This is a genomic window from Lacinutrix sp. 5H-3-7-4 (assembly GCF_000211855.2).
In the GTDB taxonomy this organism is placed as follows: domain Bacteria; phylum Bacteroidota; class Bacteroidia; order Flavobacteriales; family Flavobacteriaceae; genus Lacinutrix.
Genome location: NC_015638.1, coordinates 519,043 through 576,713 on the forward strand (window position 1 = coordinate 519,043; position 57,671 = coordinate 576,713).

A 57,671-nucleotide genomic window follows, 5' to 3' on the forward strand; every position below is an offset into this window, starting at 1 on the left:
ATTTATTTCAGATTGTAAATAAATACTTTGCGAGTAAGAGTAATTATCATCTGCATCAATTGGTGTTTCTTGAAAAGTACTTGTAGAAATACCTCCTAATGTAACATCATTGATTAATACGTTTTGAGCATTTACATATAAACAGCATAATGTAAAAACAAGAATTAAGTAATTTTTTTTCATCGTGTTAAACCTTTTATTTTAAGCTTTTTAAACCTGCTATATTTTATAACATACTATAATTTAAAGCGTAAACTTATTTACTATTGCTCATTAAACAAAGTCAACTTCGGTTAACGATAAGTTAACGATAATATATCGTCACTTTCTTTGCTCTATATTTTTAAAATTTGTAACACACAAAACAACAAATATCATGACTAAAAGATTACTTCTAATTTTAGCTATTGCATTCTCGTTTATCTTAAATGCACAAACAGATGAAGCAATTGGTGCTACTCCAACCCAATTATCTCAAACCTATAATTGTGAAAATGCTGAAACAGGCGACTTTCAAGGTTTTACCAAATCTGCCGAATTTACTTGCTCTGGATATGATAACTGGATTGATTCATGGTATAGCTTTACACCTACAGAAACTAAAACCTATTCTATTGAAATTGAAGCATTAAATGCTAGTAGTGTTAATTCTGTAAGAATTGGTATTTATACTGGAATACCTGGAAATCTAACAAGTATTACCGGCTGTGCTACAAGATACTACAGCAACACTTTAAACAGCGGCCAAACGTATTTTATTAATACTAGAGGCATATCTCTAACTACACAATACCGTTTATGTATTTATGCATTTCCAGATCCTCCAACTAATAATGTACCAGATAGCGCAGATACACTTTTAGAGTCAACTTTTGAAATTTGTGAAAATTCATCTATAGGTTATACTGCAAGCGCTTCTTACACAAACGAGTCTATTTGCAGTACCTCTAATCCAGATGTATGGTATACTTTTACAGCACCTGAAACTGCAGAGTACACATTTAGAGCAGACCTTGTAAACGGAGCAACACCTTTGTATATTGGAGTCTATACTGGAACACCTGGCTATTTAAATGCCATAGCTGAAACTACAACATCTCCTACTTTACAATGTGAAGACATTGTGTTAGCAGATTTAACTGCTGGAGATACTTATTATATAAGTGTAACATCTTCACAATCGTCACAAGCTGTTTATTTTGAGCTATGCGCATACAAATCGCCTCCAGCACCATCTAACGACGACTGCAACAACCCTATAGCACTAACTGTTGGTCAATCTTTTGAAGATAATTTTATTACAGCTACAACAACATCTGCATCTGTTAATTCTGGAAACTCAAACTTTCCAAACTGTGGTACATTGTCTGATTTTGGAATCTATGGTAGAGACGTTTGGTTTAGTGTAGTTGTTCCTGCATCTGGTAATTTTACTATTGAAACAAGAGCAGAACCAACAGAAACTAATTTAAATGATACCGCCATGGAAACCTACACTGGCTCTTGTGGCACTGGAACTTTAACACCATATTATTACGATTTGCCAGCTCCAAATAATGGTACTGCTTATTGTAACAACCAATTTGTAATTGGAGGTAATCCTTATGCTGGTATTTTATTTACCAATAAAACTCCTGGAGAAACTGTTATTGTAAGAGTTTGGGGTTGGGCATATCAATTTGGGAAATTTAGAATTTCGGCCTATGATAGTACACCATTAAGCGTTGATGAGTTCGATTTAAATAACTTAAGTTATTATCCAAATCCTGTAAATGATGTTCTTAATATAAAATACAACAAAAATATAGACAATATTACTGTTCATGATATATTAGGTAAGGCAATTATAAGAAAAGAAACATCGAACCAATTGGTTTCTTTAAACTTAATAGATATTGAATCTGGAATCTACATTGTAACAGTAAAATCTGGGAACGAATCAACCAACTTTAAAATACTTAAAAAATAATCTTTCTAAAATACAAATTTGCACAAAAGCACCTTAAAAATTTTAAGGTGCTTTTTGTTTATATATAATGCTACTATTTTTGTATTTTCGACTTACAATGAAATACATAAAATATATTTTCTTTCTATTTTCAATTTTAGTTTTTTCTCAGGAAAATATTAAAACCAAACTTCTTTTAAAAACTAAAATTCAAGCCGACTCTATTATTGGAATAGATAATTTTAATACAAGTATTTACACAAAAAACAATACATTAATAAAAAACAAAGAAGGAGAAATTTTAAAATATAGTAATTTACAACTTGGAGAAATTACATCTGCAAATAGCTTTAATCCTTTAAAAATAAATGTTTTTTATAAGTCGTTTAATACCGTAATAATTTTAGACAATAGGTTAGCAGAAATCTTTAAAATAGATTTTAATCTCACCAAACCTTATAAAAATGTATCACATATAGCTACAGGAAGCGATAATACAATCTGGATTTTTAATCAAGATTTAATGCAACTAGAATTATACGATTATAAAACAAATACTGTTCGTGCAAAAACATTACCCATCACAAGTAATATTTTAGATTTGGCTAGCAACTATAACTCTTGTTGGTTACTCACTAAAAATCACATATATAAATACAACTATTTTGGAAGCTTAGTGTCAAAATCACCAAATAACGGCTACACACAAATAAAAGAAACAAACGAAAATATTGTTTTAAAAAAAGAAAATACCCTTTATTTTTTAGATAAAAACACAAATACTATACAAACTATAGACATTCAAAATTTGTTAATAAGTCAGTTTTTGGTAACCAATCAAATCATTTATATTTACACCGGCGGATATCTCCACCAATATCAATTAAAAATTAAATAATATGCACGTTGCCATTGCCGGAAACATTGGAGCTGGAAAAACTACGCTCACAAAATTATTAGCTAAACATTATAAGTGGGAAGCACAATTAGAAGACGTAGTAGATAACCCTTATTTAGATGATTTCTATAACCAAATGGAACGTTGGAGTTTTAACCTTCAAGTTTACTTTTTAAACAGTAGATTTCGCCAAGTAGCTCAAATTCGTGAAAGCGGAAAAGAAATAATTCAAGACCGTACCATATACGAAGACGCTCATATTTTTGCTCCCAATTTACACGCTATGGGATTAATGACAAATAGAGATTTTGAAAACTACTCTTCGCTGTTTGAACTTATGGAAGGTTTTGTACAAGGTCCAGATTTATTAATTTATTTACGCAGCTCTATCTCTAATTTAGTATCACAAATACACAAACGTGGTCGTGATTACGAAAACTCTATTAGTATAGATTATTTAAGTAGATTAAATGAGCGTTATGAAGCTTGGATACATGGCTACAACAAAGGTAAATTACTTATTATAGACGTAGATAATTTAGACTTTGTAGACAATCCAGAAGACTTAGGCTTTATACTTAACAAAATAGATGCAGAAATAAACGGCCTATTTTAAATCAAACTTAACATTCTTCTCACATAATTTGAATAAAAATGCCTTTATTTTGTAGAAACAACTACATATGGCATCCCTTTACAATTCAAAGTATTACCACAGAGACTTATCATGGTTGCGTTTCAATCATCGTGTATTACAAGAAGCACAAGATGACAGAAACCTACTATACGAACGTATAAAGTTTTTAGCCATTTACTCATCTAACCTAGATGAGTTTTTTAAGGTACGCGTTTCAGACATAAGGCAGATAAAAGATTTAGAAAAGCCACTGCGCAAAAAGTTAATTACCAAACCAAATAAGGTTTTAAAAGAAATTAAAAAACAAGTTCACTTACAACAAGAAGAATTTGGGCGCATATTTGTTGGAGATATTATACCTGCATTACAACAAGAAAACATTTTTTTAATTAATGCTGAAGATTTTAGTGCCTCACAAAAAGAAATAGCTAAAGATTTCTATAATAAAAAACTTAAGTCAAAACTTAATACCGAAACGTATGCTATTAAAAATAAAGATTCGGTTTTTGTTGAAAACGAAGCACTTTACCTTACCACACTATTAGATAAAAACACTTTTGAAATAGTAGCAATACCAGAAGATGAAAATCGTTTTTTTGTATTTCCAACCGAAAATGGAAAACACTATATTACATTTATAGATGATATTTTAAAGTATAATTTAAAACTAAAACACAATAATTTTAATTTAAATTACTACGAATTAAAAGTCTCTCGAGATGCAGAGCTATATATTGAAGATGAGTTTTCTGGTAATTTAATGCAAAAAATTAAAGAGTCGTTACCAAAAAGAGAAACAGGACAAGCAACAAGAATTTTAATAGATTCTAAAATGCCCGAAACGCTTCAATCTATAATAAAAGACACATTAGATGTCACAAATGCTGATATTATTTTAGGCGGAGAGCATCATAATTTTAGAGATTTTTTTTCATTTCCTAATCCAACAAACAAGACATTATCAAATAAAGTTTTACCTCCAAAACCTCATCCTTTACTTAACACACACACATCAATGTTTAAAGCCATTGATGAAAAAGATCGACTAATACATTATCCTTATCAATCTTTTGAACCTGTAATTAAATTAATTGAAGAAGCCGCAGCCGATTCCAAAGTCACTACTATAAAAATGACACTTTATCGAGTTGCTAAAGATTCCCGATTAAATAGAGCTATTGCCAATGCTGCAAAAAATGGTAAAGAAGTTGTTATTTTTATTGAAGCTAAAGCGCGTTTTGATGAAAAAAACAACCTTAAATGGGGAAATATTTTTAAAGAAAATGGCGCTAAAGTTATTTACAGTTATCCAGGAATAAAAGTACACTCCAAAATACTATATATAGAAAGAAAAATAAATAATACAACTAAGCGCTACTGCTACATTGGAACAGGAAATTTTAATGAAAACACAGCTAAACTCTATACAGATTTTGGTTTAATGACATCTAACACTAAAATAAATAAAGAACTAAACAGAGTGTTTTTAGTACTTGAAGGCGTTTTAATCGTGCCTAAAGCTAAAAAATTACTAATCTCACCATTTACTTCTAGACACAAATTCTCTGCAATGGTAGAGCGTGAGATTGCTTATGCTCATGCAGGAAAAGAAGCCTATATTATTTTAAAAATGAATAGTCTGGAAGATAAAAAAATGATTAAACTGCTTTACAAAGCGAGTAATGCAGGTGTTAAAATTAGGTTATTAATTAGAGGTATTTGCAGCCTTATTCCAGGTGTAAAACACCAAAGTGAAAATATAACCGTTACAAGTATTGTAGATAGGTTTTTAGAACATGGTCGCGTATATTTATTTGGAAATAATGGAGATGAAAGATTGTTTATAGGTTCTGCAGATTGGATGACAAGAAATTTAAGTCACCGTATAGAAGTTATCACTCCAGTATTGGATCCTGACAATTTTAAAATTGTAAAAGATATTTTAGAACTACAACTGGCAGATAATGTTAAAGCTAGAATTATTGGTGCAGAACAAAAAAACGAGTATGTAAAAAATAATAACAAACCTTTACAATCTCAATTAGAAACATACCACTATTTTAATTAATGATAAGCGAGAGTAACATATCTAAAGGTTTTATTGCAGCTGGATTAGCAAATATTACAGCAGTACCTATTTTTTCTAAACTTTTTACCAATCAAGTTATAAATAACACACAACCAGAAGTGATGTCTAATTTTGGTTTGGTAATGATTATGGTTTGGGGACTTGCCTACATTGCGGTAAATAAAAAACACAAAACACTAAAGTGGTTAGTTGGTATATTTGCCTTAGAGAAGATAATCTATGCCTTTATATGGCTTAATTGGTTATTAAAAAACGACTTATCTATAGTGTATAAGCAAGACACTTTAGCAGGTGTTTTTTATACTATTTATGGTGTAAACGATTTTATTTTTTTCTTATTTTTTACTTACGTATTCTTTAAAACGCCTAAACAATAAATCCGTTTTCTCTAGCATGTTCTATAGCTTGAGCGCTATTTTCAACCATTAATGCTGGTGTTGTTTTATAATGCTCTAACAAACCTTTTACTCTTAGCATTCGTTTTTTATGTTTAACGCTTCGTAAATAAATTGCTAGAATTCTATCTGGAAATTTTTCAGCTATTTCTATATAAATATCAGGATCATGTTCTCCACTATCTCCTATTAAAATAAAAGGCAAATTAGGAAAGGTTTTCAATAAATTTAAAATCTCTTTTTGCTTTTGAGGCTTCTCATTTGGGCCTTTCTTTTTTAAAAAGTTACTTAAACTTCTTAATAAAATTGGACCTTTAGGAAAGTTATTCTGCTTTAAAAACAACTCAAGATACCTATACAAGTTCCATGGACTATGACTTACATAAAATATAGGATTAGCGTTTTCTCCAGAAACGCCACGATGTAACATATGGTAGAATTCTGCAGCACCTTTTAAAGGCAATCTACTTTTCGCATTTTTAAATAATGAATTATAAATTACACGCCATTTTAATGTTGATACAACTCCTGTGTGCAAAATAGTATCATCTATATCACTTGCAACACCAAATTGAGCATTACTAGCCGGTATAAGTATTTCTCCTGGAAACTTATTATCGTTAGTTATTGTACGCTGTATGTTTACATCGTTGTAAGATAATGTAAACGGTAGCCAACCTTCACTATTACATAAATCTCTTAAGTTTTCAAGGTTTTCTTCAATTTTAAAATAACCATCATTATCTGTAATAGCATTTAAAACTTTGTTGTTTGGCAGTGTTATTTTAACTGCAACATTAGCAATCTCATCGGTTTCAAAACGTTTCCAGGCGTTTATAGCTAAGTGAAGAATTTTTTGTGATTCTAAATCTATAGATTCGTCTTCAAGCGCTCTACCTCTAGCGTAAAAATGTGTGTTTGTACCATAGCTTTGAAAAGCAATAATTTGAAGTGGATCTTTTTTAAATATTCCCATGAAAAATTTGTCGTGTTAACAACTGTAAAATAACAAAAAAACCTGCTAATTAAATTAGCAGGTTTCTTAAATAAAATATAAATAGACTTTAGCTTTTATTAATTTCTATTTTTTCGATAGTTTTAATATTCTCATCTCTAGCAATATCATTGGCTGCTTCAAATGCTTTTAATTTTGATTCTACTTGAGCTTTTGTACCTGTAAAAGTTTCTTTTTTTGTTACTTCTTCTCCATTTACAATAGCAGTATAGGTAATTGTTGCTTCAGCATTATCGTTATTAATAGTAATATTATTTTCTACTGAAATTTCTTTAGTAACTGCGGCATAACCTTCTTCTGTATGACCACCTAAAATTGGAGCTACTACTAAACCTATAAGGCAAGTTAATTTTATTAAAATATTCATTGATGGTCCAGAAGTATCTTTAAATGGATCACCAACAGTATCTCCTGTTACGGCAGCTTTATGAGCGTCCGATCCTTTATAAGTCATTTCTCCATTAATTTCTACTCCAGCTTCAAACGACTTTTTAGCATTATCCCAAGCACCACCAGCATTGTTTTGAAAGATTGCCCAAAGTACTCCAGATACAGTAACTCCAGCCATATAACCACCAAGCATCTCGGCAATAGCTTTATGCTCCATACCAAATAGCATTGGTAAAAAAGCAATTACTAATGGAAAACCTATGGTTAATAAACCTGGTAACATCATTTCTTTTAAAGATGCTTTTGTTGAAATCGCAACACATTTATCGTATTCTGGTTTTCCTGTTCCTTCCATTATTCCAGGAATGTCTCGAAATTGACGACGTACTTCTTGAACCATTTCCATTGCTGCTTTTCCTACTGCATTCATTGCTAATGCAGAAAACACTACTGGTACCATACCACCTACAAATAGCATAGCTAATACAGGTGCTTTAAAAATGTTTATTCCATCTATACCTGTAAATGTTACGTAAGCAGCAAATAAAGCCAATGATGTTAATGCTGCCGAAGCAATAGCAAATCCTTTTCCTGTTGCAGCTGTAGTATTCCCAACAGAATCCAAAATATCTGTACGTTCTCTAACTATTGGTTCTTGCTCACTCATTTCGGCAATACCACCTGCATTATCTGATATTGGCCCAAAAGCATCGATAGCTAATTGCATAGCTGTTGTAGCCATCATTGCAGAAGCTGCTAAAGCTACACCGTAAAATCCTGCGAATGCATAAGAAGCCCAAATTGCACCTGCAAATAAAATAACCGATGGAAATGTAGAAATCATTCCTGTTGCTAGACCTGCAATTATATTTGTTCCTGCTCCTGTTGAAGATTGCTGTACTATTTTTAAAATTGGTTTTTTTCCTAATCCTGTATAGTATTCTGTAACCGAAGAAATTACAGCTCCTACTACCAAACCAACTAAAGTGGCATAAAATACACGCATAGCTGATATTTCTATTTTTCCTTCGCCAAAAAATGCCATTGTCATTGTTTCTGGCAGCATATATTTACACAGGCCAAAACATGCTAATGCTACTAGAATTATAGATGTCCAATTCCCTTTATTTAAAGCGCCCATTACTTGAGCTTCTTTTGCATCATTATTACTAATTTTAACTAGTAAAGTACCTACTATAGATATAATAATTCCCACACCTGCAATTGCCATAGGTAATAAAATTGGACCAATTCCTCCAAAGGCATCACCAATATTTCCTCCCATATCTTTAATTACATAATTACCAAGTACCATAGCTGCAAGAACCGTTGCTACGTAAGAGCCAAATAAATCTGCTCCCATTCCTGCAACATCACCTACATTATCACCTACATTATCTGCAATAGTTGCTGGATTTCTTGGGTCATCTTCTGGAATTCCTGCTTCTACTTTACCTACTAAATCTGCACCAACATCTGCTGCTTTAGTATAAATACCACCACCAACGCGTGCAAACAAGGCAATAGACTCTGCTCCTAAAGAAAATCCTGCCAGAGTTTCTAGAACAATAGTCATATCCATGGTATTAGTCCAAACACCACCCATAAAAAAGTGAAAGAAAAATATAAAAAATGCTGTTAAACCTAAAACGGCTAAACCTGCAACACCAAGTCCCATTACTGTACCACCACCAAAAGATATGTTTAATGCTTTAGGTAAACTTGTTCTTGCTGCCTGCGTTGTTCTAACATTTGTTTTTGTTGCTATTTTCATACCTATATTACCTGCAAAAGCTGAAAATATAGCACCAAAGATAAAAGCAATAACAATTAACCAATGTGTTGTTGGTACAACAATTGAAACAATAGTTAAAAGTACACTTACAATTACAACAAATCCAGTTAGCAATTTATATTCTGCACTTAAAAAAGCCAAAGCACCTTCGTAGATGTGATCTGAAATTTCTTTCATTTTTCCATCTCCTGCATCTTGCTTCATCACCCATTTTTGCTTAACAAACATGTAAATTAAGCCTAGTACAGCCAATGCTATTGGCAAATAAATCATAATTGAATCCATATTATTTTAGTTTGATTGGTTTTTAATGAAAGCTAATGTAAGAAAATAGCATAAAAGAAAAAAATGTTTTAATTGTGCTAAATTTTTAAGAATTTATCAATAAAAAAGCCTGTTCATTACGAACAGGCTTAGTATTGCTACTAAAAAATTAAGGATTAATTTTTTGTTTTATTTTTAAATTTATCAAATTCTCCTTCTTTTACTTCTCTTGGCCAAGAGTTATTAGAAGTATCAACATCTGCTGTTTCTAAATTTGGATCTACTGTAATTTTTACAATTTCTTTATCTGAAGCTATTGCTTTTGTAGCTTCTTTATCGTTTAATCTCCAGATTTGTGCAGGATATGTTTCAGTTTTAGATGAACCATCTGAATAAGTATACTCTACAATAATTGGCATTACTAAACCACCTGGTTTTTCGAAAGTTACATTGTAAAAGAATTTTGGCTCTTTCATTTTTGCTCTTTCAGCTGCAGTAAAGTTATCCATTACATATTCTTTTAAAGATGGTGCATTGTCTAATAATTTACCGCTTTTCATCTCTGCTTTATAATCTTCACTACCTTCTTCAACCATAAATACTAATGGTGGTAAATCGCTTAATTTCATACCACGAGATTTAGCCATATCTTTAACTTGTTGTGTAGGTTCTTTTGATACGTAAAACTTTTTTACATCTTTTACTCCTATATCAACAAAGTCTGTTGTATAAAACCAACCTCTCCAAAACCAATCTAAATCGAATGCAGATGCATCTTCCATTGTGCGGAAAAAATCTTCTGGAGTTGGGTGTTTAAACATCCAACGTTGAGAGTATTCTCTAAATGCATAATCAAAAAGTTCTGGTCCCATTACAGTTTCTCTTAAAATATTTAAGGCTGTACCTGGTTTACCATATGCATTGTTACCAAATTGGTATGTGTTTAATCCTTTTGTCATTATTGGTGCAATAAAGTTTTGATCGCCACCCATATAACGTGTAATATTTTTTGCTGGCCCACGACGTGAAGGATATGCTGTTTGACCTTCTGATAATGCATCTGGATACCATTTTCCAAAATCTTGCTCTGCTACATATTGTACAAAAGTATTTAAACCTTCATCCATCCATGTCCATTGACGCTCATCACTATTTACAATCATTGGGAAAAAGTTGTGTCCCACTTCGTGAATAATTACAGACATCATACCAAATTTAGTACGATCACTATAATTTCCATCTTTATCTGGACGTCCATAGTTCCAGCAAATCATTGGGTATTCCATACCTTGTTGCTTTGCGTGTACAGAAATGGCTTTATGATAAGGATAATCGAAAGTCATACGAGAGTAAGACCTTAATGTACTAGCAACTGCTTTTGTAGACCATTGTTCCCATAATGGGTTTCCTTCTTTAGGGTACATAGATACCGCCATTTTAGTAGAGCCATTAATATCTACAGCCATCATATCTAATATATAACGTCTAGAAGTTGCAAAACCAAAATCACGTACATTTTTCGCACTTAATTTCCATGTTTTTGTCTTAGTAGATTTTGTTTTTTCTGCAGCTTCTGCTTCAGCTTGAGTAACAATTACAACAGGTTCATCAAAAGATTTTTTAGCTTTTTCAAAACGCTTCATCATTTCTTTTGAGTACACTTCTTTTCTATTTGTAAGTACACCTGTACCATCAAGAATGTGATCTGCCGGTACTGTAATATTTACATCAAAATCACCAAAAGGCAATGCAAATTCATCACGTCCCCAAAACTGAGAGTTTTGCCAACCTTCAACATCGTTATAAACTGCCATTCTTGGATAAAATTGAGCGATTACATAGTTTCTGTTATCGTCTTCTTTAAAGTACTCGTAACCAGAACGGCCACGACCATTAACGTGATCGTTAATGTTATACCACCATTTTATTGAAAAAGAAAATTTATCTCCAGAAGCTAATGGTTTTGGCATTTCTACACGCATCATTGTACGATTAATCATGTGTGGTAATGCATTACCATTAGTATCTTTTACTTCTTCTATTTTAAATCCTCCATCAAAACCTTCTGTCATGTAAGCATCTGCAAAGCTTGATGCTTGTTGAGCAGGAGCAATACCACTACCTTGAATAAGTGGTGTTTTAGAGTCTCTTGCTCTCATGTTTTGATCTAACTGTACCCATAAATAATTAAGTACATCTGGAGAGTTGTTTGTATATGTAATTGTTTCGAAACCAGATAAACGAGCATTAACATCGTCTAATTCTAAATCCATTTTATAATCTGCTTGTTGCTGATAATAAGCGGAACCTGGAGCACCAGAGGCTGCACGATACATGTTTGGAGATGAGAACTCCTCGTAAAGTTGTTTAAATTTGTTGTTGTTTGTGTGGCCTTGCACAGGCTCTTGGTTTTCTTTATCCTGTTGTGCAAATACACCTACAGTAATAAAGAGTGCAGAAAGCACGTAATACTTTAGATTGTTCATTTAGAAATTGTTTTTTTCGAATAATTGAGGCTGAAATTAACAATTTTTAAGAATTTTACATTCTATTTTATTAGAAGTTTAACATTCCTTTGATTCTTTCTGGTATTAATATGAAAGATTTGTGCTTATTATTAATATATGTTCTTACTATATTTTTTTGATCACTAAAGACATCAAAAAGTATTTTATTTTCAATTTCGAATGTTTTTACTGCTGTGATATTTTCAATTTCTAAATAGCACTGCACAACATCTTCATCATATTCCTTACCTATAAATTGTACTGAAGCTAATTTTCCGTTTATTGAAATTTTTAATCTTGATAACACATATTTTTCTATGTATTGATCTATTTGTGTTTCATCTTGATTTGATGCCAAAACAATACTTTCGTCATAACGTTCGCGAAGAAGTTTCTCAAAATCATCGATAAAAATTCGTGTTATAATTTGAACCGATTTTTTCTCTTTTACATATTCTATTTTAGTAATACTCACATAATATTTATGCATCGCTGTAAATGCTAATGAGGAGATTAGAGTTATGGTTAATATTATTTTTAAGAATTTCATATTATATAATTTCGTTTGCAAACATAGTGAAAGCAGTCAAAAAGTATTCCATAAAAATTAGTTTCATTCTTTTGAAGCCAAATTTTCTTTATATTTTATGTACTTTTTTTTCATAAATGCGAGCGCTTCTAAATCGCCTTTTGAGCAATGCTTTTCGAAATCTTTATCATCTGCACAAAAATAAAAAAAGTCCATTCTCTTGTCTTCTTCTAAGGGATTATTGCTAAAAAAATCTTCAGACAATCTAGATTTTAAACTATACATTAAGGTTGTGTTTGCCTCTAAGGCTATTCGTTTTTTTAGCATTTTTGTTCTTCCTGAGATAGCGTTTAAAATTGGATTTAAAGGTATGAAACCTCCACCAGTTGTAGCTTCGTGCAATCGCCTTTCGCTTTGTGTTTTAGGTTTTCCTTTATAGCCTGGTATACCAACATTATAAAAATTAATGCTTGGTTTGGCTTTAGAGTTATTAATATCTTGTTCTAGATTACCGCTTAAAATATTTCCAACTATTACTTCTTGTAATTCATTTATCTGCTCTGCTAATGTAATTTGTATACCTTTTTCGTTTATATTTTTTTGGGTTATAATAATTGTTTCTGGTTGGTATTGTATTGAGGTTACAGATAAAGTATCGTTTTTTTGAGCTTCAATTTTAAAAATCCCTAAAGCATTTGTGGTGGTATATGTGTTTTTATTAATGTTTGTTACATGGATGTTTTCAAGGTTATCTTCGGCTTGAATTTTTCCGAATAATGTTACAGATTGTGCGTTTAAAAAAACACCTAATAATAGAAAAACAGCTATACAAGCATATTTATAAAATTTATTATTTTCCACTTGTTGCTGTTAAAAATTCTTTACTCTTAAGGTGTAAATAATCTATAAGTTCTATTTCTTTAGTAGGTTCTAAAAGTGCGTAATTAAAATTAGAATTTTCTAGGTAGATTATAAACTCATTAACTTTATCTTCTGGTATATTATAGTTGGATGTATAATATTCGTTTTTAAAAACGGTAGAGAGTTTTGAAACTGGTATATTAAACCGCTTACCTACTCGGTTTTGTCTATCTATTCGTTTTTTATTTTTTTTATTTTTTGTTTTAAAAATCGCATTTACTAGTAATCCTAAAATTGCCACACCATCTGCTTGATACCTTATGCGGTCGTTTTGATTTCCTAATGCGATATTATCAACTTTTGAATGATGATCATCTGCAACTTCAAGGTTTTCAACATTACCAAAATCAAACATTTGTATAGGTTTTACAACTTTTGTATTAGCTATATCACCTTCTATTATGCCTGTTAAATCGTATTGTAGTAAAACAACCTCATCTAGAGTATTTATTTGTTCATTTAAATAAATAGTTAATTTTTTAGAATCTATAACTTTCTGTGTTATGTAGGTTTTAAATGGCTTAAGTTGAATTGCAGATACTTGAATCTCATCATTTAAAGCAACTTTAATTTTAAATCTTCCCAAGGAGTCTGTAATTACTCCTTTATTAGATGACTCGTTAAAAACAGTTACATTCTCTAAGTCCTCAACAGCAACAATAATTTGACCATTAACCTCAACTCGCTTAGTATTTTGAGCTTGAGTATTTAAAATTGAAACTAGAAAAATTAAGAGAAGTAAAGTCTGTTTCATGCCTAATTGGTTTGGTTATGTAAATAACGTCTATCAGTTCTTAAATAAAATTAAAAATGCTTTTAAATTTTTGTTAAAAACTTAGTTTATATAAATTTACGATTAAAATTCATAAAATGAAAAATATAATAATTGCGAGCACCTCAACGCTTTATAATGGAAAGCCTTTAGAGTATTTATTAAATGAAATAGAACATTTGTTTAAAGATGTTTCTGAAGTTTTATTCATTCCTTATGCAAGACCTGGAGGAATTTCTCATGATGATTATACTAACAAAATAAGTGATGTATTTTCTAAAATCAATAAAACTATAAAGGGAATACATACTTTTAAAAACCCAAGGCAAGCGATACAAGAAGCTAAAGGCATTTATGTCGGAGGCGGAAACACTTTTGTTTTAGTTAATAATCTCTACAAAAACGACTGCATAAATATTTTAAAAGAAGTTATAACTAGAGGTATTCCCTATTTAGGCACAAGTGCTGGTAGTAATATTTGCGGTTTATCTATGAGCACCACTAATGATATGCCAATTGTTTATCCGCCAAGTTTTAAAACATTAGGTTTTGTACCATTCAATATTAATCCTCATTATTTAGATCCTATTGAAGGAAGCAAACATATGGGAGAAACCCGAGAAACACGTATTCAAGAATTTCATAAATTTAATACGCAACCTGTAATAGGATTACGAGAAGGAAGTTACATTAAAGTTTCTGGAGAAAGTATACAATTAAAGGGTGAGCATCAAGCAAGAGTATTTGAATATGACACAGAACCTTATGAAATTGAAACAAATACTTATCTAAATGAACTAAAATAAAAAAGCTTCATCTAAAAGATGAAGCTTTCTATGAGCGAGAGACCAGGTTCGAACTGGCGACATTCAGCTTGGAAGGCTGACGCTCTACCAACTGAGCTACTCTCGCATTTCCGGATGCAAAAATAACATAATTCTTGAAATACCAATACATTTTTACATATTATTTTAAAGTATTTTATCGTTTATATCTGTATTTTACCGATAAAACAAAACCTAACAAATCATTTTCTTCGTATAAACTGTTGTTACTCTTAAATTTGGAATAAAAGCTTCCTAATGAAAAATTTCTTAATCTACTTCGTACTTTTAACAAGCACATCAATATTTGCTCAGGTTAAAATTGGTGAAAATCCACAAACTATAAATCAAAACTCAATTCTTGAACTTGAAAGTGATACAAAGGCGCTTGTTGTTACAAGAATTACAACTTCTCAAATGAATGCGATGACACCTCTTGAAGGCGCAATTATTTACAATACAGACGAAGACTGTTTATTTCAATATAATAATAACTCTTGGAATAGCCTATGTGTTGATGTCATGGCGAACGAAACCGTAACTTCTATTATTGATAATGGAAATGGCACATTAACATATACTGATGAATCTGGAACTAACACCATCATTTCTTTAAGTGATGCAGATTCAGATACAACTAACGAGCTTAACCAAACAATGGTGCTTAACGGTACAAATTTAGAAACAACTGATGCTGGCGGAACCATTATTACAGACTTATCGGCTTTAGACCAGTCTGCAGATATTGCAAATAGTGAAGCAGACATTGCAACAAATGCAACTGATATCGCAGACCATATTGCTGCAGATTTAGATACTGATGCGACTAACGAAATTCAAACTGTTGAATCTACAGATGGTTCGGTTACGGTTACACCTAACGGAAATGATTTCGATTTATCTATTACAATTCCTGCTAATAATGATAATGATGCTACAAATGAGCTTAACCAAACAGTGGTGCTTAACGGGACAAATTTAGAAACAACTGATGCTGGCGGAACAATTACTACAGATTTATCATCTTTAGACCAGTCTGCAGATATTGCAAATAGCGAAGCAGACATTGCAAACAATGCCGTTAACATTGCAACAAACGCAACGGATATTGCAGACCATATTGCTGCAGATTTAGATACTGATGCGACTAACGAAATCCAAACTGTTGAATCTACTGATGGTTCGGTTACAGTTACACCTAACGGAAATGATTTCGATTTATCTATTACTATTCCTGCTAATAATGATAATGATGCTACAAATGAGCTCAACCAAACAGTGGTGCTTAACGGTACAAATTTAGAAACAACTGATGCTGGCGGAACCATTACTACAGACTTATTTTCTTTAGATGAATCTGCTGAAGTCGCTACAAATACAACTAACATTACTACAAACGCAACGAATATCGCAGACCATATTGCTGCAGATTTAGATACTGATGCTACTAATGAAATTCAAACTGTTGAATCTACAGATGGTTCGGTTACGGTTATACCTAACGGAAATGATTTCGATTTATCTATTACAATTCCTGCTAATAATGATAATGATGCTACAAATGAGCTTAACCAAACAGTTGTACTTAACGGGACAAATTTAGAAACAACTGATGCTGGCGGAACCATTACTACAGACTTATCTTCTTTAGATGAATCTGCTGAAGTTGCTACTAATGCCGCTAACATTGCAACAAACGCAACGGATATTGCAGACCATATTGCTGCAGATTTAGATACTGATGCGACTAACGAAATTCAAAATGTTGAATCTACAGATGGTTCGGTTACGGTTACACCTAACGGAAATGATTTTGATTTATCTATTACTATTCCTGCTAATAATGATAATGATGCTACAAACGAGCTTAACCAAACAGTGGTACTTAACGGGACAAATTTAGAAACAACTGATGCTGGCGGAACCATTACTACAGACTTATCTTCTTTAGACCAGTCTGCTGAAGTTGCTACTAATGCTGCAGATATTGCTACAAACGCAACGGATATCGCAGACCATATTGCTGCAGATTTAGATACTGATGCGACTAACGAAATTCAAAATGTTGAATCTACAGATGGTTCGGTTACGGTTACACCTAACGGAAATGATTTCGATTTGAGCGTAACACCTTACGACGATTCTTCACTACAAACTCAAATTACTGCTAATGCAGATGATATAGATGATTTACAAGCAGATCAAATAACTCAAAATACTGCTATTACAAATAACGCTACAGCTATTTCAGATAATGCAGATGCCATTGTTGCTCTAGAAGCAGAACAAGTTACACAAAATAATAATATTGCTAATAATACAACAGCAATAACAAATCATATTGCTGCAGATGGAGATACTGATGCGACTAATGAAATACAATCATTAACTCAAGTTGGAAACAATGTTACTTTATCTAATGGTGGAGGAACAATTTCTGTTGCAGACAACGACAACGATGCGACTAACGAATTACAAGAGGTAACTTCTTCAAATAATTCTGTTGGTATTACTCAAAACGGAAACGATTTTGATTTAAGCGTTATTATTCCTGCTAATAATGATAATGATGCCACTAATGAAATACAAGATATTTCAACCAATGGCGATGCCGGAAACATTTCTTTAACCAATGGATCTACACTAAACCTTAATATAGATGATGCAGATGCAGATGCTACAAACGAAATTCAAATCTTAACACAAACAGGAAACACTGTTACATTATCTAACTCTGGAGGCACAATTTCTGTTGCAGATAATGATAACAACGCAACTAACGAAATACAGGTTATTACATCTACAGATGGTTCTGTAACTGTAACTCCAGATGCTAATAATAATTATAATTTAAGTGTAATTACTCCTACAAATAATGATAATGATCCAACCAACGAAATCACAACAGTAACAGATAATCTAGATGGCACAACAACCATTTTAGATGTAAATGGAGGCACTGTAACAGTAGATAACGATGGAGTAGATAATGTTGATGATGCAGATAATGATGTTACAAACGAATTACAAGATATTTCTTTAAACGGAACAGAGTTACAATTATCAACTCCTGCTACCGCTGGAAATCTAGTTGATTTAACAGATCAAATTACACTACCAATGTTTGCAAATGGAGCCAATACAAACGATGAAATTTATTGGAATGGTACAGATTGGGTTTATGGAACGCGAGTTGCAACCGTAAATTTAATTAGTCCAGATGCAGATGGTAATGTAAACATACCTATTGGTAATGTTTATACTGGCCCAACAACAACAACAGGAGATATTGGACCTAACGAAGTTGGAGGATCACCTCAAGAAGGAGACATTTATGTAGTAAATAGTGACGCTCCAGATCCTGCACAAGTTGGAAACACATATATTTATGATATTGATACTATGGATTGGATTGCAATAGATCCATTTAACGCTGCTCTTTACGACCCAAGATATGTTAATGTTACTGGCGATACTATGGTTGGAAACTTAGACATGAATGGGAACACGGTAACAGACTTAGGAACACCAACAGGAGCTACAGATGCTGCACCCAAAGGTTATGTTGATAATATGAGCTTAGTCGATAATAATGATGGAACTTTTTCATTAAACAAACCAGACGGAACAATTGATACTATTAATAAAGCATTCTTAACAGACAATCTAGACGGGACATTTACATTTAATAATAATGACGGCAATCCTGTTACAATTAATATTTCTGACTTAGAAACAACAACAACATTAACAGATAATGGTAACCAAACATTTACTTATGTTAATGAAGACAATACAGCAACTACTTTTTCTATTGCTGATAACGATAACGATGCATCAAACGAAATCCAAACTGTAGAATCTACAGATGGTTCTGTTACTATTACACCTAACGGAAATGATTTTGATTTATCTGTTACTATTCCAACGAACAACGATAACGATGCCACTAACGAAATTCAAACACTTAGTCAAGTAGGAACTAATGTTACCTTATCTAATGGTGGCGGAACTATTTCTGTGGCAGATAATGATAATGATGCCACTAATGAAATTCAAACCATCTCATCTTCAGACAACTCTATTGCAGTAACACAAACAAATAACGATTACGATTTAAGCATTACAATTCCTGCAAATAACGATAACGATTCTACTAACGAGATTCAGGATATTTCTACTAATGGAAATCCTGGAAATATTACCATTTCTAATGGCTCTACTATTAATTTAAATACAGATGATGCCGATTCTGATATTACAAACGAAATTCAAATAATAACATCAAGTGATAACTCTGTTGCTATAACTGAAACTAATAACAACTACGATTTAACTGTAACTCCGTTTGATGATTCTACTTTACAGTCTCAAATCACAACTAATGCGAACGATATTGACGCATTAGAAGCAGAACAAGTTACTCAAAATGCTAATATTACTGACAACACAACAGCTATCGCAGACCATATTGCTGCAGATTTAGACACTGATGCGACTAACGAAATTCAAACTGTTGAATCTACTGATGGCTCGGTTACTGTTACACCTAACGGAAATGATTTCGATTTATCTATTACTATTCCTGCAAATAATGATAATGATGCCACAAACGAGCTAAACCAAACTGTAGTGCTTAACGGTACAAACATAGAAACAACTGATGCTGGCGGAACAATTACTACAGACTTATCATCTTTAGATGAATCTGCTGAGGTTGCCACTAATGCTTCAAATATCGCAACAAACGCAACGGATATTGCAGACCATATTGCCGCAGATTTAGATACTGATGCGACTAACGAAATTCAAACTATTGAATCTATAGATGGTTCGGTTACAGTTACACCTAACGGAAATGATTTCGATCTATCTATTACTATTCCTACAAATAACGATAATGATGCCACAAACGAGCTAAACCAAACAGTTGTACTTAACGGTACAAACTTAGAAACAACTGATGCTGGTGGAACAATTACTACAGACTTATCGGCTTTATCATCTAATGTAACTCAGGTTGTAACAGCTGGTAATACAATTGCTACTCATACAAGTGGTACTACAACAACAAATATTGTTGAAACAACAACGTCGTTATCTCAAAATGATGCGAGTCCTACGGGAGAAATTACGTATACAAACGAAGCAAATGTAACAGCCACCGCTCAAGTTGTTGCAGCAGAAACAGACAATCAAATAGAAGTTGGTGCAAATGGTGGTGCTTATTTGGGCCCAACAGTATACACTGGCACGTTTATTATTACAGCTACAGGAAACCAAACTATTACAGGCTTACCTTTTGAGCCATCATCTGTAACGTTTGTTGCTCATGCAAATGTTGAAACTTTAGATTTAGACTCAGATAACGGTGTAGGCAATAATAACACAGGCATTGCTAACTCTTTTGGAACAATGAACGGGTTTGCAAGAAACGACTCTGGATCTATAACACAACAAGTAATTTATGTAGGTGGAAGCGGAAATTCAATTAACGACATTTCAAGATTCGCTTCAAGCTCACGATGTATTGGTTTAAGATATGGTAACCAAAATGGTGATGCTGTTGGAAGAACATTAGCAAGTTTATCGTCATTCAACACAGATGGGTTTACATTAAATGTTACAAACAAATCAGATAATGTTGTTGTTATTTTTACAGCATATAAATAATTAAGAAGCATGAAATATTTAAATTACATAGTATTGCTTCTATTTCAAATTAGTTTTGGGCAGCAAGCATTGCAAAACTCTGGAAATATTCAAATTCATGATCAAGGTCAAGTTGGTTTTCATATCGATTTAGTTAATAATGGAACTTTTAATCAAAATTTAGGATTAGCAGGTTTTTATAATTCAGAAAACCCATTAACTATTTCAGGAACTCAAACTCCACAATTTTTTGATATGGAAGTTGCAGTAGATAATAATTTAATTCTTGATATTAATACCGAAGTTGCAAACACACTAAGTTATATTATTGGAGATGTTATATCTCCAAGAAATAACATAACAATTTCTTTAGATTATTTAAGTAATGCTCTTTTTGTAGCCGAAGACAATTTTCGACTAACAGATGGTTACGCGTCTTATTCTGGAAATAATTCTTTTAGCTTCCCTATTGGAGATGATAATAAATTAAGACCACTTATAACACCATTGCAAACAAATAACCCCAAATTTAAAGCTGCATATTTTAATGAAGACCCAAATTTTCCTTCTACATTTCCAATGGAGTTTAATACAAATAATTCTGAAGGTATCTTAAATGCCATAAGTAATCAGGAGTTTTGGGACTTTAATGGTACAGATAAAACATTTGTAACGCTAACATGGAATCAAGAAAGCCAAATAAATAATTTAGCTGGTGATTTAATGAATTTAAGAGTTGTTGGCTGGAGTAAAACCGAAAACAAATGGCTTGATCTTGGGAATACAAACATTACTGGAGACAGTAACAATGGGACTATTAGTTCTTTTGAATTTATTCCAAATGATTTTGAAATTATAACCTTTGGTAGCTTAATTGGTAGTGATGGATTAACTGTTTATAGCGGTGTTAGTCCTAATGGAGATGGATTAAATGATGTTTTTGTAATTGAAGGCATAGAGTTATTTAATAATGAATTAAAAATATTTAACCGTTGGGGACGCATAGTCTATGATGCGAAAAATTATAAAAACACTTTTAATGGAGTTTCTAATAAAAAAGTAATTGGGAGCCAAGGAAACAAACTTCCTGTAGGCACCTATTTTTATGTCTTAGAGTTGCCTCTAGATAACAAAACCTACTCGGGTTGGATATATTTAAACTACTAATTATAGTGTTTTATAAAAGTGATAGCCATAAATTTCATACCCTTCGTTATAATAAAATTTATGCGAAGGATAATTTTGAACGTAAGTATTTAATTCAGATATATTACAACCTTTAGATTTAGCATATTTATATATCCATTTAAAAAACAATTTACCCAAACCTTTACCTTGATATTCTGCTTCAATATAAACATGATCTACCTCCATAGATTTTCCTGCATAATGTCTAGTTTGAAACCACATGCCACAAATTCCAATTAATTTTTCACCTAAATAAACACCTGCACATTCATAGTTTTCTTTTACCATTTCAGCAAAACGCGTTTTTAAAACATCGTCAGAATTTGTATTATTTGTTAATTTTTGCATTAAAGGAATAATGATATTTATATCCTTTTTATCAATAATTTTAAAGCAGAAAGACATCTTGAAATTTTTTAGTAAATTTAAATAAAATCATTAAGTTTGAAAGACATTACTTCCTATGAAAACAACAAATCTTTCAAACATAAAAATTGAAGTTATAACAGGAGAACAAACTCTACCTGTTCGTCATGCTGTATTAAGAAAAGGCAAACCTATTGAGGCTTGCCCAATTCCAGAAGACAATTTAGAAACAACCTATCATTTTGGATTATTTTACAATAAAAAACTTGTTGCGGTTAGCTCTTTCGTGGCAGACAAATCACCTTATTTCGAAGAATCAAATCAATATAGGTTAAGGGCAATGGGTGTTTTAGAAGATTATCAAGGTTTAAAACTAGGAAGACAATTATTAAATTTTGGTGTTCATTTTTTAAAAGAAAAAAACGTAGAGCGTTTATGGTTTAACGCCCGAATCATTGCTGTAAATTTTTACAGAAATAATGGTTTTGATACTATTGGAAATATTTTCGATATTCCTAAGGTTGGAGACCATTTCGTAATGCATAAAAAAATATGATTAAAAAAAAGGATATAAAACTTATAGTAATATTAATTTTAGCATGCATAACGTTTCCTCAACTCACTAATTCTCAAAGTCTAATTTCTGTTGAAGAATTAATAGGCAAAGGAAATCCTAAACTATTTGGAGAAGGTTATAAATTAAGAAAAGAAGCTTACATAGCATTCAAAAAAATGCAAACTGCTGCCCTAAAAAGCAATATAAAGATAGGAGCTGTTTCTAGCTACAGAAGTTATGCACATCAAAAACGCATTTGGGAACGTAAATTTAAAAGAAATTCTTCTGCGGATCTTTCACCAAAAGATAACGTAAAAAAAATAATAGAATATTCAACTATTCCTGGAACCTCTCGTCACCATTGGGGAACAGACATAGACATTTACCAAACCAATGTTAAACAACCAAATGGCATTTTACAACCAAAAAACTATCATGGAAATGGAGTGTTTTGTAAATTAAAAGAATGGATGGATGCTAACTCAAAGCAGTTTGGTTTTTATTTAGTTTACACCGATAAAGTTGATAGAAAAGGTTTTAAATACGAACCATGGCATTACAGCTACAAACCTTTATCTAAAACCTATTTAAAAGCATATAAAAAAATAAATGTTTCAGAATTATTAAAAAAAGACAAACTATTAGGAAGCGATAATTTTTCAGAAGCGTTTATAAACCAATATACTAAAGAAAATATTTTAGATATTAATCCTGAACTTTTGTAACTTTAAAACAGAACTAAAACCATTAAAATATTATGAAAAAAGGCGGACTTAAAGGCAGACTACTTATAGGTTTAGTTATTGCCGCATTTTTTGGCTTTAAATATTGTAGCCAACAAGAAGTCAATCCATATACTGGAAAAAAACAAGCAATATCAATGACTCCACAAGAAGAAATTCAAATGGGATTAGCTAGTCGTGATCAAATGGCAGCTCAGCATGGTGGTTTACATCCTAATGAGCAATATCAAGCATTGGTTGATAATGTAGGCCATAAATTAGTAAACAATAGTATTGCTAAAGAAACACCTTACCAGTATGAGTTTCATTTATTAGCAGACCAAAACACCATAAACGCTTTTGCTTTACCTGGAGGACAAATATTTATAACCTACGCTCTATTTTCTCAACTTAAAAACGAAGACCAACTTGCCGGTGTATTAGGTCATGAAATTGGACATGTATTAGGAAAACACTCTGCTGAAAGAATTGCAAATTCAGAACTTTGGAAAGGTTTATCTACCGCAGGATCTGTGGGCGCAGATATGGGTGGTGTTGTAGCACAAATAGGAAATGGAACTTTATTAAAAAACGGTAGAGGAGACGAATTAGAGAGTGACGATTTAGGAGTACGCTTCATGATGCGTGCCGGTTACGATCCTCAAGAAATGATTGGAGTAATGCAAATTTTAAAAGCTGCTGCAGGACCAAACCGCCAACCAGAATTCTCAAGTACACATCCCGATCCCGACAATAGAATGGAAAAAATTAGAGAATCTATAGAAAAATATAGAAGATAAAAAAAGCCTTGTAAAGTTAGTTTACAAGGCTTTTTAATTATAACATAATTAATATTATGCGTTCTTTAAAGCTTTTTTAATTAAGTTATAAGACTCATTTGCACTAGAAAGTTTTGCATAATCTAAAGCAGTTAATCCTTTTTTAGATTTTAAATTTAAATTTGCTCCTTTTTCAATAAGCAGCTCTAAAATTTCTACTTTATTATATCTAGCAGCAAACATTGCAGGAGTCATACCCACAGATTTTTTATTAATATCTTCTCCAAGATTAATTAAAGTTTTTACTGTTTCAATATCTCCTTTAGCTATAGCCTTACAAAAAGAACTAACATCTGCTAATTTAGAAATCTCTACATCGTAAGAATTCTCAAAATTTAAAGTGTCTGCATTCAAAGTTGCAACAGAGAAACTTAATGCAATTGCCGAAATAATTAATGTTTTTTTCATGATAAAATTTTTTGATTGATAAATGATTTTTTATTTATTGATATACTAAAGAGACGACAAAAAAATTAATTTGTTACACTAAAAAACACAAATAATCAACATTTAACATTTTGAAAACAAATATGTTAACAATATCACAAAATTAAATCACCTCTTAATATTGCCTCAAAAAAAAGTTAACTATTCTTTAAACAGTTTTATTTTTTTTGGTCGTATTTTAAACTTTTATATTTGTAAACTAAAGCCATAAAAATGAATAAAAAAGTAATCCTGATGATTCTTGATGGTTGGGGAAAAAGCCCAGACCCAAAAATATCTGCAATAGATAATGCTAATACAAACTTTATAGACAGTTTATACACTAAATATCCACACGCCCAATTAAGAACAGATGGTTTACATGTAGGTTTACCAGAAGGCCAAATGGGAAACAGCGAAGTTGGACACATGAATTTAGGTGCCGGACGTATTGTTTATCAAGATTTAGCTAAAATTAATTTAGCTGTAGAAAACAAATCTTTAGCAAAAGAACCTGTTTTAGAAAACGCATTTCAATACGCTAAAAAAAATAACAAAGCAGTTCATTTTTTAGGATTATTAAGTAATGGAGGCGTTCATTCTCACATAAACCATTTAAAAGGATTAATTGATGTTGCCCAAGATTTAGGCATCACAAAATCTTACATCCACGGTTTTACAGATGGTAGAGATGTAGATCCACAATCTGGAAAAGGTTTTATTGCAGATATTGAACAATACACCCAAAATAAAAACACACAAATCGCATCAATCACTGGTCGTTATTACGCAATGGATAGAGATAAACGTTGGGAACGTGTACAATTAGCATACAATGCTTTAGTAAATGGTAAAGGAGAATTGTCTAGAAATATTCAAGAAAGTATTCAAAATAATTATAACGATAATATTACAGACGAGTTTATAAAACCTATAATTAAAGTAGATGGTTACGGTCTTCCATTAACAACTATAAAAGAAGATGATGTTGTAATATTCTTTAATTTTAGAACAGATAGAGGTCGCCAATTAACCGATGCTTTATCTCAACAAGATTTTCCAGAATTTAAAATGAAGAAACTTAATTTGTATTATGTAACAATGACAAATTATGATGAGAATTTTAAGGGATTACACGTTGTTTTTAATAAAGACAATATAACCGAAACACTAGGTGAAGTTTTAGAAAAAAACAATAAAACCCAAATAAGAATAGCTGAAACAGAAAAATATCCTCACGTAACATTTTTCTTCTCTGGCGGAAGAGAAAAACCTTTTCAAGGAGAAGCTCGAATATTAAAAAACTCTCCTAAAGTAGCAACATACGATTTGCAACCAGAAATGAGTGCTTTTGAGCTAACCGATGCTTTAATTCCAGAACTACAAAAAGGAGAGGTTGATTTTGTATGTTTAAATTTCGCAAATGGAGATATGGTTGGTCACACAGGCTCTATGGAAGCAGCAATAAAAGCTTGCGAAGCTGTAGATAAATGTGTAGACAAAGTTATTAGTACCGCCGTAGAACATGATTATACAGTTCTAGTTATTGCAGATCATGGTAACTGTGAAACCATGATAAATCCAGACGGTTCACCTAATACAGCACATACCACAAATCCTGTACCTTTAATTTTAGTAGATAAAGACATAAAAAATATTAAAGATGGTATACTTGGAGATATTGCACCAACCATTTTAAAATTAATGGGTATAGAACAACCAAATGCTATGACTCAAGAACCTTTAGTATAAAATAGCTTTAACGACTTGAAATAAAGTAGAATTATAAATTGTATTTTTGTACACTATTTAAAAGTTAAATGAACATCTCTAAAGGACTTATTATTGCTGTAGATTTTGATGGTACTATTGTTGAAGATGCCTATCCTGGTATTGGAGACGAAAGATTATTTGCTTTCGATACTTTAAAACGCTTACAAGCAGATGGACACAGACTAATTTTATGGACCTATCGTCATGGCAAGAAATTAGAAGAAGCCGTTGAGTATTGTAAAGCAAATGGCATAGAATTTTATGCTGTAAATAAAAGTTTTCCAGAAGAGCAATCTCCCGAAAATGTTAGCAGAAAAATTCATGCAGACTTATTTATAGACGATAGAAATATAGGAGGAATACTTGGTTGGGGAGAAATATACCAGATGCTTACCAACGAACAACCTAAAGTAAAACAAAAAAAGAAAAAAGGATTTTTTAGATTCTAGAATAATATGATTATAGTAAAAACAAGAGAAGAAATAGAATTAATGCGCGAAGCTGCTCTTGTAGTTTCAAAAACTTTAGGTGAAGTTGCTAAAGCAGTAAAACCAGGAGTAACAACATTAGAATTAGACAAAATTGCAGAAACATGTATTCGTGACCAAGGTGCTGTACCAGGATTTTTAGGATTGTATGATTTTCCTAATACCTTATGTATGAGTCCTAACTCTCAAGTTGTACACGGCATTCCAAATAATACACCATTAGAAGAAGGCGATATTATTTCTATAGATTGTGGCGCAATAAAACATGGTTTTTATGGTGACCATGCTTATACTTTTCCTGTTGGAGAAATAAATGAAGAAACTAAAAAACTATTACAAGTGACTAAAGAATCTTTATATGTAGGCATCAAAGAATTAAAATTAGGAAACCGCGTTGGTGATGTTGGTTATGCAATACAAAAGTATTGCGAAAACCACGGTTACGGTGTTGTAAGAGAGTTAGTAGGTCATGGTTTAGGTCGTGTTATGCACGAAGATCCAGAAATGCCAAATTACGGTAGACGTGGTCGTGGTAAAAAGTTTGTAGAAGGAATGGTTGTAGCTATTGAGCCTATGATTAATATGGGAACACAGCGCATAAAACAACACAGAGATGGCTGGACAATTACAACTCAAGATGGTAAACCAAGTGCTCATTTCGAGCATGATGTTGCAATTTTAGATGGAAAACCAGAAATACTATCAACATTTGCTTATATCTACGACGCTTTAGGCATTACATCTAATGAAGAAGATGAATTTCGCCAGAAAGCTTTAGTGCTTTAAATTTTATATGAAGAAACTCTTCAAATTAATTTTAAACATAATCCCTAGACCTTTATTAATAAGGCTTAGTTATATTATACGTCCTGTTTTAGCTTTCTTTTTAAAAGGAAATACTTTTACAGATCCAATAGATGGTAAAAGTTTTAAAAGCTTTTTACCATACGGCTATGGTAAGCAAAGAAATAATGTACTATCGCCGTCTACTCTATCTCTAGAGCGCCACAGGTTGTTATGGTTATACTTAAAAAATGAAACCAACTTTTTTTTAAATACTGAAACTAATTCGGCATATAAAAAAAAAGTACTTCATTTTGCGCCAGAGCAATGTTTTTTAAAACGTTTTAAGGCTTTAAATACAATAGATTATACAACTACAGATTTATTGTCGCCAATTGCAGATGTTAAAGCAGATATATGTAACCTTCCTTTTGAAGATAATAGTTATGATATAATTTTATGTAATCACGTTTTAGAACATATTCCAGACGATACTAAAGCAATGCAAGAACTGTATCGTGTTATGAAACCTGGTGGTTATGGTATTTTTCAAATTCCGCAGGATTTATCAAGAACCACAACTTTTGAAGATAATACGATAACAGATAAAAAAGAACGTGCAAAAATTTTTGGACAATATGATCATGTGCGCGTTTATGGTCTTGATTATTTTAATAAACTTAGAAGTATTGGTTTTATGGTTAATGAGGTTGATTATACCGCAAGCCTTTCCGCGAAAGCGATAGAAAAATACTGTTTGACTAAAGGAGAAATTATTCCCGTAGTTTACAAAAAACAATAATTTAAAATCTTAATATTATGAGCTCGCAAATACTTATTGTAACTGGTGCATTATTTGGTATGTTATCCGTAATTTTTGGTGCTTTTGGAGCTCATGCTTTAAAAAAAACATTATCTCCTAACCAACTACAAAGCTTTGAAACTGGTGTAAAATACCAAATGTACCATGCTATAGTATTGCTGGTTTTAGGTTTTGGCCAAGGTCCTCAAACACGTGCTATTTATTGGTGCTTTACTTTAGGAATTATACTATTCTCTTTTAGTATTTATGGTTTAGTATTAAGTGATGCTAAAGGAAAAAAGATAAAGATTTTAGGACCAATTACTCCTATTGGAGGTTTATTATTAGTAATAGGATGGTTACTATTATTACTAAATAGTTTTTAAAGTTATTTGGTTTTAAAGCCGTTAAAAGCTTTTGTTTCCATTTCCTTATTTTCATTAATAAAAATCACATACACTTGTAATTCTGGGTGTCTTGCCAAAAAATAACTTAATTTATCAATTCCCATAGCTTGAAAAGCTGTTGCGTAACCATCGGCCATCATACAAGTATCTGTAATTACAGAAACGCTTAAAATATTTGTTTTAGTTGGGTATCCTGTTTTAGGGTTTAAAATATGAGCATAACGATTCCCTAAGGAGTCTGTTTTAAATTTTCTATAAGTTCCAGAGGTTGCCATAGCTTTATCTTTTAACTCAAAAACTACATCGTAACTTTGCGAACCATCAAAATTAGGGTTTTCTATTCCAACTGTCCAACCGCTTTGTTTCTTTATATTTATACCTTTTGTTCTAAGTTCGCCACCTATATTAACCATATAGTTTTTAATGTTTTTACTTTCTAAAAACATACCAATTACATCTACAGCGTAGCCTTTTGCAATGGCATTAAAATCTATAAATGCACCTTTTCTTTTTACAATTTTCTGCTCTACAAGTCCCATTCTATTAAAACCAACAAATTGTTTTAGGCTGTCTATTTTAGTACTATCTAGCTTAGTTGTTGGTTTTTCTGAACCAAAATCCCAAGCATTAACTAATTTACCAATAGTAGGATCTAAAATACCTTCAGTTTCTATATATAGTTTTTTTGATGCTTTAAAGACCTTAGTAAAATGATGATCTACAGTTACAGATTCGTTTCTGTTAATTTTAGAAATATCTGAATCTGCCTGATAATTAGACATAGACTTATTTATAATATTAAAAATGCTATCAAACTGTTTGCTATAATCTTTGCTGGTATTAGTAGCGTAAGTAACATCGTAAAAAGTGCCAAAAACAGAACCAGATAATTTAGTGTTTGTAAGTTCTTTTTTACAAGAGAAAAAAGAGGTGATAATAAGCGTTATAAGTAATGCTCTTTTCATAGTAATAATGCAATTTATGTTTTGAGTAAAGACTATTTTTTAATTAAAATTAGTTTCTAGAACTTGAATACCATTGTACTCAATTAAATAATCTTCGTTTAAATAAAGTGGTAAATCTTCACCATTAGGGTTACCTAAACCAACACCTGCATATAAAACTTTAGCATTGTGCTCTCTAGCATGTTCTTTAAAAGACTCCATCCAAACAACATCATAATTATTTGCGTTATCTGGTAGCATAACAGCTTTTACAATTACAAAAAAGTACTGTTTATTAGCATCCATACATACAAATTGTGGATGCTTTTTTAATTTACTATTTATAGCTATAAATTCGAATCCACGTTTTTCAAGATCTTTTCCAACGTGATTCATTGCTAAATTATGGAGTTCTTGTGGTGTTAAAGCTTTACTCATAAATGCAAAAATATAATATATTTCGCTTTCGCGGAAGAAAACCCAGAATGTAAATTATTTAAATCTTACAAATTTAGAATTATAAAACGTATAATTTGAAACTGGTATAACAGCATTCATTTTTAAATTATACCAAGGCGAAATTTTAGAGTCTTCTAGGTTTTTAACAAGATGAACACTTTGTGCAGGTGTATTACCTTGAATTAGCAAAAAAAGCTTTTCGTTTTTATTATTTATAGCTTCATCTGCCAACATAACAATATGTCCTGGACTTCCACCAATAATAAGCATATCTCCTATTTTTAGTTCTTTAATATTAGTTATAGGCTCTAATTCCTGCGATAATGATAGCGTTCCCGAATACATATAAATTAAATTTAGGTACTTATAGAAGTTACTTTTAGAGTAATTAGCTGTTGCTGTTTTGCTAAATGTTACTTTATTACCACTAACTTTTGGTCTGTATCCTTTAGCATATTCAATCCAAGAGCAATAATGTCCTGAAGTGAAATTAAAGCCTATTTCGTCTTGCCTATTTGCATCCCATAGGTATTCGCTTCTAATTCTTATTAAAGCATCTGCGCATTGCTGCAAACCGTTTTTAGGAACTGGTAAATCTAGAATACCAATATGTCCACGTTGCCAATAATATTCGCTATCATCAAAATTAATAATTTTACTCCCAAAGGGTTTTAAATTATAATTTTGAAGATACTCTTGAAAAGAGCCTTTTTTATATAAAATACGTTTATAACCGTTTGGCAATTTAACTCTAGACTTTATAGTTAAACTATCTTTATTAATTAAATCTGCATGACTAACTATAGATTTTGAAATATATGTTACAGTCTGCTTTACAGGTTTAAAGTAAAAACCTAATAGTATAAACACAAGAACTAGAATAATAGCGAATAAATATTTCTTCATACGTTTATTAAAACGAAAAAACCCAACACTTTCGTATTGGGTTTTATTATTTTAATTGAAGATTAACCTCCAAAGTCATCAAATCTAATATTCTCATCTGGAATACCAAAGTCTTCTCCCATTTTTTGAACTGCTTGGTTCATTAATGGTGGACCACAGAAATATAATTCTATATCCTCTGGTGTTTCATGGTGATTTAAGTAGTTATCAATAACACAATTGTGAACGAAACCTACAAAACCATCTCCAGGTGCATCAATATTTTCTTTTACTTTCCAGTTATCTTCTGGTAAAGGTTCAGATAATGCTAAATAAAACTTGAAGTTAGGGAAATCTTTTTCTAATTGATAGAAGTGATCTAAATAGAATAATTCTCGTTTAGAACGACCACCGTACCAATAAGTAACTTTTCTTCCTGTTTTTAAAGTTTTGAATAAGTGGTATAAGTGAGAACGCATTGGCGCCATACCTGCTCCACCACCAACATAAAGCATTTCTGCATCACTTTCGTTGATAAAGAATTCACCGTAAGGACCAGAAATAGTTACTTTATCTCCTGGTTTTTGGTTAAATATGTAAGATGAAGCTACACCTGGATTTACATCCATCCAACCGCCTTTAGCACGATCAAAAGGTGGTGTTGCAATACGTACATTTAACATAATCTCACGACCTTCTGCAGGATAAGAAGCCATTGAATAAGCTCTTTCTACAGTTTCTGTGTTTTTCATTACTAATGGCCATAATTTAAACTTATCCCATTCAGCTTGAAATTTATCTGGTGTTTCATGCTCTTCTGGGTGTGCAGTAATGTCCATATCTTCGAACTTTACAGTACACTCTGGAATTTCAATTTGAATATATCCACCAGCTTTATATCCCATATCTTCTGGGATTTCAACTACAAATTCTTTAATAAAAGAGGCAACATTATAATTACGTACAACGGTTGCTTCCCATTTTTTAATTCCAAATACTTCTTCTGGAATTGTAATTTCCATGTCTTGCTTTACTTTAACTTGGCAAGATAAACGAGCTCCATGTGCTAATTCTTTTCTAGAAAAGTGAGGTGTTTCTGTTGGTAAAGCTTCTCCTCCACCAGATAATACGTGACACTCACATTGTATACAAGTTCCACCACCACCACAAGCAGATGGTAAAAATATTTTATTACTTCCTAATGTAGATAATAATGTACCTCCAGAAGCGACTTCTATTTCTCTTTCACCATTAATCATAATCTTTACTGGACCAGATGGTGACAATTTTTGTTTAACGAATAGTAATAAACTTACTAGTATTAATGCGATAATTAAAAACGCTACTACCGTTGTAATTACTGTTCCTAATGTTCCTGCTGCTAAAATCATATTACTCAACTATTTTAGTGTTTTCAGCTAATTTCTTAGCGTCTTCAGTTTTTACTTGCTCAACTTTTGCTGTTGGCTCTTCTGTTGTAGGTTCTCCTTCTTCATCACCACCAGTTAACATTCCTCCAAAACTTAAAAATCCTATTCCCATTAAACCTGTAATGATAAAAGTTATTCCTAACCCTCTTAAAGGTGCTGGAACGTTAGAATATCTAATTTTCTCACGAATGGCAGCAATAGCTAATATTGCTAAAAACCATCCTATACCAGAAGATACACCATAGTTTACTGCTAATCCAAATGTTTCTATTTCACGAGATTGCATAAATAAAGAACCACCTAAAATGGCACAGTTTACTGCAATTAGAGGTAAGAAAATACCAAGTGAGTTATATAATGATGGTGAAAATTTCTCTACTACTATTTCTACTAACTGAACCATTGTTGCAATGGTAGCAATAAACATAATAAATGAAAGGAAACTTAAATCGTAATCTGCAAATTCTGCGCCTAACCATTTTAATGCTCCAGGTTGTAATAAGTATTGATCTAATAACCAGTTTAATGGTACTGTTATAGCTAATACAAATATTACTGCTGCACCAAGTCCAACTGCTGTAGCTACTTTTTTAGATACGGCTAAGTATGAACACATACCTAAGAAAACCGCAAACACCATATTGTCAATAAAAATTGACTTGAAAAATAATTCGATGTGCTCTATCATTGTCTTTTATTTTTTATAACTAAAAAGGATATTAATCCTCGATTAAGTCTTTGTTTCTACTTCGTTGTACCCAGATAATCAATCCTACAATTATTAATGCCATTGGAGGCATTAACATAAATCCATTGTTTTCATAACCTATAGAATATACTCCAGTTTTTTCGATTGGGTCTCCTAATACCGGAATACCAAATAAAGTTCCTGAACCTAAAAGTTCTCTAAAGAATCCTACAATAATTAAAATTACGGCATAACCTAAAGCATTACCAATACCATCTAAAAATGATTTCCAAGGACCGTTACCTAAAGCAAATGCTTCAAAACGTCCCATAATAATACAGTTGGTAATTATTAAACCAATAAATACAGAAAGTGTTTTACTTAACTCAAAAGCAAAAGCTTTTAATACTTGGTCAACAATAATTACTAAAGCTGCTACAACAATAAGTTGTACAATAATTCTAATTTTTGATGGTATAATATTACGCATTAAAGAAATTACTACGTTACCAACACCTAATACAAATAACACAGCGATTCCCATTACTAAAGAAGCTTTTAGCTCTGCAGTAATTGCTAATGCAGAACAAATACCTAATACTTGAATAGTAATTGGGTTATTATCTGCTAACGGATCTGTGATTAACTTTGCGTCTTTTTTTGAAAGTAGTCCCATGTTACTCGTTATTGTTTTTTAAGTTCATAAAGTATGGCAAATACAATTTTAAATCTTTCTTTATCATTGCAGATACGCCATCTCCTGTAATAGTTGCTCCTGCTAAGGCATCAACTTCGTAATCGTCTTTAATTTCATTTTTAGGGTCGTTATTACCTTTTGCTACAGTAATACCTTTAAATACTCCTGCATCTGTAAGTAATTTTTCTCCATAAAAATCGTCCATAAAGTAACGTTGCTTAATGTTCGCTCCTAATCCTGGAGTTTCTCCTGCGTGGTCAAAAAATGTACCTTGCACAACCATATCTTTATCTAGTGCTACATAGCCCCAAATAGCATCCCAAAGTCCTTTTCCTCTAATAGGTGCAACGTATAATTTTTTTCCGTTGTTTTCTCCAATAAATAAAGGTAAGTATCTAGATTTACCTTCTTTTACTCTGGTTTGTTGTTTTTTAACATCTATTAAGTAAGGCTCAATACCTTTATCTGCATCTGTTGAATTTTTGAAGTCTTCACCAGTAATTTCGTTTAAAATTTTACCATCTTTAACTTCTAAAACTATTTGCTCTGATACTTTAGCTGTAAATTCTTGAGCGACCTTATCTGTAGAAACAAATGTGATATCACCATCACCTTCATTTCCATTTATTCCCATAGCATACAGTATATTCTGCTGCTTTTCCATTCTTTTATTTTCATCAATATTAGGTTTTAAAGACGCTGCTGTAAAAGCTAATAAAGAACCTACTACAACTACCATTGCTATTGCAAATATGATAGTGTACGAATTTTTTTCTGTGTTAACTGCCATAATTATGCTGTTTTAACTTTTAAACGTTTCATTCTACGTTTTACGTTTCCTTGAATCACGTAATGATCAATAGTTGGTGCGAAGACGTTCATTAATAAAATCGCTAAAAACACTCCTTCTGGATACGCTGGATTAAATACTCTAATCATGATTGAAATAAACCCAATTAAAAAGCCGTAAATCCATTTTCCTTTATTTGTTTGTGAAGCTGTAACTGGATCTGTTGCCATGTATACTGCACCAAATAAAATACTACCAATTATTAAATGTTGCCAAAATGGTACATTCATTAAACCATAGAATTTACTTGATTCTCCAATCCACTCTGCTGATACAACACCATTAAATATTAAGCCCATAGTTAATGCACCTATTAATGTTGACACTATAATTCTCCAGCTTCCTACTTTTGTGAAGATTAAAAATAAAGCTCCAATAATTATTAATAGTTTTGAAGTTTCACCTATTGATCCTGGTATAAAACCAAAAAACATATCCATGATATCTATATTAGGTAGTGTTGTGCCTTGCGCATAAGCTCCTAATAATGTTTCTCCTGAAATCGCATCTGGAGTTCCTGCTAATTCTGTTGCTTTGTGAACCCATACTTTATCTCCAGACATCCAAGTTGGATATGCAAAGAATAAAAATGCACGAATGGTTAATGCAGGATTAAGAATATTCATTCCTGTTCCTCCAAACACTTCTTTTCCTATAACTACACCAAAAATAACTGCTACTGATAACATCCATAACGGGATATCTACAGGTACAATTAATGGCACTAACATTCCTGTTACAAGATAACCTTCTTCTACTTCGTGACCTTTTATAACTGCAAAAATAAATTCTACAATTAAACCTACACCGTAAGAAACTATTACTAAAGGTAAAACCGTCCAGGCTCCTATTACAAAATTATCCCATGTAAGGAAATTTCCAAATAAAGAAGCTTCTCTAGTAATTCCAGCAGCAGCATCTATAGCAGCATAATGTTGGTAACCAGCGTTAAATATACCAAAGATTAAACATGGTACTAATGCCATGATTACTATGTTCATAGTACGTTTTAAATCATCGGCTGCCTTAATATGAGTTCCATTATGTGTTGTCTCATTTGGCAAATACAAAAAAGTATGAATTGCGTTAAACGCAGGCGCCATTTTAGTGCCTTTATACTTTTCTTTTAAGTTGTGTAAATTACTTTTTAAACCCATTATCCTATTTCTTTAAGCATTAAGTCTAAACCTTTTCTAATTATATCTTGATGTGGTTGCTTAGACACACAAACAAATTCTGTTAAGGCGAAATCTTCTGGTGCAACTTCGTACATACCTAAAGCTTCCATTTCATCTAAATCTTGATACATACATGCTTTTAATATTTGCAATGGGTATATATCTAAAGGAAAAACTTCTTCATAAGTTCCTGTAGTTACAAATGCACGATGCTCACCGTTTGTATTTGTATTTAAAGCAAATTCTTTTTTAGGTGTTAACCATGAAAAAGTTAATGCTCTAGAGGTAGATACTTTATTAAAAATTGGTTTGTTCCATCCAAAAAATTCATAATCATCTCCTTCTGGGATTACAGATATTACATTACTGTAATAGTCTAAATTACCATCTGGTTTTATTTTTTTTCCGGTTAAAACGTTTCCTGAAATAATTCTATCGTTTCCGTCTTTATCAACACCATTATCATAAACCATAGTTGCGATTTCGCTTCCTATTTTAGTTTTAAAATAACGTGGTTTTTTAACCGATGATCCTGCTAATGCAACAATACGTTCTGCGTTAAATTTACCTGTTAATAATAACTCCCCAATAATAACTAAATCTTGAGCAGCAACAGTCCAAACTGTTTCTCCCTTATTTATTGGGCTAACTTTATTTATTAACGTTCCAACATTTCCTGCTGGATGAGGACCAGACACTTTGTGTACAGTAACTCCAGACAATCCTGCTAATGGCGAATTACCGCTTTTTCCTACACCAATGTGTACATTACCTTCCGTTAATTTAGCTAAAGCTGTAACTGCTGCCTGCAATTCTGCTTCTTTTCCTGCTAAAGTATAATCCAAATCTGCAGCTAATGGCGCACTTGCATAACCAGAAATAAAAATTGCTTTTGGAGCAACACCTGGATTTGCAACAACATCATAAGGACGCTGCTTTACAAAAGCCCAACATCCTGAAGCTAATAATTTTGCTTTAATATCTTCTGCTTTTGCAGAATCTACGTTTAAAGCTCCAAAATCTTCAAAAGATTGTTCTTTGTCTGCTTGAATTTTTATTGAAAGAATTTTACGTTTTTCTCCACGTGCTATCTCGATAACCTCCCCAGAAACTGGCGAAGCAAATTTTACGTCTTCATTGGATTTATCAAAAAATAAAGCTTGTCCGGCTTTAACTTTTGCTCCAACTTTAACAGATAATTTTGGAATTACACTGTGAAAATCTTCTGGTCTAACTGTATAAAAGTTGCTTACTATAGCGTTTTCTGTCGCTTTTTCTGCAGCTCCTTTAAGTTTTATATCAAGACCTTTTTTAATCTTAATGTCTTTTGACATGCGTATAAATCTATTTGTTAATAGTTTAGCTATATGATTTTATGATGGTAAAAAATCGGTGCAAAAATACGAATTAATAATAAAATTTCTTCCCATTATAGCATACAGATAATCTATTTATAATTATTCTAAATAAGGTTCTGCTATTAGGCATAGATTTTGATTATATTTACCACTTGAAAACCCTTATAAATGGCACTTAAAACTAATATTTCTCTAATAATTTTATTTATTACTACTGTGACTTTCTCTCAAGTCCAAGAAATAAGTCCTACCCAAGAGATAAAAAGCATAACTTTTAAAGGCGATACACCAGAAAGCCAATTACCAATATTAAAACTTGGAGAATATCTAATATTAGAGTTTGATGTTTTAAATGGTAATGAAGATGATTATTATTACGAAATTAAACATTATAATTTTGATTGGACACCTTCTGTTTTAATGCAAGCTGAATACCTTAAAGGATTTAATGAACAGCGTATTAGAGAATGGGACAACTCGTTTAACACCTATCAGATTTACTCACACTACACATTAACAATACCAAATGAACAAACAAGAGGCTTAACAAAATCCGGAAACTACCTTATTACTGTTTACAACGAAAATGATGAAATTGAATTTACAAGAAAGTTTATGATTTATGAAGAACTTGCAGATGTTGGCGTATCTATAAAACGTTCTCGTGATGTTTCAGAAATTGAAAACAAACAATCGGTAGATTTTGTAATTAATACCAATAAAATCAACTTTAACAACCCTAAAGAAAATATTAAAACTGTAGTAATTCAAAACAACAATCTAAATACTGCAATTACTAATTTAAAACCGCAATATATTTTAGGAAACGAGCTGCAATACCGTTACACGAAAGCCTCAAGTTTTTATGCTGGAAATGAGTATTTCTATTTTGAAAACAAAGACTTAAGAGGCGCCAATACAGGCGTTCAATTTATTAGACTAAATGAACTTTACAATAGTTACCTCTATTTTAATGTACCACGTAAAAACCAGCCATATACTTATAATCCAGACATTAATGGAAACTTTTTAATTACTGCTTTAGATACAGATACTCCAGAAACTCATGCCGATTATGCAAAGGTTCATTTTGGACTTAAAACAAATGAATTGCTAAACGGAGACACAGTGCATGTTTTTGGGAATTTTAATAATTATGCGGTAAATAAAAGCACACAAATGACTTATGAAACAGAATCTCAAACTTACCAATTACCAATTATACTAAAACAAGGATTTTATAGTTATAAATTTGTAATTAAAAAACCAGATGGTACAATTGATGAAAATGCTTTTTCTGGAAACTTTTATCAAACTGAAAACGATTACAAAGTTTTAGTCTATTATAGAGACCTTGGCGCTCGATATGATAGATTAATTGGAGTTGGACAAGGCAACTCTGTAAACATTACAAATTAATAGCGACAAATCTGTTAATATTAAGATATATAAGCAATTAAGCTTTAAAAATGTTTTAAAATTTAGTATTTTAGCAAAAGTATTGCAAATAAAAAAATGGTACAACAAGTTACAAGAGGCATAAAAATTTCAGTAGAAACTAATTTTGAAGGCACTTTTTATAAAAATTATAAAATACATTATGCCTTTGGATATAAAGTTACAATTGAAAACCAGAGTAAAGACTCTGTACAACTTAATGCCAGACATTGGACTATACTTGATGCTTTAAACAATATCGAAACTGTAAGTGGCGAAGGTGTTATTGGTAAAAAACCAGTTTTAAAACCAGGTGAATCTCACACTTACAATTCTGGCTGTTTACTTACATCTCCTTTTGGTGCTATGCAAGGCCATTACAGCATGATAAACTTTACAACAACTAAAAAGTTTGATGTTGCTATACCAACTTTTAAATTAAGCGCTCCTTTTGCTATTAATTAAATTTCTGTTTCTTTATTTTTCAGCTTTTCTATTAAACCTATATTTCTTTCCGTTTTGTTCTACGTGAAAAAAACTACAGTTAGAATAGTGAATAATCTGATAAGGTTTTTTATAATTAAATTGAGAGTCTTCAGCTAAAAAAATCGCATCGCAATCTATATTTCCATATGGAGAAATACGGCGGTACCGGTATTCGTTTTCTATAGCTGTTTTATGTATTTCATACCATGCACCAGCTGCTATTCCAGACAACCATTGCGCATTTTTATGAAGACCATCAACTTTTCTAGGCTTTAAAGTGCCTTCATGATTTGGAATATAATCTTGCAACCTATCTAAGAAGTTTTTTAAATTTTCTCTTTTTTGAGAACCTTTATACGCTGTAATTTCTCCAATCTCTGAAACCTCAAAAACACAATCTCCTGTATTTGCTAATAAAACATTACCAACAGTACTTGGTGTAAACCATTTTGACTGCTGTAAAGCTTTTTTAATTTTTGAATGTGTTACAGAAGCAATTAAACTATCGGTTACAAAACGAGCACAATTACAAGCTTCTTTTTTAAAAGCAGCATAATAAATAAAACCTCGGTTTTGCATTTTTGTAATATGAAGCCTTGCCTTTTTATAATTTATTTGGTCGCAAACTGAAGCTATTAATCTTCCATCACCATGTGTGATTTTAGGTTTTGTAGCAAGAAACTTTAAAATAGCATCTAAATTTTCAATCTTATCGTTTTTAATTGCTGCTTTAAATGGAAAATGCAGTTCGTTATCTGTAAATCGTCCTCTAACTCTTCCGTTTGGTTCTGGCGTAATATATCTACCAAAATCATGATATTCCAAAACACCTGTTTCTTTATCTATTAAAACTAAGGCTGCATGACCTGCACGAACACTTGTTTTACTTCCTATTCCAAGAAACCTTAAATATGGTGAGTACCATTCTTCAGCATGCGATACAATTGTATCTGGATAGGCTAAGGTTAGAATTATTCCTGTATTCTCTTTAGCGTTACCCATTTATAGTTTCAGATAAATTAAAATTTTTAACCGTAACCTCTTTTGTGTTTAAATTATTAAAACGCATTCCAAGTTTAGTATCGGTTTTTTCAATTTGTGTTATACTTGTTGTTTTAACAAAACCGCGATCCATTACAACACCAAAATCATTGTTTCCTTTTCCTGCTGTTTTATGAAATTTTAATAATGTAGATGCTTCTAATTCATTTTCAGCTTTAAAAACATTAAACCAATCGCGTCTAGCTTGTTTTTTATCTTCGGTATACAACGTTGTTGAAGACCATATTTTTGTTGCTAGTGGTAGTTGCTGAAAATGCTTTTGGGTTTCATCCCAGACCAGTTCATAAAATTTTAAATTGGTATTCCAGTCGGCAATCACAATTGTAAATGGCTCAATACCATTAAAATTATATGATGCTATTGTTGCCTCTATGGCATCTGTTGTTAATAAATCTGTCACCACAACACCTCTACTTTGCCTATATGTTGGTTTTCTTTTATGTAATTTAAAACCACCATTAAGCAAACAAACAACTCTGTTTTTCTCACTTGCACCAATCCAACTTCCACCAGATTGCTGGTCTTTTGGCATTAATAACTCTGCATTATTAATAGAATAAAAATCTGGTGACAAAGCAACTCGACTTGGCGCTTCGTCTCTATTAGAAGTTAGTACAAAATCATTATTACCTTTATAAAAAATACTTACTGTACACATAAATAGTATAGTCCTAAATTGATGTAGCAACTTACAAAAAAATAAGAATTCTTTGGCATTTGCCTGAGAAAGAAATCGTTTAAAATTCCTTAACTTTGATGCTTTAAAATTTTAGACAACTAAAAACAACTAGATTTTCACTTTCGTGGAAACAAAAAATTAATTTTATATGGGAAAAGGATTTTTTAATGTGCCAATTGCAGTTAACGAACCTGTAAGAGCTTACGAGCCAGGATGCGAACATCGTGAAGCTATTTCTAAAGCATATCAAGAAATGTACAGTAGCGTTTTAGACGTACCAATGTACATTAATGGAAAAGATGTTAAAACTGGTGACACTAAACCAATGTCTCCACCGCACGATCATCAACATGTTGTTGGACACTATCATTTAGCAAAAAAATCTCACGTTGAAGAAGCAATTTCTACTGCTTTAGAAGCAAGGGAATCTTGGGCAAATACACCTTGGGAACATAGAGCTGGCATCTTTTTAAAAGCTGCCGAATTAATTGCCGGACCATACAGAGCTAGAATTAATGCTGCTACTATGATGGCGCAATCTAAAACAATACACCAAGCAGAAATTGATGCTGCTTGTGAGTTAATAGATTTTTTACGTTTTAACGTACAGTACATGACAGATATGTACCATGAGCAACCAGAAAGTACAAGTGGCGCATGGAATCGTTTAGAATACAGACCTCTTGAAGGATTTACTTACGCAGTATCGCCTTTTAACTTTACAGCTATTGCAGGAAACTTACCATCTTGTATGGCATTAATGGGTAATGTTGTAGTATGGAAACCAAGTGATTCTCAAATATACTCTGCAAAAGTAATTATGGATGTATTTGAAGAAGCTGGTGTTCCTGCTGGAGTTATTAATGTTGTATTTGGTGATCCAAAAATGATTACTGATACTGTTTTAGCAAGTCCAGATTTTTCTGGCTTACACTTTACAGGTTCTACATACATTTTTAAAGAGTTATGGAAGCAAATAGGAAACAATATACACAACTATAAAACTTACCCAAAAATTGTAGGTGAAACTGGTGGTAAAGATTTTATTGTTGCTCACAAAACGGCCAACCCAATTCAAGTTGCGACAGCTATTTCTCGTGGTGCTTTTGAGTTTCAAGGTCAAAAATGTAGTGCTGCTTCTCGTGCTTATATTTCTAAAAGTATATGGAGCGAAGTTAAAGCTCAAGTAATAGAAGATGTAAAATCTTTTAAAATGGGTTCTCCTGCGGATATGGAAAACTTTATTACGGCAGTTATTCATGAAGCTTCTTTTGATAAGTTAGCAAAATATATTGACCAAGCTAAAAAAGATAAAAATGCCGAAATTATTGTTGGTGGAAACTATGATAAGAGTAAAGGTTACTTTATTGAACCTACTGTAATTGTAACTGAAGACCCAAAATACACAACAATGTGTGATGAGTTATTTGGTCCTGTAATTACTATATATGTTTTTGAAGATAAAGATTTCTCTAAAACTTTAAAACTGGTTGATGAAACATCAGAATATGCATTAACTGGTGCTATTTTAGCACAAGATAGATATGCTATTGTTGAAGCTACAAAAGCATTACAAAACTGTGCAGGTAACTTTTATATAAATGACAAGCCAACTGGAGCTGTTGTAGGACAACAACCATTTGGTGGCGCAAGAAGTTCTGGTACTAATGACAAAGCTGGAAGTATTTTAAACTTACAACGTTGGGTTTCACCAAGAATGATTAAAGAAACATTTGTTACACCAACAGATTATAGATATCCTTTTTTAGGAGAATAAAATAATCTGTTTTTTAAACACAAAAAAACCAAAGCATAATGCTTTGGTTTTTTTATTTATAATCTATAAATTTTATTAGCCACGCCATTTTAATGGTAAGTGTACTACTTTTTTAGTTTCGTAAAAATCTTCTGAATAAAAATCACTTAAATTATATATTGTAGTCGTTTTATAATCTTTAAGTTCTTCGGTTAAATCTCCACCTTTTAAATACAAAATCCCGTTTTTTAATTCGTGATTTTGTTCTTTTTTAATTTTTCCTTTTACCCAATGAACAAATGTTGGCATTGCTGCTACTGCTCTACTTACAATAAAGTCGTAAGTTTCTTTAATTTCTTCTACTCGGGTATGTGTTGTTTTTACATTCTCTAAGCCCAAACCTTGAGCAACTTCATTTACTACTTTAAGTTTTTTTGCAATACTATCTACTAAATGAAAATTACATTCTGGGAATAATATGGCTAATGGAATACCAGGAAAACCGCCTCCAGTACCAACATCCATAATATCTGAGCCGTCTTTAAACTCAATAACCTTAGCAATAGCAAGAGAATGCAGGACATGGCGCATATACAATTCGTCAATATCTTTTCTCGATACTACATTAATTTTAAGATTCCAATCTTGATACAAATGAGAAAGTTTTTCAAATTTATCTATTTGATCTTCAGTAAGATTTGGGAAGTATTTTAAAATAAGCTCCATTATTATATTTTTTGCAAAAATAGAAATTTTATATCCATATTTTTATCAAATTCTTTTTAAGTTCAAACGTTTTTATTAATTATCTTTGACACAAATATGATTGGCACGTTTTGTGCGTTATTATATAAAATTAAAAAAAATGACAAAGCAAACTTTATCTTTCTCTAGAACAGATTCTGCAAAGTTCTTTAGAACTCTAAACAAGCGAGTTAACTCTTACTTTAAAGACAACAACATTAAACGTACCGGTAACTGGAAATTATGGTTAAAAACTATAATTATGTTTACCATATTTTTAGCTCCTTACTTTTTAATATTGACCCTTAATATTCCTGGTTGGGCGCAATTATTACTTACCATAGTTATGGGAATAGGCATGGCTGGTGTAGGTATGAACGTTATGCACGATGGTAACCACGGTTCGTTTTCAAATAAAGAATGGGTTAACCGTTTAATGGGAAGTAGCATCTATATTTTAGCTGGAAATGTTTACAACTGGAAAGTACAACATAATGTATTACACCATACTTATACAAATATCCATGGACATGATGAAGATTTAGAAGCGGGACGTATTTTACGTTTTTCTAAACATTCTGAATGGAGATGGCACCATAAATTTCAACACTACTACTCTATTTTATTATACGGTTTATTAACTATAAACTGGGCAATCACTACAGACTGGCAACAAATGAAACGTTATATGAAACGCAAATTGTCTTATGGAGAATTCCCTAACCCTGTAGCAAACTGGAGTAAATTAGTGATTTCTAAAATTATATACATTGCTATGTGGATTGTATTACCAATGCTTATTTTAGATGCAGCTTGGTGGAAAATTTTAATAGGTTTCTTTATCATGCATTATACAGCAGGATTAATATTAAGTGTGGTTTTTCAATTAGCACATGTTATTGAAGATGCAGAAATGCCTTTACCAGAAAAAAACGGCACAATGAAAAACACTTGGGCAATACACCAATTAAGAACCACTGTAAATTTTGGTGCAAAAAGCCGAATTGTAAATTGGTTTACTGGTGGTTTAAATCACCAAGTAGAGCATCATATATTTCCACATATTAGCCATATTCACTATGGCAAAATTGCAGAAATAGTAAGAGAAACTGCGCAAGAATTTAATTTACCTTATAACGAATATAAAACCACTCGTAAAGCAATTGCTGCGCATTTTAGATATTTACGAGAAATGGGAATGAAACCAGCTTTACAAGCGTAATCACAAATTTAATGAGCCAACCACTTTCTAACCGTATTAAAAATATGGCTACTTCTGCCACTTTAGCAATGGCAGCAAAAGCAAGAGAATTAAGAGCTGAAGGCAAAGATATCATCGGTTTAAGTTTGGGCGAGCCAGACTTTAATACTCCAGATTTTATTAAAGGTGCCGCGATTCAAGCGATTAACGAAGATTATAATTCTTACACACCAGTTGATGGTTATGTAGAATTAAAAGAAGCTGTAATCACTAAATTTAAACGTGATAATAATTTAACTTACACATTACCGCAAATAGTAGTTTCAACAGGAGCAAAACAATCACTTTATAATGTAGCACAAGTTATGTTAAATGATGGTGACGAAGTTATTTTACCTTGCCCATACTGGGTAAGTTATAGCGATATTGTTAAGGTTGCTGGCGGCGTACCTGTAGAAGTTAAAACAGCTATCACTACAGATTTTAAAATGACTGCAGACCAACTAGAAGCAGCTATTACACCTAAAACAAAAATGCTTTGGTTTAGCTCGCCTTGTAACCCAAGTGGATCTCTTTACAGTCATGAAGAATTAGAAGCTTTAGCTACCGTATTAAAAAAGCATCCAAATATTTATGTAGTTTCAGATGAAATTTACGAACACATAAACTACACAGGAAAACCTCACGCTAGTATGGCTGGTGTAGATGGTATGTTTGAACGTACCGTAACAATAAATGGAGTCTCTAAAGCGTTCGCTATGACTGGATGGCGTATAGGTTATATAGGCGCACCAGATTGGATTGCACGTGCCTGTAATAAAATTCAAGGTCAAATAACAAGTGGCGCAAACTGTATTGCACAGCGTGCTGTAATTACTGCCTTAAATGCAGATGCTAGTGTTGTAGATTATATGATTGATGAATTTAAAGAGCGTCGTGATATGATTTTAGAATCTTTAAACAGTATTGAAGGTTTTAAAACAAATACACCAGAAGGTGCTTTTTATGTGTTTCCAGATATTTCTTATTTCTTTGGAAAGACCGTAAAAGGAAAGACTATAAATAATGCTACAGATTTTTCTTTATTTTTATTAGAAGAAGCTCTTGTTGCAACAGTAACTGGTGAAGCTTTTGGTAATCCAGATTGCATAAGAATAAGCTATGCTGCATCGCAGGAACAGATTAAAGAAGCGATTAGAAGAATTAAAGAAGCTTTAGCATAATTAAAAACTAAACTCAAAATAAAAAAAGCCACTAAAATATTTAGTGGCTTTTTTTTTAGAACATAAAATATGTAAATACAATAATTAGAATAAGAGAAAACAAACCAATTAATAAAAAACGTTTTCGCTCTCTTATTTTATTTTCACGCCTAATCTTATTTTTTATTTCTAAAAGAATTTTAGGTGATGATTTTGGCAAATCATACTCTGTTTTTTCATTACTTGTATGTACAAAACTAAATCTATTTTCTTTTCGTTTTCCAACTAGTTTCCTGTTAGATTTTAGCGATTGATTCGCTTGCATCATTGCTCCTTCTCCACCCATAAGTTTAAATAATTTTCCGAATAATTTCGGCGTTAAACAATAAATATAGATACGTATAATACCAACTTTAAAGCCCTATATATCTATAGACATTAATTGATAAGTTTAGAAATCTAATAAAAGAATCACTACTCTATATATGTAGCGGTTTTAAATAAATTGTTACAAAAAAAAAAGTCTTATCGATTTCTCCAGAAAAAAGGCGTTAACAAAATTAGCACGGTGAATAACTCTAATCTACCAATAAGCATTAAAAATGATGACCACCATTTTCCTATTGCTGGTAATGCATTATAGTTATCTACTGGCCCAAAATCACCTAATGCTGGACCAACATTACCTAAACTAGATGCCGCTAAACCTATTGCAGAAGTAAAATCTATTTGCATCATAGAGAAACCCAAAGCACCTACTATAAATGCTAAAAGATATAGAATAAAGAAACCTAAAATATTAAATACAATATCTCCAGACACCGATCGCTTATTGTAACGTACTGGCAAAATTGCATTTGGGTGTAATGCGCGTTTAAATTCTAGAAATCCATTTTTAATAGTAATTAAGTGTCGTACCACTTTTATTCCTCCAGAAGTACTTCCGGCAGAACCACCTAAAAACATTAAACCAAAAAAGAAAACGGTTAAAAATGGTGTCCACAATGTATAATCTGCAGAAACAAATCCTGTAGTAGTTACAATGGCGAGCACCTGAAATAGAGAATGCCTAATTGCACTTTCACCTTCGCCAAAAACCATAGGATGATTAATTGAAGATTTACTTACATCTGCATTACAATAAATTAAAATGGCCGCTATGGCTGTAAAAATTACTATAAATCTAAAATAAAGTTTAAACTCTTCATCTTTAAAAACTTTTTGAACTCTACCTTTAAAAGCAAAATAACTCAATACAAAGTTTGTACCTGCTAAAAACATAAACAGAATAATTATGTATTGTATTAAAGGTTTATCATTCCAGTATGCAACGCTTGCATTTTTAGTTGAAAACCCACCTGTAGACAATGTACTTAAAGAATGATTTATAGCATCAAAAAACGACATTCCTGCTGCTTTAAGCAAAATAGTCTCTGCTGCTGTATAACCAAAATATATAAGCCATAACCGCTTAGCTGTATCTGTTATTCTTGGGTGTAATTTATCGGCACTTGGTCCTGGAGCTTCTGCTGCAAATAACTGCATACCACCAATACCTAATAATGGAAGAATAGCAACGGCAAGTACAATTATTCCCATTCCACCAATCCAATGTGTTAAGCTTCGCCAAAATAAAACACCTTCTGGCACAGCTTCAATATCATCTAAAATTGAAGCACCTGTAGTGGTAAAACCAGACATGGTTTCAAAAAAAGCATCTGTAAAACTTGGAATAGACTCGGTTAAAACATAAGGTATAGATCCCGAAAGTGTCATTACAATCCAGCCAAAGGCTACCACTATATAACCTTCTCGCTTATTCATTTCTTTTTTATGGTTACGAGTATAAACCATACTCACCACACCAATTAGCATGGTAACTACACCAGAGATTAAAAGCTCTATAGTAACACCATCTTTATAAATAAGGCTTACTAAAGTAGAAAGGAGCATGAAACCTCCATTAAAAAGAAATAATAAACCGAAAAAATGGAATATAATCTTATAATTAAGTTTTAAACTTTTACGCATAATAGATTATAAAAACAATTTTTCTACCTGTTTAATAGATCGTGGTAAACAGCAAACAACTATGTAATCACCTTCTTTAATTTTAAAACTTCCTAAAGCAATTAAACCTTTACCATCTCTTATTACTCCACCAATTATGGCAGATCTTGGAAACTCGACATCCTTTATTTGTTTATTGCAAATTTTAGAGTCACTCTTTACTCTAAACTCTAGCAACTCGGCATTCATGTTGTTTAGCTTAGTCATTGCTACAACTTCACCTTTTCTTATATATCTAAAAATATTGTTTGCAGCCAATAACTTTTTATTAATTAAGGTGTCTATACCAATAGATTGAGACAGCTCAAAATAATCCATATTCTCTACAAGAGCGATTGTTTTTTTCACACCTTTAGATTTTGCTACAAGACAAGACATTATATTAGTTTCAGAATTTCCTGTTACAGAAATAAAAGCATCCATATCACCAATATTTTCCTCCTCTAAAAGCTCTACATTTCTTCCGTCACCATTTATAACCAAAACCTTTTCAAGTTCGTCTGCTATATCTAAAGCTGCTTCTCTGTTATTTTCAATTAACTTAACCTTAAATTGTTTTTGGCAAAGGTCTCGAGACGTTTTATAACCAATTTTACTACCGCCAAGAATCATTACATCACGTATTGGTGTATTGGTTTTTCCTGTCATTCTGCACAATTCCTCACCACCACCAGAACAAGTAATAAAAACTACTGTATCTCCTTCTTTAAATTGCGTATCTCCTCTAGGTATAATTGTGTATTGAGTTCCAAAACGCTGTACTGCAATTGGTACAAAATGAATTTCGGAAAACAACTCTGCAGCTTCTTTTACAGTTTTTCCAACAAAAGATGCTGTTCTTGTTAAGTTTAAACTCACCATGGTTAATGCACCACCTTCAAACTCATAACTATCTTTAAATGCAGATTGATTTAATAATAATTGAATTTCTGATGCTGCTAAAGATTCTGGAGAAATAAGTTCGTCTATTCCAAACCTTGTAAATCCAACTTCATCTTTATGCTTTATAAATTCTGTATTAGAAATCCTTGCAATTGTTTTTTTACAACCCAATTGTTTTGCTAATACACAAACTGTAATATTTGTAGTTTCTGATGCTGTTACTGCAATCACCAAATCACTAGAGTTTACTCTTGCCTCTTTTAATATAGATATAGAAGTAGCATCTCCTTTTAAAACCTTAATATCTAAATGATTGTCTGCATAAGACAAACTTTCTCTATTAGTATCTATAAGTGTAATTTCTTGCGATTCGTAAGACAGTAATTTTGCTAAGTGAAATCCAACCTCACCAGCTCCTGCTATTATAATTTTCATGCGTTATTTTTCTGAAAAGTGGTACAAAGATAATTAATTAACAATTGATAGCGGTATTAATTATTTGTTTTCAAGTTTCTTAAAGGGTAAACAATATATTATCTTCGCAAAAAAAATTAGTGTGTCGAAAATAAAACCTTATAAAGACAGCGACCTTAGCAAAAAGGAGCAAGTAACAAAAATGTTTGATACCATTTCTGGTGATTACGATGGTTTAAATCGTGTTATCTCTTTTGGAATAGATATTAAATGGCGCAAAAAAGTTGTAAAAATTGTAAAAGAAACACAACCAAAAACCATTTTAGATATTGCTACAGGAACTGGTGATTTAGCTATTAATTTAGCCGAAACTAATGCTGAAAAAATAGTTGGTTTCGACATTAGTCCAGGAATGCTTGAAATCGGGAAAGAAAAAATAAAGAAAAAAAATCTTGACCAAAAAATAGATATGGTTCTTGGTGATGGAGAAAGTATGCCTTTTGATGATAATAGTTTTGATGCCATAACTGTTGCTTTTGGTGTTAGAAATTTTGAAAACCTAGAAAATGGTCTTAAAGAAATTTTACGCGTCCTTAAACCTAACGGCACTTTCGTGATTTTAGAAACTTCTATGCCAGACAAAACACCTTTTAAACAAGGTTATAATTTTTATACTAGAAATATTTTACCGCTAATTGGTAAAACATTTTCTAAAGATAAAACAGCGTACAAATATCTTTGCGAATCTGCCTCTCAATTTCCTTACGGAGAAGCTTTAAACAATATTTTGCGAAATATTGGGTTTACTAATGTTAAAGACTTGCCACAAACTTTTGGTGTGGCAACAATTTACACAGCATCTAAACATTAATTAATGAAAAAAGTTTTTGCCCTATTAACCTTTTTAATTGTAGTACAAACAGGCTATGCACAATTATTTACAAAGGAAAAAGTAAAAAATAACGAAAACCTAGATAAGCAAACTTTAAGTTGGGGATACTATTTTGGTACCAACAATTTAGATTATAAATTTGACTATAATGATAATTTAGGAGATATACACACTCAAAAAACTTATGGTTTTAATGTTGGCTTAGTAGGTGATATTAGAGCGAATGACTATATAAACTTTAGATTAGAACCCGGTTTAGTGATAGCTTCTAGGAATATAACCTATCCAGAAAACTTTTTTGCTAATTACGAAGAAGAAATTAATGCCAGCGATTTACTACGTGAAGTAAAATCTACTTACATATATGTACCGCTTATAATGCGATTATCTACACAACGTTTTAATAATTTCAAACCATTTGTAACGTTAGGTATAGCGACATCTATTAACTTGTCTAGTAACGAAAATAATCCTGAAGATAATAGCAACGGCGAATTTAGAACTACTAAAAACACCTTTTTTTACGATATAGGTTTTGGGATAGATTTCTATTTATATTGGTTTAAATTTACACCTTCTATACGTGGTGTTTTTGCAATAAATGATGAGTTAATTAGAGATAACGACCCAAATAGTCCATGGACAGGAAACATTAACTCTATGAAAACGCGTGGTGTTTTTATAAACTTTACCTTTAGATAATCAAACGTTTAAGCATTTCGTTTAAATTCACTTAACAAAATTGCGGTTGCTGTTGCTACATTTAAACTTTCTGTAGCTTGTAGAGTTCCAAATCTAGGTATTGCAATACGGTTAGTGACTTGTTCTTCTATTGTTTTAGAAACTCCGTTTGCTTCATTTCCCATTACCAAAATACCAGAATTTGGTAATTTTGTTTTATAAACATTTTCTCCATCCATAAAAGCACCTAAAATTGGCGTTTTGTTATTTTGTTTTAAAAAATAACTTAAATTTAAATAACTAATATTTACTCTCGTTATAGAACCCATTGTTGCTTGTATTACTTTGGGATTGTAACAATCTACAGTACCAATACTACATACTAAGTTTGTAATACCATACCAATCACATAAACGAATAATTGTACCTAAATTTCCTGGATCTCTAACATCATCTAACGCAACAATTAATCCATTGGTATCAATTTTTACTGCCTCAGGTATTTTAAAAACTGCTAAAGCTTTATTTGGAGTAGTTAAAAAACTAATTTTTTTTAATTCGGCTTGAGTAATTAAAGTTTCATTATTATTAATTTTAAAAGTCTCTGTTGTAAACAAATGATGTAATTCTAAAGTAGAATTTAAAAGCTCGTTAATGACCTTTACACCTTCGGCTACAAAAAATCCTTCAGCAACTCTATATTTTTTTTGCTTTAAACGCGTTATTAATTTTATTTGACTTTTTGATAGCATTTAAAAAATGTATTTTTGATTTTTAAGTAATTTACTTTAAATGAAAATGTACAACTTAAAAAATTATTCATTGTAACTTCTGCTTATTTGAAACATCAGCGCTCAAAAATACTACTTATTATAATAATTGGTTTTATAACCTCTTGTAATTCTGTTAAGCGTGTTCCTCAAGGAGAACATTTGCTCACTAATGTGAATATAAATGTTAATGATAAAAGTGAAGATAGCGATGTAATTAATAATTTAGTTTACCAAACGCCAAACAGTCGCATCCCTTTAATTGGTGTTCCCTTAAGGCTTTATATTTATAATACGGCAAGACCTAATTTAGATTCTATTTTAAATGCCAAAATAAAAAACAACCCTAAACGTACTGCCAGACAAAAACGTTTTCTTTCTATTAAACAATTTGAAAACAGAAAACAGTCTAAATTAGATTTTAATAATTGGATAAAACGCACTGGTGAAGCTCCAGTAATTGTAAACGATACGTTATCTAGCAAAACGTTAAAACGTTTGGATAGTTACTATTTTAACAATGGTTGGTTTGATGTAGAATCTAAATTTGAAACCACACGAAGCGACAATAAAAAAGCAACCATAGAATACACTGTAACCACTGGTGAGGCATATACTATAGATTCTTTATCTACCAAAATTGCGACACCTGTTATAGATTCACTTTATAAATTAAAAGAAAAAAATGCTTTTTTAAAACCAAAAGCACAATACAAAACTGTTGATGTTGTTTCTGAAAAAGACAGAATTACTGAGCAAATGAGAAACTCTGGTGTTTATCACTTTTCTGAAGATAATGTGTTTTTTGAAGTAGATACAATAGGAAGCACTAAAAAAGTAAATATAGATGTACAAATAAGTGCTCGAGCAATAAGACTTGAAGATACCGTTTTACGTGAACCATTTAAAATTTACAAAGTAAAAGACGTAAATATTTATACAAATAGTGATTTTAACAGACGTAACGAAAGTATTACAGACTCTACAACATATAATGGTTTTAATATTTATAGTAAAGAAAAACTACGATATAATCCTAAAACACTATCTGACGCTGTTTTTATTACTCCAAATACTATTTTTAAAGACAAAGACAGGCCGCAAACCTCAAGACGAATTAGTAATTTAAAGACTTTTAAATACCCTAAAATAGATTACATAGAAAATACCAAGGACACTACATTAACTGCCAATATATATTTAACACCTTTAAAAAAGTTTGGTTTAGATATTAGGGCCGAAGCCTCACAAAGTAACATTCAATCTATTGGTTTTTCATTAAGTCCAGGAATATTAATGCGTAATGTTTTTAGAGGCGCAGAAACTTTAGAACTTTCTGGTACGGCATCTATTGGAGCTTCAAAAGACGGAGCAAATGAGCGTGATCAATTTTTTGATATTAATGAAATTGGAGCAAACCTAAACCTTACTATTCCGCGATTCTTTTTTCCTTTTAATACCGAAAAAATAATTCCTAAATCTATGTTTCCTAGTACACGAATTAGTGTTGCTACTACAAGCCAAACAAATGTAGGATTAGACAAACAAACTTTTACCGGTTTATTTAATTACAAGTGGTACCCTAATGAAGAAGTTACTAATAGTTTTGATTTATTTAATATACAATTTGTAAAAAACTTAAATACCTCGAATTATTTTAGAGAATACCGAAGCTCATACAACACCTTAAACAGTTTAGCTTTTAGCTCTGGTTACATTACCAACAGTGAAGATTTAAGTATCCCAAGCCAAGCAGATGCATTTTTAGCCGAAGTTACTAGCGGTAATTTTGTTGGCTCATTAACTGGTGACGACATACAAACTATAAACTCTATAAACGAGAGAAAAGAAAGACTAACAGAAGACAATTTAATTCTATCTTCTAATTTTAATTATATAAAAGATAAACGAGATAATTTATTTGACACAGATTTTTCTATACTTAAACTTAGATTAGAACTTGCTGGTAACATGTTTTCTGCCGTATCTAATATTATAGGCTTAGAAAAAAATAATAATGATAGGTTTGAGTTATTTAATGTCGCTTTCTCACAGTATATAAAACCAGAAATAGACTATATAAAATATTGGGATTTAGGAAACAAAAGCATTCTTGCCATGCGTTCTTATGCAGGTATTGCAATACCTTATGGTAACTCTAAAAACATACCATTTTCTAAAAGTTTTTTTGCCGGTGGTGCAAACGATAACAGAGCTTGGGCTGCATATAGTTTGGGTCCAGGAAGTTCAACAACTACAAATGAGTTTAATGAAGCTAATTTAAAATTAGCATTTAGTGTAGAAAATAGGTTTAATATTTTTGGAGCACTAAATGGTGCATTATTTATAGATGCAGGAAATATTTGGAATGTGTTAGACGATGTTGAAATAGACGCAGCAACATTTAACTCTTTTTCATCCTTAAAAGATATTGCCGTTGGCTCTGGTTTTGGCTTACGTTACGACTTTAACTTTTTTGTAATTCGTGGAGATATTGGCTTTAAAACTTACGATCCTTCTTATGGAGACCAAAACCGTTGGTTTAACGATTATAATTTTAATAATGCCACTTATAATATTGGTATTAACTACCCTTTTTAATTGCTTTTTTAAGTCTTTATACTAAAACGTTTTCGGCAAAATAAAGAAACATAAATCGTGTTTTCTAAACCTTTATCCTATAAAAAGATTTAAAAATTGATTACTTTTACATTTCAATTTTTAATTAAAATAATAAATAATGTCACACCAAATAAAACCAGGAGTTGCCACAGGTAAAGAAGTTCAAGCCATTTTTAATTTAGCTAAAGAAAAAGGGTTTGCCTTACCAGCCGTAAACGTTGTAGGATCTAATTCTATTAACGGTGTTTTAGAAACAGCTAAAGCTTTAAATGCTCCAGTAATTATTCAATTTTCTAATGGAGGTGGCGTTTTTAATGCAGGTAAAAGTTTAAGTAACGAAAACCAAAAAGCAGCTATTGCTGGAAGTATTGCTGGCGCAAAACATGTACATTTAATGGCTGAAGCTTACGGTGTTCCTGTAATTTTACATACAGATCACTGTGCAAAAAAATTACTACCATGGATTGATGGTTTACTTGATGCTAGTGAAAAACACTTTAAAGAAACTGGAAAATCTCTTTTTAGCTCTCATATGATTGATTTAAGTGAAGAACCACTTGAAGAAAACATTGAAATTTGTAAAAAATATCTTGAACGCATGAGCAAAATGGATATGACTTTAGAAATTGAATTAGGAATCACCGGTGGTGAAGAAGATGGAGTGGACAATAGCGATGTAGATGAATCTAAATTATATACACAACCAGAAGAAGTTGCATATGCTTATGAAGAATTAAGTAAAGTAAGTGACCAGTTTACAATTGCAGCAGCCTTTGGAAATGTACATGGTGTATACAAGCCTGGTAATGTAAAATTAACTCCAAAAATTTTAAAGAATTCTCAAGAATATATTTCTGAAAAATTTGGAGTACCACACAACCATATCGATTTTGTTTTTCATGGTGGATCAGGTTCTACAGAAGAAGAAATTCAAGAAGCTATTGGTTATGGTGTTATTAAAATGAATATAGATACAGACATGCAATATGCTTTTATGTCTGGTGTAAGAGATTACATGGCAGAAAAAACTGAATACCTACAATCGCAAATAGGCTCTCCAGATGGCCCAGAATCTCCAAATAAAAAATATTACGACCCTAGAGTTTGGTTACGTAAAGGTGAAATAACTTTTGTTGAACGTCTTAAAAAAGCTTTTGAAGACTTAAACAACGTAGACACACTATAACTATAGTAACTTACAATTTATATTAAATCTCATTTTAACTAAGTTAAAATGAGATTTTTTATTTTAAATAGGTAGATTTTATTTTTTGCGCTATTAGTTTTTAGCGTCGTTTATCTCTTTTTCTAAATGGTCTAAATATAAAATACCATTTAAGTGGTCTATTTCATGTTGAAATATTATTGCTGTAAAATCTGTAATTGTTTCTATTATATGTTCACCATTTATTTTATCATACTCAATTTTAACAATTTTAGATCTATTGTTTAAAACATCTGTTCGGTTTGGTATAGATAAGCAACCTTCTTTTCGTGTTTGTTTCTCTTGAGAATAACTAATTATTTTTGGATTTAAATAAACCTCAAAAGGAAACTCATCTTTATCAAAGCGTTGTACCCAAATAACATTTTTTAATACACCTACTTGTGGCGCAGCAATACCAACACCTAAAGATATGCTATCTCTCACGGTTGCATAAAGTCTTTTTATAAAAGTATTTAAAACAACATCTGTGCTATCTGGCTTAACATAAGCGCTTTTAGACCTTAATAAAAGGGAATCTGCTGTGTTGGTAATTTTAAAAACACGCATAGGCATATTACTTTTTGCATTCATTATTTTACGTGCTTGGAATTTAGAAAAACCTGTAGATTTATTAGTTTTACTACTAATACAAGCTAGACTACAACCAAGTATTAAAATTATTAAACACCAATTATAAAATGTTACTTTATTAAAAATCATGATTATTTATTATAATTAACTGTAATATAATATTTTAACCTTTTCCATTTGTGAAAAATTTATTATATTTATTTTTATAAAATTCCCCTAAGAATTTATTGTTGCTACATAGAACATCTGGAATAACCTGAATCTCATTCTTAACAACAAATTGAGCGGAGAATTATATTCATATATAATGACATTGCCATTTAGAGCAAAGTCATGCTTATCTAATACATTATATGTATTAAATACTTATGCATTTACTTCTATAAAACCAAATATTTCAAGAGTAGTACTAAATCTACATAATGATATATGTAAGTTATTTACTTCAGTCTGTTGTTTAAAAGATAATAGTATAACCTATAATATTTAAATATAGATTAATATGAATGCAAAGCTTAAAGATTTTAATGTTGTTGGTATTGGAGCTTCTGCTGGTGGATTAAAAGCACTCCAAAATTTATTCCTTAATATTCCAGACGATACAGGAATGGCATTTATAATTATACAACATCTCTCTCCAGACTTTAAAAGTTTAATGCCAGAGTTATTGAGCAAGTATACTAATATGCCAATTTATACTGCTAAAGACAAATTATCCATTCAACCAAATTGTATATACTTAAATCAAAGAAGTAAAAACCTACATATTAAAGGCTCTAAAATTTATTTACTAGAAAAAGGTCCAAAGCATAATCTTAATTTACCAATAGATATTTTTTTTCATACGTTAGGTGAAGAATTTAAACAAAAGTCTATAGCTATAATTCTTTCGGGAACAGGATCTGATGGCTCTAGAGGTATTATTACTGTAAAAGATAAAGGTGGTATTATTATAGCCCAAAACCCAAATGAGTCTCAATTTAACGGCATGCCAAACTCGGCAATAAATACTTACGCTGTTGATTATGTTGAAGACACAAAGGAGATTGCAAATATCTTAACCTCGAAAAAAATTAACTCTAATAATATAGCAAACCCTTTTTCAAAAAAAACAGAATTAAAATTTAAATCTATACTTTTAGAAATTTACAAACACACCGGTGTAGATTTTAGAGAATACAAAAAAAACACCATACTGCGTAGAACAGAAAAACGCATGGGTATAAACAATATTGTTGATATTGATGAGTATAGTAATTTTTTAAAAAACAATCCACATGAAAAGGAAGCACTTAAAGATGATTTTTTAATAGGTGTCACTCGCTTTTTTAGAGACGAAGACGCTTTTTTCGAATTAAATGAAAGTGCAGTACCACAAATTTGTAATGCTAAAAACGAAGGAGAAACAATACGAATATGGGTTGCAGGCTGCTCTACAGGAGAAGAAGTGTACTCAATAGCCATATTATTTAGCGAATACATAAAAAACAAAAAATTAGA

52 protein-coding genes and 1 tRNA gene (2 of these 53 only partly in view) are annotated in these 57,671 nt (G+C 31.6%); 26 read left to right on the top strand and 27 right to left on the bottom strand.

What is annotated here, in order from left to right:
- Positions 1-183: the beginning of a T9SS-dependent choice-of-anchor J family protein gene (locus tag LACAL_RS02425; RefSeq protein ID WP_013869109.1), read on the bottom strand. 3,033 nt of this gene lie to the left of the window's left edge; the window shows 183 of its 3,216 coding nt (coding positions 1-183); the start codon lies at positions 181-183; its stop codon lies off the left edge, out of view.
- Positions 184-376: 193 nt separating this feature from the next.
- Between LACAL_RS02425 and LACAL_RS02430 the strand changes: the two genes are divergently transcribed.
- From LACAL_RS02430 to LACAL_RS02450, 5 genes are all read left to right on the top strand, one after another.
- Positions 377-1,969 (top strand): T9SS type A sorting domain-containing protein, encoded by a 1,593-nt coding sequence (locus LACAL_RS02430; protein WP_013869110.1) that lies wholly within the window; start codon positions 377-379, stop codon positions 1,967-1,969.
- A 97-nt stretch (positions 1,970-2,066) separates the two neighbouring features.
- Positions 2,067-2,846: a hypothetical protein gene (locus tag LACAL_RS02435; RefSeq protein WP_013869111.1), complete on the top strand. Its 780-nt coding sequence runs from the start codon at positions 2,067-2,069 to the stop codon at positions 2,844-2,846.
- 1 nt (position 2,847) lies between these two features.
- Positions 2,848-3,462: a deoxynucleoside kinase gene (locus LACAL_RS02440; protein WP_013869112.1), complete on the top strand. Its 615-nt coding sequence runs from the start codon at positions 2,848-2,850 to the stop codon at positions 3,460-3,462.
- 67 nt (positions 3,463-3,529) lie between these two features.
- Positions 3,530-5,551 (top strand): polyphosphate kinase 1, encoded by a 2,022-nt coding sequence (ppk1, locus tag LACAL_RS02445; protein WP_013869113.1) that lies wholly within the window; start codon positions 3,530-3,532, stop codon positions 5,549-5,551.
- Positions 5,551-5,949 carry a hypothetical protein gene (locus LACAL_RS02450; protein ID WP_013869114.1) on the top strand — a complete coding sequence of 133 codons (399 nt, stop codon included), beginning with the start codon at positions 5,551-5,553 and terminating at the stop codon, positions 5,947-5,949. Before ppk1 ends, LACAL_RS02450 begins: the two co-directional genes overlap by 1 nt.
- On the opposite strand, the gene LACAL_RS02455 is transcribed toward LACAL_RS02450, so the two are convergent.
- From LACAL_RS02455 to LACAL_RS02480, 6 genes are all read right to left on the bottom strand, one after another.
- Positions 5,939-6,943: an App1 family protein gene (locus tag LACAL_RS02455; RefSeq protein WP_013869115.1), complete on the bottom strand. Its 1,005-nt coding sequence runs from the start codon at positions 6,941-6,943 to the stop codon at positions 5,939-5,941. The two genes, LACAL_RS02450 and LACAL_RS02455, sit on opposite strands and share 11 nt — an antisense overlap.
- 88 nt (positions 6,944-7,031) lie before the next feature.
- Entirely contained in the window at positions 7,032-9,452 is a 2,421-nt protein-coding gene (locus LACAL_RS02460; protein ID WP_013869116.1) for a sodium-translocating pyrophosphatase, read from the bottom strand.
- 155 nt (positions 9,453-9,607) lie between these two features.
- Positions 9,608-11,917: a M1 family metallopeptidase gene (locus LACAL_RS02465; protein ID WP_013869117.1), complete on the bottom strand. Its 2,310-nt coding sequence runs from the start codon at positions 11,915-11,917 to the stop codon at positions 9,608-9,610.
- Positions 11,918-11,987: 70 nt separating this feature from the next.
- Positions 11,988-12,488: a DUF6702 family protein gene (locus LACAL_RS02470; RefSeq protein WP_013869118.1), complete on the bottom strand. Its 501-nt coding sequence runs from the start codon at positions 12,486-12,488 to the stop codon at positions 11,988-11,990.
- Positions 12,489-12,551: 63 nt separating this feature from the next.
- The gene (locus tag LACAL_RS02475) at positions 12,552-13,328 is read right to left on the bottom strand and encodes a carboxypeptidase-like regulatory domain-containing protein (protein WP_013869119.1); all 777 of its coding nucleotides are present in this window, start codon (positions 13,326-13,328) and stop codon (positions 12,552-12,554) included.
- On the bottom strand, positions 13,318-14,142 hold the full coding sequence (locus tag LACAL_RS02480) for a carboxypeptidase-like regulatory domain-containing protein (RefSeq protein ID WP_013869120.1): 825 nt from the start codon (positions 14,140-14,142) through the stop codon (positions 13,318-13,320). Before LACAL_RS02480 ends, LACAL_RS02475 begins: the two co-directional genes overlap by 11 nt.
- Positions 14,143-14,258: 116 nt before the next feature.
- Here LACAL_RS02480 and pepE point away from each other — a divergent pair, with 116 nt between their 5' ends.
- On the top strand, positions 14,259-14,966 hold the full coding sequence (gene pepE, locus LACAL_RS02485) for a dipeptidase PepE (RefSeq protein WP_013869121.1): 708 nt from the start codon (positions 14,259-14,261) through the stop codon (positions 14,964-14,966).
- A gap of 33 nt (positions 14,967-14,999) precedes the next feature.
- Here the strand turns inward: pepE and LACAL_RS02490 are convergent.
- A tRNA-Gly gene (locus LACAL_RS02490) sits at positions 15,000-15,072 on the bottom strand.
- Positions 15,073-15,242: 170 nt separating this feature from the next.
- Between LACAL_RS02490 and LACAL_RS02495 the strand changes: the two genes are divergently transcribed.
- Positions 15,243-20,657 carry a hypothetical protein gene (locus LACAL_RS02495; protein ID WP_013869122.1) on the top strand — a complete coding sequence of 1,805 codons (5,415 nt, stop codon included), beginning with the start codon at positions 15,243-15,245 and terminating at the stop codon, positions 20,655-20,657.
- 9 nt (positions 20,658-20,666) lie between these two features.
- Positions 20,667-21,803, top strand: a complete 1,137-nt coding sequence (locus LACAL_RS02500) for a gliding motility-associated C-terminal domain-containing protein (protein ID WP_013869123.1) — start codon at positions 20,667-20,669, stop codon at positions 21,801-21,803.
- On the opposite strand, the gene LACAL_RS02505 is transcribed toward LACAL_RS02500, so the two are convergent.
- Entirely contained in the window at positions 21,804-22,229 is a 426-nt protein-coding gene (locus LACAL_RS02505; protein ID WP_013869124.1) for a GNAT family N-acetyltransferase, read from the bottom strand.
- Positions 22,230-22,287: 58 nt separating this feature from the next.
- Between LACAL_RS02505 and LACAL_RS02510 the strand changes: the two genes are divergently transcribed.
- The 3 genes from LACAL_RS02510 to LACAL_RS02520 are packed head-to-tail and all read left to right on the top strand — an operon-like array spanning position 22,288 to position 24,268.
- Entirely contained in the window at positions 22,288-22,746 is a 459-nt protein-coding gene (locus LACAL_RS02510; protein ID WP_013869125.1) for a GNAT family N-acetyltransferase, read from the top strand.
- Positions 22,743-23,471, top strand: coding sequence for a M15 family metallopeptidase (locus LACAL_RS02515; RefSeq protein ID WP_013869126.1), 729 nt, complete (start codon positions 22,743-22,745; stop codon positions 23,469-23,471). Before LACAL_RS02510 ends, LACAL_RS02515 begins: the two co-directional genes overlap by 4 nt.
- A 32-nt stretch (positions 23,472-23,503) precedes the next feature.
- Complete coding sequence (locus LACAL_RS02520) at positions 23,504-24,268, top strand: M48 family metalloprotease (protein WP_013869127.1); 765 nt, start codon at positions 23,504-23,506, stop codon at positions 24,266-24,268.
- A gap of 54 nt (positions 24,269-24,322) precedes the next feature.
- On the opposite strand, the gene LACAL_RS02525 is transcribed toward LACAL_RS02520, so the two are convergent.
- Positions 24,323-24,715, bottom strand: coding sequence for an ankyrin repeat domain-containing protein (locus LACAL_RS02525; RefSeq protein WP_013869128.1), 393 nt, complete (start codon positions 24,713-24,715; stop codon positions 24,323-24,325).
- A gap of 252 nt (positions 24,716-24,967) precedes the next feature.
- On the opposite strand from LACAL_RS02525, the gene gpmI reads away from it, so the two are divergent.
- The 5 genes from gpmI (at position 24,968) to LACAL_RS02550 (ending at position 28,965) form a co-directional block, all read left to right on the top strand.
- On the top strand, positions 24,968-26,485 hold the full coding sequence (gene gpmI, locus LACAL_RS02530; protein ID WP_013869129.1) for a 2,3-bisphosphoglycerate-independent phosphoglycerate mutase: 1,518 nt from the start codon (positions 24,968-24,970) through the stop codon (positions 26,483-26,485).
- 68 nt (positions 26,486-26,553) lie between these two features.
- Entirely contained in the window at positions 26,554-26,955 is a 402-nt protein-coding gene (locus tag LACAL_RS02535) for a BT0820 family HAD-type phosphatase (protein WP_013869130.1), read from the top strand.
- A gap of 6 nt (positions 26,956-26,961) precedes the next feature.
- Positions 26,962-27,780, top strand: a complete 819-nt coding sequence (gene map / locus LACAL_RS02540; protein WP_013869131.1) for a type I methionyl aminopeptidase — start codon at positions 26,962-26,964, stop codon at positions 27,778-27,780.
- Between the two features lie 7 nt (positions 27,781-27,787).
- Complete coding sequence (locus tag LACAL_RS02545; RefSeq protein WP_013869132.1) at positions 27,788-28,579, top strand: class I SAM-dependent methyltransferase; 792 nt, start codon at positions 27,788-27,790, stop codon at positions 28,577-28,579.
- Positions 28,580-28,596: 17 nt separating this feature from the next.
- On the top strand, positions 28,597-28,965 hold the full coding sequence (locus LACAL_RS02550) for a DUF423 domain-containing protein (RefSeq protein WP_013869133.1): 369 nt from the start codon (positions 28,597-28,599) through the stop codon (positions 28,963-28,965).
- A gap of 2 nt (positions 28,966-28,967) precedes the next feature.
- Here the strand turns inward: LACAL_RS02550 and LACAL_RS02555 are convergent, their stop codons facing one another.
- The 9 genes from LACAL_RS02555 to LACAL_RS02595 all read right to left on the bottom strand — a co-directional run bounded on the left by LACAL_RS02555 (position 28,968) and on the right by LACAL_RS02595 (position 37,451).
- On the bottom strand, positions 28,968-29,951 hold the full coding sequence (locus tag LACAL_RS02555; RefSeq protein ID WP_013869134.1) for an FAD:protein FMN transferase: 984 nt from the start codon (positions 29,949-29,951) through the stop codon (positions 28,968-28,970).
- 39 nt (positions 29,952-29,990) lie between these two features.
- Positions 29,991-30,368: a hypothetical protein gene (locus LACAL_RS02560; RefSeq protein ID WP_013869135.1), complete on the bottom strand. Its 378-nt coding sequence runs from the start codon at positions 30,366-30,368 to the stop codon at positions 29,991-29,993.
- A 54-nt stretch (positions 30,369-30,422) separates the two neighbouring features.
- On the bottom strand, positions 30,423-31,295 hold the full coding sequence (locus LACAL_RS02565; protein WP_013869136.1) for a DUF4846 domain-containing protein: 873 nt from the start codon (positions 31,293-31,295) through the stop codon (positions 30,423-30,425).
- A gap of 62 nt (positions 31,296-31,357) precedes the next feature.
- Positions 31,358-32,665, bottom strand: a complete 1,308-nt coding sequence (gene nqrF, locus LACAL_RS02570; RefSeq protein WP_013869137.1) for an NADH:ubiquinone reductase (Na(+)-transporting) subunit F — start codon at positions 32,663-32,665, stop codon at positions 31,358-31,360.
- Between the two features lies 1 nt (position 32,666).
- Positions 32,667-33,392: an NADH:ubiquinone reductase (Na(+)-transporting) subunit E gene (nqrE, locus tag LACAL_RS02575; RefSeq protein ID WP_013869138.1), complete on the bottom strand. Its 726-nt coding sequence runs from the start codon at positions 33,390-33,392 to the stop codon at positions 32,667-32,669.
- A 31-nt stretch (positions 33,393-33,423) separates the two neighbouring features.
- Positions 33,424-34,068 (bottom strand): NADH:ubiquinone reductase (Na(+)-transporting) subunit D, encoded by a 645-nt coding sequence (locus LACAL_RS02580; RefSeq protein ID WP_013869139.1) that lies wholly within the window; start codon positions 34,066-34,068, stop codon positions 33,424-33,426.
- Position 34,069: 1 nt separating this feature from the next.
- Positions 34,070-34,879: a Na(+)-translocating NADH-quinone reductase subunit C gene (locus LACAL_RS02585; RefSeq protein WP_013869140.1), complete on the bottom strand. Its 810-nt coding sequence runs from the start codon at positions 34,877-34,879 to the stop codon at positions 34,070-34,072.
- A gap of 2 nt (positions 34,880-34,881) precedes the next feature.
- On the bottom strand, positions 34,882-36,096 hold the full coding sequence (locus tag LACAL_RS02590) for an NADH:ubiquinone reductase (Na(+)-transporting) subunit B (protein WP_013869141.1): 1,215 nt from the start codon (positions 36,094-36,096) through the stop codon (positions 34,882-34,884).
- Complete coding sequence (locus LACAL_RS02595) at positions 36,096-37,451, bottom strand: Na(+)-translocating NADH-quinone reductase subunit A (protein WP_013869142.1); 1,356 nt, start codon at positions 37,449-37,451, stop codon at positions 36,096-36,098. The genes LACAL_RS02590 and LACAL_RS02595 overlap by 1 nt, the downstream gene beginning before the upstream one ends.
- A 192-nt stretch (positions 37,452-37,643) precedes the next feature.
- On the opposite strand from LACAL_RS02595, the gene LACAL_RS02600 reads away from it, so the two are divergent.
- Entirely contained in the window at positions 37,644-38,894 is a 1,251-nt protein-coding gene (locus LACAL_RS02600; RefSeq protein WP_013869143.1) for a DUF5103 domain-containing protein, read from the top strand.
- Positions 38,895-38,990: 96 nt separating this feature from the next.
- Complete coding sequence (gene apaG, locus LACAL_RS02605) at positions 38,991-39,377, top strand: Co2+/Mg2+ efflux protein ApaG (protein ID WP_013869144.1); 387 nt, start codon at positions 38,991-38,993, stop codon at positions 39,375-39,377.
- A 12-nt stretch (positions 39,378-39,389) separates the two neighbouring features.
- Here the strand turns inward: apaG and LACAL_RS02610 are convergent, their stop codons facing one another.
- Entirely contained in the window at positions 39,390-40,400 is a 1,011-nt protein-coding gene (locus tag LACAL_RS02610; RefSeq protein WP_013869145.1) for a DUF6695 family protein, read from the bottom strand.
- Positions 40,393-41,118: an NRDE family protein gene (locus LACAL_RS02615; protein ID WP_013869146.1), complete on the bottom strand. Its 726-nt coding sequence runs from the start codon at positions 41,116-41,118 to the stop codon at positions 40,393-40,395. Before LACAL_RS02615 ends, LACAL_RS02610 begins: the two co-directional genes overlap by 8 nt.
- A gap of 169 nt (positions 41,119-41,287) precedes the next feature.
- On the opposite strand from LACAL_RS02615, the gene pruA reads away from it, so the two are divergent.
- Positions 41,288-42,916, top strand: a complete 1,629-nt coding sequence (gene pruA / locus LACAL_RS02620; RefSeq protein ID WP_013869147.1) for an L-glutamate gamma-semialdehyde dehydrogenase — start codon at positions 41,288-41,290, stop codon at positions 42,914-42,916.
- A gap of 75 nt (positions 42,917-42,991) precedes the next feature.
- Here the strand turns inward: pruA and rsmG are convergent, their stop codons facing one another.
- Entirely contained in the window at positions 42,992-43,621 is a 630-nt protein-coding gene (gene rsmG / locus LACAL_RS02625) for a 16S rRNA (guanine(527)-N(7))-methyltransferase RsmG (protein WP_013869148.1), read from the bottom strand.
- A 139-nt stretch (positions 43,622-43,760) separates the two neighbouring features.
- Here rsmG and LACAL_RS02630 point away from each other — a divergent pair, with 139 nt between their 5' ends.
- Both LACAL_RS02630 and LACAL_RS02635 read left to right on the top strand, forming a co-directional pair.
- Positions 43,761-44,861, top strand: a complete 1,101-nt coding sequence (locus tag LACAL_RS02630; RefSeq protein WP_013869149.1) for an acyl-CoA desaturase — start codon at positions 43,761-43,763, stop codon at positions 44,859-44,861.
- An 11-nt stretch (positions 44,862-44,872) separates the two neighbouring features.
- Positions 44,873-46,063, top strand: a complete 1,191-nt coding sequence (locus LACAL_RS02635; protein ID WP_013869150.1) for a pyridoxal phosphate-dependent aminotransferase — start codon at positions 44,873-44,875, stop codon at positions 46,061-46,063.
- A gap of 55 nt (positions 46,064-46,118) precedes the next feature.
- Here LACAL_RS02635 and LACAL_RS02640 read toward each other — a convergent pair whose 3' ends face one another.
- From LACAL_RS02640 to trkA, 3 genes are all read right to left on the bottom strand, one after another.
- Entirely contained in the window at positions 46,119-46,388 is a 270-nt protein-coding gene (locus LACAL_RS02640) for a hypothetical protein (RefSeq protein WP_013869151.1), read from the bottom strand.
- A 179-nt stretch (positions 46,389-46,567) separates the two neighbouring features.
- Positions 46,568-48,073: a TrkH family potassium uptake protein gene (locus LACAL_RS02645; protein ID WP_013869152.1), complete on the bottom strand. Its 1,506-nt coding sequence runs from the start codon at positions 48,071-48,073 to the stop codon at positions 46,568-46,570.
- 6 nt (positions 48,074-48,079) lie between these two features.
- Entirely contained in the window at positions 48,080-49,429 is a 1,350-nt protein-coding gene (gene trkA, locus LACAL_RS02650) for a Trk system potassium transporter TrkA (protein WP_013869153.1), read from the bottom strand.
- 121 nt (positions 49,430-49,550) lie between these two features.
- On the opposite strand from trkA, the gene ubiE reads away from it, so the two are divergent.
- A complete protein-coding gene (gene ubiE, locus LACAL_RS02655) occupies positions 49,551-50,279 on the top strand; it encodes a bifunctional demethylmenaquinone methyltransferase/2-methoxy-6-polyprenyl-1,4-benzoquinol methylase UbiE (RefSeq protein ID WP_013869154.1) in 729 nt (242 codons plus the stop codon).
- Between the two features lie 3 nt (positions 50,280-50,282).
- Positions 50,283-51,002: a porin family protein gene (locus tag LACAL_RS02660; RefSeq protein ID WP_013869155.1), complete on the top strand. Its 720-nt coding sequence runs from the start codon at positions 50,283-50,285 to the stop codon at positions 51,000-51,002.
- Positions 51,003-51,010: 8 nt separating this feature from the next.
- On the opposite strand, the gene LACAL_RS02665 is transcribed toward LACAL_RS02660, so the two are convergent.
- Positions 51,011-51,733, bottom strand: coding sequence for an RNA methyltransferase (locus LACAL_RS02665; protein ID WP_013869156.1), 723 nt, complete (start codon positions 51,731-51,733; stop codon positions 51,011-51,013).
- Between the two features lie 87 nt (positions 51,734-51,820).
- Between LACAL_RS02665 and LACAL_RS02670 the strand changes: the two genes are divergently transcribed.
- Both LACAL_RS02670 and fbaA read left to right on the top strand, forming a co-directional pair.
- Positions 51,821-54,352, top strand: a complete 2,532-nt coding sequence (locus tag LACAL_RS02670) for a BamA/TamA family outer membrane protein (RefSeq protein ID WP_013869157.1) — start codon at positions 51,821-51,823, stop codon at positions 54,350-54,352.
- Positions 54,353-54,491: 139 nt separating this feature from the next.
- Positions 54,492-55,559 carry a class II fructose-bisphosphate aldolase gene (fbaA, locus tag LACAL_RS02675; protein WP_013869158.1) on the top strand — a complete coding sequence of 356 codons (1,068 nt, stop codon included), beginning with the start codon at positions 54,492-54,494 and terminating at the stop codon, positions 55,557-55,559.
- Positions 55,560-55,652: 93 nt separating this feature from the next.
- On the opposite strand, the gene def is transcribed toward fbaA, so the two are convergent.
- Positions 55,653-56,300 carry a peptide deformylase gene (def, locus tag LACAL_RS02680; RefSeq protein ID WP_013869159.1) on the bottom strand — a complete coding sequence of 216 codons (648 nt, stop codon included), beginning with the start codon at positions 56,298-56,300 and terminating at the stop codon, positions 55,653-55,655.
- A 373-nt stretch (positions 56,301-56,673) separates the two neighbouring features.
- Between def and LACAL_RS02685 the strand changes: the two genes are divergently transcribed.
- Positions 56,674-57,671, top strand: the beginning of a protein-coding gene (locus tag LACAL_RS02685) for a CheR family methyltransferase (RefSeq protein WP_013869160.1). It continues 3,427 nt past the right edge of the window; 998 of the gene's 4,425 nt are visible here — the first part of the coding sequence; it begins with the start codon at positions 56,674-56,676; its stop codon lies off the right edge, out of view.

Bases quoted from the DNA above. Each gene is read 5' to 3' on its own strand.
- LACAL_RS02430 (WP_013869110.1), top strand. From the start codon at position 377: ATGACTAAAAGATTACTTCTAATTTTAGCTATTGCATTCTCGTTTATC.
- LACAL_RS02435 (WP_013869111.1), top strand. From the start codon at position 2,067: ATGAAATACATAAAATATATTTTCTTTCTATTTTCAATTTTAGTTTTT.
- LACAL_RS02440 (WP_013869112.1), top strand. From the start codon at position 2,848: ATGCACGTTGCCATTGCCGGAAACATTGGAGCTGGAAAAACTACGCTC.
- ppk1 (WP_013869113.1), top strand. From the start codon at position 3,530: ATGGCATCCCTTTACAATTCAAAGTATTACCACAGAGACTTATCATGG.
- LACAL_RS02450 (WP_013869114.1), top strand. From the start codon at position 5,551: ATGATAAGCGAGAGTAACATATCTAAAGGTTTTATTGCAGCTGGATTA.
- LACAL_RS02455 (WP_013869115.1), bottom strand. From the start codon at position 6,943: ATGGGAATATTTAAAAAAGATCCACTTCAAATTATTGCTTTTCAAAGC.
- LACAL_RS02460 (WP_013869116.1), bottom strand. From the start codon at position 9,452: ATGGATTCAATTATGATTTATTTGCCAATAGCATTGGCTGTACTAGGC.
- LACAL_RS02465 (WP_013869117.1), bottom strand. From the start codon at position 11,917: ATGAACAATCTAAAGTATTACGTGCTTTCTGCACTCTTTATTACTGTA.
- LACAL_RS02470 (WP_013869118.1), bottom strand. From the start codon at position 12,488: ATGAAATTCTTAAAAATAATATTAACCATAACTCTAATCTCCTCATTA.
- LACAL_RS02480 (WP_013869120.1), bottom strand. From the start codon at position 14,142: ATGAAACAGACTTTACTTCTCTTAATTTTTCTAGTTTCAATTTTAAAT.
- pepE (WP_013869121.1), top strand. From the start codon at position 14,259: ATGAAAAATATAATAATTGCGAGCACCTCAACGCTTTATAATGGAAAG.
- LACAL_RS02495 (WP_013869122.1), top strand. From the start codon at position 15,243: ATGAAAAATTTCTTAATCTACTTCGTACTTTTAACAAGCACATCAATA.
- LACAL_RS02500 (WP_013869123.1), top strand. From the start codon at position 20,667: ATGAAATATTTAAATTACATAGTATTGCTTCTATTTCAAATTAGTTTT.
- LACAL_RS02505 (WP_013869124.1), bottom strand. From the start codon at position 22,229: ATGTCTTTCTGCTTTAAAATTATTGATAAAAAGGATATAAATATCATT.
- LACAL_RS02510 (WP_013869125.1), top strand. From the start codon at position 22,288: ATGAAAACAACAAATCTTTCAAACATAAAAATTGAAGTTATAACAGGA.
- LACAL_RS02515 (WP_013869126.1), top strand. From the start codon at position 22,743: ATGATTAAAAAAAAGGATATAAAACTTATAGTAATATTAATTTTAGCA.
- LACAL_RS02520 (WP_013869127.1), top strand. From the start codon at position 23,504: ATGAAAAAAGGCGGACTTAAAGGCAGACTACTTATAGGTTTAGTTATT.
- LACAL_RS02525 (WP_013869128.1), bottom strand. From the start codon at position 24,715: ATGAAAAAAACATTAATTATTTCGGCAATTGCATTAAGTTTCTCTGTT.
- gpmI (WP_013869129.1), top strand. From the start codon at position 24,968: ATGAATAAAAAAGTAATCCTGATGATTCTTGATGGTTGGGGAAAAAGC.
- LACAL_RS02535 (WP_013869130.1), top strand. From the start codon at position 26,554: ATGAACATCTCTAAAGGACTTATTATTGCTGTAGATTTTGATGGTACT.
- map (WP_013869131.1), top strand. From the start codon at position 26,962: ATGATTATAGTAAAAACAAGAGAAGAAATAGAATTAATGCGCGAAGCT.
- LACAL_RS02545 (WP_013869132.1), top strand. From the start codon at position 27,788: ATGAAGAAACTCTTCAAATTAATTTTAAACATAATCCCTAGACCTTTA.
- LACAL_RS02550 (WP_013869133.1), top strand. From the start codon at position 28,597: ATGAGCTCGCAAATACTTATTGTAACTGGTGCATTATTTGGTATGTTA.
- LACAL_RS02555 (WP_013869134.1), bottom strand. From the start codon at position 29,951: ATGAAAAGAGCATTACTTATAACGCTTATTATCACCTCTTTTTTCTCT.
- LACAL_RS02560 (WP_013869135.1), bottom strand. From the start codon at position 30,368: ATGAGTAAAGCTTTAACACCACAAGAACTCCATAATTTAGCAATGAAT.
- LACAL_RS02565 (WP_013869136.1), bottom strand. From the start codon at position 31,295: ATGAAGAAATATTTATTCGCTATTATTCTAGTTCTTGTGTTTATACTA.
- nqrF (WP_013869137.1), bottom strand. From the start codon at position 32,665: ATGATTTTAGCAGCAGGAACATTAGGAACAGTAATTACAACGGTAGTA.
- nqrE (WP_013869138.1), bottom strand. From the start codon at position 33,392: ATGATAGAGCACATCGAATTATTTTTCAAGTCAATTTTTATTGACAAT.
- LACAL_RS02580 (WP_013869139.1), bottom strand. From the start codon at position 34,068: ATGGGACTACTTTCAAAAAAAGACGCAAAGTTAATCACAGATCCGTTA.
- LACAL_RS02585 (WP_013869140.1), bottom strand. From the start codon at position 34,879: ATGGCAGTTAACACAGAAAAAAATTCGTACACTATCATATTTGCAATA.
- LACAL_RS02590 (WP_013869141.1), bottom strand. From the start codon at position 36,096: ATGGGTTTAAAAAGTAATTTACACAACTTAAAAGAAAAGTATAAAGGC.
- LACAL_RS02595 (WP_013869142.1), bottom strand. From the start codon at position 37,451: ATGTCAAAAGACATTAAGATTAAAAAAGGTCTTGATATAAAACTTAAA.
- LACAL_RS02600 (WP_013869143.1), top strand. From the start codon at position 37,644: ATGGCACTTAAAACTAATATTTCTCTAATAATTTTATTTATTACTACT.
- apaG (WP_013869144.1), top strand. From the start codon at position 38,991: ATGGTACAACAAGTTACAAGAGGCATAAAAATTTCAGTAGAAACTAAT.
- LACAL_RS02610 (WP_013869145.1), bottom strand. From the start codon at position 40,400: ATGGGTAACGCTAAAGAGAATACAGGAATAATTCTAACCTTAGCCTAT.
- LACAL_RS02615 (WP_013869146.1), bottom strand. From the start codon at position 41,118: ATGTGTACAGTAAGTATTTTTTATAAAGGTAATAATGATTTTGTACTA.
- pruA (WP_013869147.1), top strand. From the start codon at position 41,288: ATGGGAAAAGGATTTTTTAATGTGCCAATTGCAGTTAACGAACCTGTA.
- rsmG (WP_013869148.1), bottom strand. From the start codon at position 43,621: ATGGAGCTTATTTTAAAATACTTCCCAAATCTTACTGAAGATCAAATA.
- LACAL_RS02630 (WP_013869149.1), top strand. From the start codon at position 43,761: ATGACAAAGCAAACTTTATCTTTCTCTAGAACAGATTCTGCAAAGTTC.
- LACAL_RS02635 (WP_013869150.1), top strand. From the start codon at position 44,873: ATGAGCCAACCACTTTCTAACCGTATTAAAAATATGGCTACTTCTGCC.
- LACAL_RS02640 (WP_013869151.1), bottom strand. From the start codon at position 46,388: ATGGGTGGAGAAGGAGCAATGATGCAAGCGAATCAATCGCTAAAATCT.
- LACAL_RS02645 (WP_013869152.1), bottom strand. From the start codon at position 48,073: ATGCGTAAAAGTTTAAAACTTAATTATAAGATTATATTCCATTTTTTC.
- trkA (WP_013869153.1), bottom strand. From the start codon at position 49,429: ATGAAAATTATAATAGCAGGAGCTGGTGAGGTTGGATTTCACTTAGCA.
- LACAL_RS02660 (WP_013869155.1), top strand. From the start codon at position 50,283: ATGAAAAAAGTTTTTGCCCTATTAACCTTTTTAATTGTAGTACAAACA.
- LACAL_RS02665 (WP_013869156.1), bottom strand. From the start codon at position 51,733: ATGCTATCAAAAAGTCAAATAAAATTAATAACGCGTTTAAAGCAAAAA.
- fbaA (WP_013869158.1), top strand. From the start codon at position 54,492: ATGTCACACCAAATAAAACCAGGAGTTGCCACAGGTAAAGAAGTTCAA.
- def (WP_013869159.1), bottom strand. From the start codon at position 56,300: ATGATTTTTAATAAAGTAACATTTTATAATTGGTGTTTAATAATTTTA.